General features: G+C 73.1%; 48 protein-coding genes (1 of these 48 only partly in view). 29 read left to right on the top strand and 19 right to left on the bottom strand.

Features of this window, described 5'->3' with window-relative positions; genetic code table 11:
- On the bottom strand, positions 1-295 hold the start of the coding sequence (locus ACIQD7_RS09570) for an MFS transporter (RefSeq protein WP_402441025.1). Its footprint begins 1109 nt before the window's first position; the window shows 295 of its 1404 coding nt (coding positions 1-295); its start codon is at positions 293-295; its stop codon lies beyond the left edge, outside the window.
- 151 nt (positions 296-446) lie between these two features.
- Here ACIQD7_RS09570 and ACIQD7_RS09565 point away from each other — a divergent pair, with 151 nt between their 5' ends.
- Positions 447-1031: a PadR family transcriptional regulator gene (locus ACIQD7_RS09565; RefSeq protein ID WP_402441023.1), complete on the top strand. Its 585-nt coding sequence runs from the start codon at positions 447-449 to the stop codon at positions 1029-1031.
- 81 nt (positions 1032-1112) lie between these two features.
- Entirely contained in the window at positions 1113-2837 is a 1725-nt protein-coding gene (locus tag ACIQD7_RS09560; RefSeq protein WP_121831208.1) for an acyl-CoA dehydrogenase family protein, read from the top strand.
- Positions 2838-2922: 85 nt separating this feature from the next.
- Here ACIQD7_RS09560 and ACIQD7_RS09555 read toward each other — a convergent pair whose 3' ends face one another.
- Complete coding sequence (locus ACIQD7_RS09555) at positions 2923-4089, bottom strand: glycoside hydrolase family 64 protein (protein ID WP_202528586.1); 1167 nt, start codon at positions 4087-4089, stop codon at positions 2923-2925.
- Positions 4090-4752: 663 nt separating this feature from the next.
- On the opposite strand from ACIQD7_RS09555, the gene ACIQD7_RS09550 reads away from it, so the two are divergent.
- Genes ACIQD7_RS09550 through ACIQD7_RS09530 form a run of 5 tightly spaced genes read left to right on the top strand, consistent with a single transcriptional unit; the run spans position 4753 to position 9030 of the window.
- On the top strand, positions 4753-6222 hold the full coding sequence (locus tag ACIQD7_RS09550) for an ATP-binding protein (protein WP_402441020.1): 1470 nt from the start codon (positions 4753-4755) through the stop codon (positions 6220-6222).
- Position 6223: 1 nt separating this feature from the next.
- Positions 6224-6631: a roadblock/LC7 domain-containing protein gene (locus ACIQD7_RS09545; RefSeq protein ID WP_229991540.1), complete on the top strand. Its 408-nt coding sequence runs from the start codon at positions 6224-6226 to the stop codon at positions 6629-6631.
- Entirely contained in the window at positions 6628-6984 is a 357-nt protein-coding gene (locus ACIQD7_RS09540) for a DUF742 domain-containing protein (protein ID WP_121831211.1), read from the top strand. The genes ACIQD7_RS09545 and ACIQD7_RS09540 overlap by 4 nt, the downstream gene beginning before the upstream one ends.
- The gene (locus tag ACIQD7_RS09535; protein ID WP_121831212.1) at positions 6965-7588 is read left to right on the top strand and encodes an ATP/GTP-binding protein; all 624 of its coding nucleotides are present in this window, start codon (positions 6965-6967) and stop codon (positions 7586-7588) included. Before ACIQD7_RS09540 ends, ACIQD7_RS09535 begins: the two co-directional genes overlap by 20 nt.
- A complete protein-coding gene (locus ACIQD7_RS09530; RefSeq protein WP_161374265.1) occupies positions 7585-9030 on the top strand; it encodes a cytochrome P450 in 1446 nt (481 codons plus the stop codon). The genes ACIQD7_RS09535 and ACIQD7_RS09530 overlap by 4 nt, the downstream gene beginning before the upstream one ends.
- Positions 9031-9072: 42 nt before the next feature.
- On the opposite strand, the gene ACIQD7_RS09525 is transcribed toward ACIQD7_RS09530, so the two are convergent.
- The 3 genes from ACIQD7_RS09525 to ACIQD7_RS09515 all read right to left on the bottom strand — a co-directional run bounded on the left by ACIQD7_RS09525 (position 9073) and on the right by ACIQD7_RS09515 (position 12081).
- A complete protein-coding gene (locus tag ACIQD7_RS09525; protein ID WP_402441016.1) occupies positions 9073-10104 on the bottom strand; it encodes a hypothetical protein in 1032 nt (343 codons plus the stop codon).
- 410 nt (positions 10105-10514) lie between these two features.
- Positions 10515-11279, bottom strand: coding sequence for a GntR family transcriptional regulator (locus tag ACIQD7_RS09520; RefSeq protein ID WP_402441014.1), 765 nt, complete (start codon positions 11277-11279; stop codon positions 10515-10517).
- A gap of 34 nt (positions 11280-11313) precedes the next feature.
- Positions 11314-12081 carry a GntR family transcriptional regulator gene (locus ACIQD7_RS09515; protein ID WP_402441012.1) on the bottom strand — a complete coding sequence of 256 codons (768 nt, stop codon included), beginning with the start codon at positions 12079-12081 and terminating at the stop codon, positions 11314-11316.
- Positions 12082-12357: 276 nt separating this feature from the next.
- Between ACIQD7_RS09515 and ACIQD7_RS09510 the strand changes: the two genes are divergently transcribed.
- The 8 genes from ACIQD7_RS09510 to ACIQD7_RS09475 all read left to right on the top strand — a co-directional run bounded on the left by ACIQD7_RS09510 (position 12358) and on the right by ACIQD7_RS09475 (position 23151).
- Positions 12358-13614, top strand: coding sequence for an extracellular solute-binding protein (locus ACIQD7_RS09510; RefSeq protein ID WP_402441010.1), 1257 nt, complete (start codon positions 12358-12360; stop codon positions 13612-13614).
- Complete coding sequence (locus tag ACIQD7_RS09505) at positions 13611-14510, top strand: carbohydrate ABC transporter permease (protein WP_240449917.1); 900 nt, start codon at positions 13611-13613, stop codon at positions 14508-14510. The genes ACIQD7_RS09510 and ACIQD7_RS09505 overlap by 4 nt, the downstream gene beginning before the upstream one ends.
- Complete coding sequence (locus ACIQD7_RS09500) at positions 14507-15430, top strand: carbohydrate ABC transporter permease (protein WP_402441008.1); 924 nt, start codon at positions 14507-14509, stop codon at positions 15428-15430. The genes ACIQD7_RS09505 and ACIQD7_RS09500 overlap by 4 nt, the downstream gene beginning before the upstream one ends.
- A gap of 9 nt (positions 15431-15439) precedes the next feature.
- Positions 15440-16936, top strand: a complete 1497-nt coding sequence (locus tag ACIQD7_RS09495; RefSeq protein WP_402441006.1) for a beta-N-acetylhexosaminidase — start codon at positions 15440-15442, stop codon at positions 16934-16936.
- Between the two features lie 14 nt (positions 16937-16950).
- Entirely contained in the window at positions 16951-18378 is a 1428-nt protein-coding gene (locus ACIQD7_RS09490) for a cellulose binding domain-containing protein (RefSeq protein ID WP_402441003.1), read from the top strand.
- A gap of 175 nt (positions 18379-18553) precedes the next feature.
- Positions 18554-20146, top strand: a complete 1593-nt coding sequence (locus tag ACIQD7_RS09485) for an oleate hydratase (RefSeq protein WP_402441001.1) — start codon at positions 18554-18556, stop codon at positions 20144-20146.
- Positions 20147-20179: 33 nt separating this feature from the next.
- A complete protein-coding gene (locus ACIQD7_RS09480; protein ID WP_402440999.1) occupies positions 20180-22162 on the top strand; it encodes a SpoIIE family protein phosphatase in 1983 nt (660 codons plus the stop codon).
- An 89-nt stretch (positions 22163-22251) separates the two neighbouring features.
- The gene (locus tag ACIQD7_RS09475) at positions 22252-23151 is read left to right on the top strand and encodes a TIGR04222 domain-containing membrane protein (protein ID WP_402440997.1); all 900 of its coding nucleotides are present in this window, start codon (positions 22252-22254) and stop codon (positions 23149-23151) included.
- Positions 23152-23215: 64 nt separating this feature from the next.
- On the opposite strand, the gene ACIQD7_RS09470 is transcribed toward ACIQD7_RS09475, so the two are convergent.
- Positions 23216-24037 (bottom strand): TIGR04222 domain-containing membrane protein, encoded by an 822-nt coding sequence (locus ACIQD7_RS09470; RefSeq protein WP_402440994.1) that lies wholly within the window; start codon positions 24035-24037, stop codon positions 23216-23218.
- Positions 24038-24158: 121 nt separating this feature from the next.
- Complete coding sequence (locus ACIQD7_RS09465; RefSeq protein WP_402440992.1) at positions 24159-25889, bottom strand: thiamine pyrophosphate-dependent enzyme; 1731 nt, start codon at positions 25887-25889, stop codon at positions 24159-24161.
- A gap of 256 nt (positions 25890-26145) precedes the next feature.
- On the opposite strand from ACIQD7_RS09465, the gene ACIQD7_RS09460 reads away from it, so the two are divergent.
- The 4 genes from ACIQD7_RS09460 (at position 26146) to ACIQD7_RS09445 (ending at position 28405) form a co-directional block, all read left to right on the top strand.
- A complete protein-coding gene (locus ACIQD7_RS09460; protein ID WP_402440990.1) occupies positions 26146-26865 on the top strand; it encodes a GvpL/GvpF family gas vesicle protein in 720 nt (239 codons plus the stop codon).
- A 75-nt stretch (positions 26866-26940) separates the two neighbouring features.
- Positions 26941-27654, top strand: a complete 714-nt coding sequence (locus ACIQD7_RS09455; protein WP_402440988.1) for a GvpL/GvpF family gas vesicle protein — start codon at positions 26941-26943, stop codon at positions 27652-27654.
- Positions 27655-27719: 65 nt separating this feature from the next.
- Complete coding sequence (locus tag ACIQD7_RS09450; protein WP_402440986.1) at positions 27720-28061, top strand: hypothetical protein; 342 nt, start codon at positions 27720-27722, stop codon at positions 28059-28061.
- A gap of 182 nt (positions 28062-28243) precedes the next feature.
- A complete protein-coding gene (locus tag ACIQD7_RS09445; RefSeq protein WP_053643868.1) occupies positions 28244-28405 on the top strand; it encodes a DUF5670 family protein in 162 nt (53 codons plus the stop codon).
- Between the two features lie 177 nt (positions 28406-28582).
- Here the strand turns inward: ACIQD7_RS09445 and ACIQD7_RS09440 are convergent, their stop codons facing one another.
- The gene (locus tag ACIQD7_RS09440; RefSeq protein WP_121829372.1) at positions 28583-28810 is read right to left on the bottom strand and encodes a DUF5133 domain-containing protein; all 228 of its coding nucleotides are present in this window, start codon (positions 28808-28810) and stop codon (positions 28583-28585) included.
- 328 nt (positions 28811-29138) lie between these two features.
- Here ACIQD7_RS09440 and ACIQD7_RS09435 point away from each other — a divergent pair, with 328 nt between their 5' ends.
- From ACIQD7_RS09435 to ACIQD7_RS09420, 4 genes are all read left to right on the top strand, one after another.
- Positions 29139-33152, top strand: a complete 4014-nt coding sequence (locus tag ACIQD7_RS09435) for a HAMP domain-containing protein (RefSeq protein WP_402440983.1) — start codon at positions 29139-29141, stop codon at positions 33150-33152.
- Positions 33153-33235: 83 nt separating this feature from the next.
- Positions 33236-35707, top strand: a complete 2472-nt coding sequence (locus ACIQD7_RS09430) for a SpoIIE family protein phosphatase (RefSeq protein WP_402440981.1) — start codon at positions 33236-33238, stop codon at positions 35705-35707.
- A gap of 48 nt (positions 35708-35755) precedes the next feature.
- On the top strand, positions 35756-36124 hold the full coding sequence (locus ACIQD7_RS09425) for an STAS domain-containing protein (RefSeq protein WP_402440979.1): 369 nt from the start codon (positions 35756-35758) through the stop codon (positions 36122-36124).
- Positions 36125-36206: 82 nt separating this feature from the next.
- Complete coding sequence (locus ACIQD7_RS09420) at positions 36207-37427, top strand: PP2C family protein-serine/threonine phosphatase (protein WP_402440977.1); 1221 nt, start codon at positions 36207-36209, stop codon at positions 37425-37427.
- Positions 37428-37598: 171 nt separating this feature from the next.
- Here ACIQD7_RS09420 and ACIQD7_RS09415 read toward each other — a convergent pair whose 3' ends face one another.
- Complete coding sequence (locus ACIQD7_RS09415; RefSeq protein WP_161374255.1) at positions 37599-38114, bottom strand: MarR family transcriptional regulator; 516 nt, start codon at positions 38112-38114, stop codon at positions 37599-37601.
- A 377-nt stretch (positions 38115-38491) separates the two neighbouring features.
- On the opposite strand from ACIQD7_RS09415, the gene ACIQD7_RS09410 reads away from it, so the two are divergent.
- The 5 genes from ACIQD7_RS09410 (at position 38492) to ACIQD7_RS09390 (ending at position 42082) form a co-directional block, all read left to right on the top strand.
- A complete protein-coding gene (locus ACIQD7_RS09410) occupies positions 38492-39436 on the top strand; it encodes a PP2C family protein-serine/threonine phosphatase (RefSeq protein WP_402440975.1) in 945 nt (314 codons plus the stop codon).
- Between the two features lie 162 nt (positions 39437-39598).
- Complete coding sequence (locus ACIQD7_RS09405) at positions 39599-40000, top strand: ATP-binding protein (protein WP_240449915.1); 402 nt, start codon at positions 39599-39601, stop codon at positions 39998-40000.
- Between the two features lie 156 nt (positions 40001-40156).
- Positions 40157-40993 carry an RNA polymerase sigma factor SigF gene (locus tag ACIQD7_RS09400; protein ID WP_402441389.1) on the top strand — a complete coding sequence of 279 codons (837 nt, stop codon included), beginning with the start codon at positions 40157-40159 and terminating at the stop codon, positions 40991-40993.
- A 142-nt stretch (positions 40994-41135) separates the two neighbouring features.
- Positions 41136-41573: a hypothetical protein gene (locus ACIQD7_RS09395; RefSeq protein ID WP_402440972.1), complete on the top strand. Its 438-nt coding sequence runs from the start codon at positions 41136-41138 to the stop codon at positions 41571-41573.
- A gap of 119 nt (positions 41574-41692) precedes the next feature.
- Complete coding sequence (locus ACIQD7_RS09390) at positions 41693-42082, top strand: hypothetical protein (RefSeq protein WP_121829363.1); 390 nt, start codon at positions 41693-41695, stop codon at positions 42080-42082.
- A gap of 90 nt (positions 42083-42172) precedes the next feature.
- On the opposite strand, the gene ACIQD7_RS09385 is transcribed toward ACIQD7_RS09390, so the two are convergent.
- Together ACIQD7_RS09385 and ACIQD7_RS09380 are read right to left on the bottom strand one after the other, a co-directional pair.
- Positions 42173-43789 carry an ADP-ribosyltransferase domain-containing protein gene (locus ACIQD7_RS09385; RefSeq protein WP_402440970.1) on the bottom strand — a complete coding sequence of 539 codons (1617 nt, stop codon included), beginning with the start codon at positions 43787-43789 and terminating at the stop codon, positions 42173-42175.
- Between the two features lie 70 nt (positions 43790-43859).
- Positions 43860-44528: a macro domain-containing protein gene (locus ACIQD7_RS09380; RefSeq protein WP_402440968.1), complete on the bottom strand. Its 669-nt coding sequence runs from the start codon at positions 44526-44528 to the stop codon at positions 43860-43862.
- 250 nt (positions 44529-44778) lie between these two features.
- On the opposite strand from ACIQD7_RS09380, the gene rph reads away from it, so the two are divergent.
- Positions 44779-47394: a rifamycin-inactivating phosphotransferase gene (rph, locus tag ACIQD7_RS09375; RefSeq protein WP_402440966.1), complete on the top strand. Its 2616-nt coding sequence runs from the start codon at positions 44779-44781 to the stop codon at positions 47392-47394.
- A 46-nt stretch (positions 47395-47440) separates the two neighbouring features.
- Here rph and ACIQD7_RS09370 read toward each other — a convergent pair whose 3' ends face one another.
- The 8 genes from ACIQD7_RS09370 to dhbC all read right to left on the bottom strand — a co-directional run bounded on the left by ACIQD7_RS09370 (position 47441) and on the right by dhbC (position 57218).
- On the bottom strand, positions 47441-48628 hold the full coding sequence (locus ACIQD7_RS09370) for an MFS transporter (RefSeq protein ID WP_402440964.1): 1188 nt from the start codon (positions 48626-48628) through the stop codon (positions 47441-47443).
- Between the two features lie 46 nt (positions 48629-48674).
- Entirely contained in the window at positions 48675-50672 is a 1998-nt protein-coding gene (locus tag ACIQD7_RS09365; RefSeq protein ID WP_402440962.1) for a sigma-70 family RNA polymerase sigma factor, read from the bottom strand.
- Positions 50673-51069: 397 nt separating this feature from the next.
- Positions 51070-51342: a GlsB/YeaQ/YmgE family stress response membrane protein gene (locus ACIQD7_RS09360; RefSeq protein WP_121829358.1), complete on the bottom strand. Its 273-nt coding sequence runs from the start codon at positions 51340-51342 to the stop codon at positions 51070-51072.
- A gap of 102 nt (positions 51343-51444) precedes the next feature.
- Entirely contained in the window at positions 51445-52941 is a 1497-nt protein-coding gene (locus tag ACIQD7_RS09355) for an MFS transporter (RefSeq protein WP_121829357.1), read from the bottom strand.
- A 98-nt stretch (positions 52942-53039) separates the two neighbouring features.
- Positions 53040-53711, bottom strand: a complete 672-nt coding sequence (locus tag ACIQD7_RS09350; protein ID WP_402440959.1) for a 4'-phosphopantetheinyl transferase family protein — start codon at positions 53709-53711, stop codon at positions 53040-53042.
- A 6-nt stretch (positions 53712-53717) separates the two neighbouring features.
- The gene (locus ACIQD7_RS09345) at positions 53718-54341 is read right to left on the bottom strand and encodes an isochorismatase family protein (RefSeq protein WP_121829355.1); all 624 of its coding nucleotides are present in this window, start codon (positions 54339-54341) and stop codon (positions 53718-53720) included.
- Positions 54342-54420: 79 nt separating this feature from the next.
- Positions 54421-56094 carry a (2,3-dihydroxybenzoyl)adenylate synthase gene (locus ACIQD7_RS09340; protein ID WP_402440956.1) on the bottom strand — a complete coding sequence of 558 codons (1674 nt, stop codon included), beginning with the start codon at positions 56092-56094 and terminating at the stop codon, positions 54421-54423.
- Positions 56091-57218 carry an isochorismate synthase DhbC gene (gene dhbC, locus ACIQD7_RS09335; RefSeq protein WP_402441388.1) on the bottom strand — a complete coding sequence of 376 codons (1128 nt, stop codon included), beginning with the start codon at positions 57216-57218 and terminating at the stop codon, positions 56091-56093. The genes ACIQD7_RS09340 and dhbC overlap by 4 nt, the downstream gene beginning before the upstream one ends.
- Between the last annotated feature and the right edge of the window lie 268 nt (positions 57219-57486).

The following is a 57486-nucleotide window of genomic DNA, read 5'->3' as shown; positions in this document are numbered from 1 at the left end:
GCGTGCACGCCCCGAGGAGCAGGAACGGCCGGCGCGGTCCGCCGTGCAGCCGGCTGCGGTCGGAGAGGGCGCCGACGAACGGATTGACGACGACGTCCCACGCCTTGGGCAGGAAGACCGCGAAGCCGGCGACGGCGGCGGGCACGGCCAGGACGTCGGTCAGGTAGTACAGGAGGATCAGTCCGGGCACGGTGGCGAAGGTGCCGGTGCACAGGGAGCCGAGCCCGTACCCGACGCGTACCCGGCGCGGCAGGGGAGGGACCGGCCCGGAAGCGGCGCTGGCGTCTGCTGGCATGGCGCAGATCATGAACGACCGTTCGAGCGGGCGGCAAGAGCCGGGTGTGACGCGGAGATGAACTCCGGGGCCGCGGGTCCCGGGGTGAGCCGCGTCTCACCGGCCCCGGACGGCCTTGCTATGCAACTCGTTGCATAGCAAGATCGGGGCCATGGCGCTCGACCACGCGATCCTCGTGTCCCTGCTGGAGAAGCCCGGATCCGGCTACGAGCTGGCCCGGCGCTTCGAGCGGTCCATCGGCTACTTCTGGACCGCCACCCACCAGCAGATCTACCGCGTGCTCAAGCGCATGGAGAGCGACGGCTGGATCGACGTCCGGGACGTGCCGCAGCAGGGGCGCCCGGACAAGAAGGAGTACTCCGTCGCCGGTCCCGGCCGGGACGCGCTCTCCGCGTGGCTGCACGAACCGATCGAGCCCGAGAGCGTGCGGCACGACCTCGCGGTGAAGATCCGGGGCGCCGCCTTCGACGACCCGGCCGCCCTGATCGGCGAGGTCGAGCGGCACCGGACGGCGCACACGGACCGCCTCGCCCACTACCTGGCGGGCGAGACGCGCGACTTCGGGGAGCCGGACGCGGCGGACGACCGGACGGATCCGGCGGCGGACGGCCCGCTCGACGCCGAGCGGGAGCTCCAGCACGCCGTGCTGCGGGGCGGCATCGCGTACGAACGCATGATGATCGCCTGGCTCGACGACGTCCTCGCCACGCTCGCCCGCTTCGGTCCCGGACGCTGACCCCGGGACCCCGGGACCCTTCCGTCCTCCCCCCCCGCACCCTCACCACCACCCTCATCCCGAGCCGGAAAGGCGGACCTCATGGCCGACCCGCTGCTGTTCAACCCGCACACCTACGACCCGGAGCACTTCGACCCGGAGACCCGCCGGCTCCTGCGCGCCACCGTCGACTGGTTCGAGGCGCGCGGCAAGCGCCGGCTCATCGAGGACTACCGGACCCGCGCCTGGCTCGGCGACTTCCTCGCCTTCGCCGCCGAGGAGGGCCTCTTCGCCACCTTCCTCACCCCGTCCTCCGCCGCCGGAGAGGACGAGGGCGACAAGCGCTGGGACACCGCCCGCATCGCCGCCCTCAACGAGATCCTCGGCTTCTACGGCCTCGACTACTGGTACGCCTGGCAGGTCACCATCCTCGGCCTCGGCCCGGTCTGGCAGAGCGACAACGCCGCCGCCCGCGCCCGCGCCGCCGAACTCCTCTCCCGGGGTGAGGTGTTCGCCTTCGGCCTCTCGGAGAAGACCCACGGCGCCGACATCTACTCCACGGACATGCTGCTCACCCCCGACGGCGAGGGCGGCTTCCGGGCCACCGGCTCCAAGTACTACATCGGCAACGGCAACGCGGCCGGACTCGTCTCCGTCTTCGGCCGCCGCACCGACGTCGAGGGCCCCGACGGCTACGTCTTCTTCGCCGCCGACAGCCGCCACGACGCGTACCACCTGGTGAAGAACGTCGTCGACTCCTCCAAGTACGTCAGCGAGTTCCGCCTGGAGGACTACCCGGTCGCCGCCGAGGACGTCCTGCACACCGGCCGCGCCGCCTTCGACGCCGCCCTCAACACGGTCAACGTCGGCAAGTTCAACCTGTGCACCGCCTCCATCGGCATCTGCGAGCACGCGATGTACGAGGCCGTCACCCACGCGCAGAACCGCATCCTGTACGGCCGCCCCGTCACCGCCTTCCCGCACGTGCGGCGCGAGCTGACCGACGCGTACGTCCGGCTGGTCGGCATGAAGCTGTTCAGCGACCGGGCCGTCGACTACTTCCGCACCGCCGGTCCCGAGGACCGCCGCTACCTCCTCTTCAACCCGATGACGAAGATGAAGGTGACCACGGAGGGCGAGAAGGTCATCGACCTGATGTGGGACGTCATCGCCGCCAAGGGCTTCGAGAAGGACAACTACTTCGCCGAGGCGGCCGTGGAGATCCGGGGCCTGCCGAAGCTGGAGGGCACCGTCCACGTCAACCTGGCGCTGATCCTCAAGTTCCTGCGCAACCACCTCCTCGACCCGGTCGCGTACGAGCCCGTCCCGACCCGCCTGGACGCGGCCGACGACACGTTCCTCTTCCGCCAGGGCCCGGCCCGCGGCCTCGGCTCGGTCCGCTTCCACGACTGGCGCGCCGCCTACGACGCGTACGCCCACGTGCCCAACGTCGCCCGCTTCCGCGAACAGGCCGACGCGCTCTGCGAGTTCGTCCTCAAGGCCGCCCCCGACGAGGAGCAGAGCCGCGACCTCGACCTGCTGCTCGCCGTCGGCCAGCTCTTCGCGCTGGTCGTCCACGGGCAGCTGGTCCTGGAGCAGGCCGCCCTCACCGGACTCGACGAGGACGTCCTCGACGAGCTGTTCGCCGTGCTCGTCCGCGACTTCTCCGCGCACGCCGTCGAACTGCACGGCAAGGACTCCGCGACCGAGCAGCAGCAGCTCTGGGCGCTCGGCGCGGTCCGGCGCCCCGTCGTCGACGAGGCGCGCTCGGGCCGCGTCTGGCAGCGCGTCGAGGCGCTGTCCGGCGCGTACGAGATGACGCCCTGACCCGCCCCGCCCGTCGCGCGGAAGCCCGCACGGCCGCCCTCCCCGGGTGGCCGTGCGGGCTTCCGCCGTTCCTTCCGGGCCCGGTCTAGTCGAACGGGTCGAGCGTCACGTACGCCTGCTGCGGGTTGCCGTCGTGCACCAGCGACTCGTGCGCGCCGACGTCGTCGAAGGCGAAGCCGTACGCCTTGCCGTCCACCATCCGCTCGTGGATCGCCCGCGAGTAATGGTTGGTCACCGCGTCCTTGTAGAAGTTCGCCGACGAGGCGTCCGGCTGGTTGGGGTTGGTGAGCAGGGTGGACCGGTTGTAACCGGCGCAGAGCGTGCGGGAGATGGGGCCGCGTACCTGGTCGTTCGGGGCGTCCAGGTGCTTGTAGCAGCCGAAGACGCTGTCCGAGTCGGGCTTCTGGAACGAGGTGACGACCTGGCCCGCCCCGTTGGTGAAGTTCATGACGTTGCCCGAGACCCGCCCGTAGTACTTCACGGAGGGCTGGTTCGCGAAGGGCGTCACGGTCAGGGTCGACGTGGAGTACTTGCTCCAGACGCGGTTGACGTAGTCGTTCAGGACCCCCGCCGACAGGCCGCCGGCCTCGATGCCGTGGCCCGGCGCGAGCGCGCGCAGCACCGTGCCGTCGGAGCGGGTCTGGATCAGGCCGCCCCAGCCGCCGGGCTGGGCGCGCAGCGCGTCGAAGAAGCCCCGGTAGCCGCCGGGCTTGAGGCGGCCCGCGTTCGCGACGGAGCCGTTCGGCCGTTTCACGCCGACCGCGTAGGGCGCCGAGACCATGTCGACCTGGGTGCTGTTGAGCCAGATGCCGGCGTCGTTGAGGGTGTACTCGGACCAGTTGAAGAGGATGTTCCGGTTGGGGTCGCTCGGGTTCTGGACCGCGGGCTGCACGAGCCCGCCCGTGGCCAGCTTGAAGTTCAGCTTCTGGCCGTAGCTGAAGTAGATGCGGCCGGAGAACTTCGGCAGCCGGATCGTCATCGACCGCCCGTTGGCCGGGCCGGCGATGGAGGCGTCGGGCGCGGGGACGGGGACGGAGCCCCCGGCCGGCCAGGGGTGGAAGGTTCCGTTCGCGTCCGCCCAGCCCTGTCGGCCCGTCGAGAGCTCGGTGCCGAGGTTGTAGACGTACACCTGCTCTCCGCGACCGGAGTTGTTCGTGAAGGTGAGCGGGATGGTGGCCGGGACGGCGGCCTCGACGGGGTCGGAGGAGACGGCGACGGTGACGCCGGTGCCGATCAGCGCGGCGGCCACCAGAAGGGGGACGAGTCGGACGCGCGTGCGCCTGTGACGTGCGGACACGTGGGGCTCCTGGGAGGTGGGGGGACTCCGTGTGGGGGGAATCCATGGGGGGATCGCGCTCTTGAGAGCGCTCTCAAGGATGGGAGGGTGGGGTGAACCTGTCAATGGTCGCGGCGGATCCGACGGCGGTCGGCGGGGTGCTCCGCCCGGACGCCCCGATGAGGGGGCGACAGAATTTGATCGGTTTATTGCATTTCAGGTACGGCCGCCGGTCGCTTTATGCGACCGGAATGACCGGTGGAGGTTGTCCTTTCGGCTCGGTCACACGGCGAACCCGAACTGACTATGCTCACCGGTGTGTTGCGCAGCGCTTACAGCGAGTCATGAACGCCGTGGGCGCGCGGACGGAGCAAGGTCGTGGGGGAAAGCGCCCGCCGGCGCGATTCCCGGAGCGATCCCCCGGGTTTCCGCCCGTCGGGATTTCATCGGAGCACGCGTACACATGCCCGAATGAAGTCCGGCTCCGTTCCTTTCGGCGCACCGCACCCCCACGGTCCGCTCATTCCAGACTTCTTAGGGACCCTCCTGATGGTTCGTGCAGGTTCGATTTCCAGAGCCCGGCCGACTCCGGTCGTCCGGGAATGGCTCCTCCCCCCGGGAGTTCTGGCGGGAGCCTCGATGTTGGCGCTCCTCCTTTGCCCTGCACGGATACGGACACCGGTCGCCTGGTGCGGTCTCGCCGCGGTCGTCCTGGCGGGCCTCACCTCGGCAGGGACCGCGCGCCGGCTGCGCACGGCGGAGGCGGCCCGCCACAAACGGGCGAGCGAAGGGGCGGCGAAGTACTACGAGCAGCGCGAGGCCGCCCTGCTCGGACGGCTCGCCGACCAGCGGGCCACCACCGTCTGGCTCGCCGAAGAGCTGCTGCCCGCGGCCGTCGCCCGGCTGAAGCGGGGCGACCCCGCCTCGGACATCCTGCGCGCCGTCGACTTCGGGAAGCACCTCGACGAGGAGTTCGCCGACGCGCTCAAGGGCGCCCTGCGGACCCTCCTGGAGGCGGTGGAGGCCGAGGAGCACACCCGGGACGCCTCCCAGCGCGCGCTCGTCGCGGTCGCCCGCCGCGTCCAGGCGATCGTGCACCAGCTCGCCAAGGACCTGCACGCCATGCAGATCCTCCACGGCAACGACATCGTGGTCTCCCGCGGCCTCCAGGACGTCGACCACCGCAACGCCCTGATCGGCCGCCTCGCGGCCAGCATCGCGGTCCTGGGCGACGCCCGCCCCGGCCGCCAGTGGTCCAAGTCGATCCCGCTCTACGACATCCTGCGCGGAGCCATGTCGCGCATCGTGGACTACCCCCGGGTCAAGCTCCGGGCCGTGGCGGAGGTGGCCGTGACCGGCCCCGGCTCCGAGCCGCTGATGCACCTCCTCGCCGAACTGCTCGACAACGCCACGTCGTTCTCGCCCCCGCACGCCCCCGTGGAGGTCACCGCGAACGAGGTGCCCTCCGGCGTCGCGATCGAGATCGAGGACCGGGGCGTCGGCCTCACCGAGGAGGTCCGGCAGCGCGTCGAGCGCGTCATGGCGCAGTCGCAGCGCACCATCCAGCTCGCCAGCCTGGGCGAGGTCACCCAGCTCGGCCTGCCCGTCGTCAGCCGCCTCGCCCGCGAGCACGGCTGCGAGGTCCACCTGCGCACCTCCGCCTACGGAGGCGTACGGGCCGTGGTGCTCGTCCCCCGGCGACTGATCACGACCATGCCCCAGCCCGCCGTCCGCCCCAACGACTTCGCCAAGAGGCGCGCGGCCGGAACGGGCCGGACGCTGGGCGGCCCGGTCCGCACCGCACCGGCGTCCGCGCCGACGCCCCCGCCCGTACCGACGCCGGCGCCGATGCCCGCGCCCCTGCCGTCGCCCGCCCTCGCCGCGGAGAACGGCGAGGTCAGGAAGTCCCCCAACGGCCTTCCGCAGCGGCGGCGCGAGTCGCCCGTCCCGATCCCGGTCGTGGTGACGGGCCCCACGACCCCCGCCACGCCGGCCTCCTCCCGACCGTCTCCCCAGCCGGGCCTGATGTGGGAGGCGTTCAACGGCGAGAAGAGAGCGGCCGCCGAACCTTCCCCCTTCCCCAGCGAGCCTTCAGATGAGGTCGAGTAACATGCAGCCACTGCCCAACATGGACTGGATGCTCACGGAGCTCGTCAGCAGCGTTCCGTTCGTGCGCCACGTGGTCATCCTCTCGGCGGACGGGCTGAGCATCGGGCAGGCGAACACGGCGCCCGACACCGCCGACGCCATCGCCGCCGCCTGTTCCGGCATCCAGAGCCTGGCCCGGGCCATCGCCCAGATGTTCCCGCACGGCGACGGTTCGACGCGGATGGTCGGCATCGAGGCCGACGGAGGCTACTTCTCCCTGATGGCGGCCGGCCCCGGCGCCTACCTCGCGGTCCTCGCCGACCAGGAGGTGGACGCCGGACTGCTCGGCGACCGCATGAGGACGCTGGTGGCACGGATCGGCCAGCACATGACCAGCCCGCCCCGGCAGGACGTCAGGCAGGCGATGTGACATCGGAGACCCCGGGCCCCTGGAATGAAGGCAATCCCGTTCCGCTCTACGTCATCACCGGCGGCTCCGATTCCTCGGCCAAGGGCTTCAACCTGGTCACCCTCATCGTGGCGAGGGACACGCCCGACCCCTCGATGCAGCCCGAGCAGGCGTCCATCCTCACCATGTGCGCGTACCCGCTCTCGGTGGCCGAGGTCTCGGCGTACCTCAGCCTTCCGTTCAGCGTCGTCACCGTGCTGCTCTCCAAGCTCGTCGAGAACGAGCGGGTCGAGGCCATCGCGCCCGTGCCGGTGGCGAACTATCCCGAACGCGGCCTATTGGAGGCGGTGATCCATGGACTACGCAAGCTCTGACACGCTCGTTCCCGGCCCGCGCGGCACCGACATGCTGCTGCCGCACAGCGCCAGGGGCGTCAAGGTCGTGATCGTCGGCGGCTTCGGCGTCGGCAAGACGACCATGGTCGGGGCGGTGAGCGAGATCCCGCCCCTGACCACCGAGGAGACCATGACGCAGGCGGGCGTCGGGATCGACCACAATCCCGGCGCCGAGGGCAAGAACACCACGACCGTCGCCCTGGACTTCGGACGGATCAGCATCAACCGGGAGCTGGTCCTCTACCTGTTCGGCACCCCCGGACAGGAGCGCTTCTGGTTCCTGTGGAACGGCATCTTCGAAGGGGCGCTCGGCGCCGTGGTCCTCGTCGACACCCGCAGGATCGAGGTCTGCTTCGAGGTCATCACCCGCCTCGAAGACCGCCGAGTCCCCTTCGTCGTGGCCGTCAACACCTTCCCGGAGGCCCCGCAGTACCCCGTGGAGGAACTGCGCACCGCCCTGGCCCTCGGCGATTCCGTGCCCCTCGTCGCCTGCGACGCGCGGGACCGGGCGTCCTGCCGCGACGCCCTGCTCTCGCTGATGGACTACCTGCACACCCTCGTCGCCGCCCAGGAGACCGCATGACCTTCCCACCCGCCGAACACGCCACCGCGCAGGCGGGCCGGGTCCCGCCCCCCGGCTGCCCGGCCCACGCCGCCACCGGAACCGACGGGGCCACCCGGCTCTACGGCGAGGCGGCGGCGACGGACCCCATGGGCCTGTACGAGGAACTGCGGGCCGCCCACGGTCCGGTGGCGCCCGTCCTGCTCGACGGCGACGTGCGCGCCTGGCTCGTCCTGGGGTACCTGGAGAACCGCGACGTGGCCAGCCGCCCGACCCAGTTCTCCCGCGACCCCCGCGTCTGGCACGGCTGGCGCAGCGGGGAGATCGACCCCGCCACCTCGCCGCTCATGCCGATGATCGGCTGGCGCCCCGACTGCGTCTGCGCGGACGGCGAGGAGCACCAGCGGCTGCGCGGCGCGGTCACGGCCGGCCTCAGCCAGTTCGACCACCGGGGGGTCCGCCGCCACATCACCCGCTTCGCCCACCAGGTGATCGACGGGTTCTGCGAGAAGGGCGAGGCGGAGCTGGTCGGGCAGTTCACCGAGCACCTGCCCATGCTCACCCTCATCCACCTCCTCGGCATGTCGGACGAGGACGCGCCCGAACTCGTGCACGCCGCCCGGGACCTCTTCAAGGCCACCGAGACGTCGCTCGCCAGCAACGCCTTCGTCCTGGAGAGCCTCGAACGGCTCGTCACCGCCAAGCGCGCCCACCCGGGGCACGACATCGCCTCCGCGCTGATGGCCCACCCCGCCGGGCTCACGGACGAGGAGGTCAAGCACCACCTGCGGCTCATCCTGCTCGCCGGGTACGAGACGACGGCCAACCTGATGTCCAACGTCCTGCGGATGGTCCTCACCGACCCCCGGTTCCGCGGCTCGCTGGCCGGCGGCCAGATGACCCTGCCCGAGGCGGTGGAGCAGGTCCTCTGGGACGAGCCGCCGCTGATGGTCTGCCCGGGCCGCTGGGCCAACAGCGACACCACCCTCGGCGGACGGGAGATCAAGGCGGGGGACATGCTCCTCCTCGGCCTGGCCGCGGGCAACGTCGACCAGGCCATCCGCCCGGACCCCTCGGCCCCCGTGCACCACAACCGGGCGCACCTGTCCTTCAGCGCCGGCACGCACGAGTGCCCCGGCCAGGACATCGGCCGCATCATCGCCGACGCCGGCATCGACATGCTGCTCACCCGGCTGCCCGACATCGCCCTGTCGGTCCCGGAGGAGAGCCTCACCTGGCGCTCCAGCACCTGGGCCCGGCACCTGACGGCGCTGCCCGTGAGCTTCTCCCCGCGCGCCCCCCGGGTCGACGACGGCCCGGCGCCGCTCCCGGCCCCGCCCGTCCAGAGCGACGGGGTCCCGCCGGTCCCGCCGGTGCCGGCGAGCGCGCCCGGGGAGACGCGCCGGGCCGGCGGACGCGCCTCGTGGTGGACGCGCGTGAAGCGCCTGCTGCGCAGGGGCTAGGCCGCCCCGCCCGGTGACGGCGGCGGCCCGGACCCGCCGCCGTCACTCCGGGAACGGCACGTCCGACGCGGTGTAGCGGGGCGCGCCGGTGTACCAGGCGTGGATCCCGGAGAGGAACCCGCAGGCCCCCCGGAGCCACGCCTCCAGCTCGGCCCGCTCCTCCCGGTCGAGCCCGGCCCGCCGCACGAGGAGCGGCACCTCGTTCCGCCGGAGGTGCTCGAAGTCCCGCAGCCGGGCGTTCACCAGGTTCAGGGCGGCGGGCACGGCGTCGTGCAGGGCGATCCCGAGGGACGTCCCGACGACCACGACCAGATTGTTGACGTCGTTCTCCTCGTGGACCTCCCGCTCGTAGGACGCGATGTCGTTCGCGAGCCCCATGAAGTCCATGAAGGCGTCGAGGAGGGCGCGGACGGTCCGGCTGTGCCGGATCTGCTCGGGCACGCGCGCGCCGGTCGCCAGCTCGACGGAGTAGGGGGCGGTGTGGGCGGCGAAGCTCTCCCGCCGGAACGGGGCGTAGTCGATCAGGTGGGGGACGCGGCCGGTGCGGCTGTTGGCCAGCTCCTCGACCCCCGCGTCCACGTACCTCGCCAGGGCCCGGTTGAAGTCGTGCCGCCAGTGCGCCAAACCCGGCGGGAAGAGGTGCTGTTGGAGATCGGCGATGCCCCGCTCGACGGCGTTCTCCGGCTCCGGCAGCCGGGCGTCGGGCTCGGGCCGCAGGAAGGCGTGCAGCCGGGCGGTGAAGAGCCGCGCGCCGGGCAGGTCACCGGTCTGCTTGAACGCGGAGGCGAAGTGGTCGTCCCAGGCCAGCGCCCATATGTTGAAACGGTGGTTCAGCCGGAGGGCGGGCAGCGAGGCGTCGGGGAGGGTCCAGGCGGTCAGCTGGTCGACGGTCATCGCGTGGAACTTGGCCCGGGACCATATGGGCCGCTGGCCGGGCAGCTCCCCGTACCCCTCCAGCATCCCCATCTCGCGCGCCCAGGTCTCGCTCTCCTCGTGCAGGTTCGACAGGTACGGGTTCACCCGCAGCGGGTGGGGCATCCACAGCTGCGGAGGCTCGACGGTGCGCACGGTCATGAGGACCGACCTCCTTCTCTTACGTGACGACAACCGCCCCCGGCCGCGAGGCCGGGCGGTGCCCGCCCCACAACCCTCCAAACCTGCCCGTCGTGAACGGCCGGCAATCACCCAACAGTTGCTGACCACCAATCAGAACAGGTTCGCCTCCGGAACGGAACGATCCTTCCCGTGCACATTCCATAAACCGGGAGCGAAGCGGGCCCCGCCCTCCCTCCGCACGGGGCGTTCCCCGAGGTGACCGGGACTTTCCCGCACCCCCCGGAGCGAAGTGCCCCCGGGCGGGCGCCGGAGCCGGGTCCGGACCGCGTCGCTGGACCCCGACCGTCCGGGCGGTCCGGTGCCGTTGCCTTCCTCGTACGAAACGGGCCACCTTCCCGAGCGCACTCGCCGCGCGCCGGCCCCGCCGGTCACTCCACCGTCCCCCACCACGCCCCCGTCCGCTCCGTCCCCGGTGCCGGGTGGTCGGGCAGGCGGGTGTCCAGGGCGAGGCGGGAGACGATGCGGTAGCGGTCGCCCCGGTAGAGGGAGCGGACGTACTCCACGGGGCGGCCGGTGGTGTCCGAGGTGGTCCGGTCGAAGAGCAGGGCGGGGGAGAGGACCGGGACGCCGAGGAGGGCGGCCTCCTCCTCGCTCAGGACGGTCGGCTCGATGGACTGGACCGCGTGGGCCGTGCGGATGCCGCGCCGCTCGCGCAGATGGGCGTAGAAGCCGCCCTCCATGTCGGCGGCGGTGAGGTCGGGGACCAGGTCGGCGGGGACGTGCAGGTGCTCCAGGGCGATCGGGGCGCCGTCGACGTGCCGGAGGCGGGTCACGTGCACCAGCTCCGCCGCCGGGGAGACCGCCAGCTTCCGACCGATCCGGGCCCCGGCCCGTACCGTGCGCAGGTCGAGGACCGTGCTCGTCCAGTCGCCCCGGCTCCGGGGCGCGCCCGCCGACCGGTCCTCGGCGACCAGCTCCTGGGTGACCTTGTCGGGCGCGACGAACATCCCGCGCCCGTGCTCCCGCACCAGCAGGCCCGTCGCCACCAGCTCGTCGACGGCCGCGCGGAGCGTGGGGCGCGAGACGCCCAGGGCGGCGCAGAGGGTGCGCTCGGAGGGGATGGCGTCGCCGGGACGGCGGCCGTCGATCACGGTCAGCAGGTGCTCCCGTACCCGTTCCCGCTTGAGCTCCATGCCCGCCCCTCCCCGCCGTGCCGTCCGTCGCGGGTCAGTATGCATCCCCCTCGGTGGAGGAGGTCACGACGCCGTCGCGGGTGAAGTCCAGGCGGGAGACGATGCGGTAGCGGTCGCCCCGGTAGACCGAGTGGACGTACTCGACGGGCCGCCCGGCCGTGTCGAGGGTGAGGCGCTCGATCAGGAGCGCGGGGGAGAGGACGGGGACGTCCAGGAGCGCGGCCTCGTCCTCGCTGACGACCGTCGGCTCGATCGACTGGGTCGCCTCCTTGACCTGGACCCGGTGGTGCTCCCGCAGATGGTCGTAGAGGTCGCCCGCCTCCAGCTCCTCCGGGGTGAGCGCGGCGCCGACGAGGTCCGCCGGGATGTGCAGGTGCTCGATGGCCATGGGCGCGCCGTCGACGAGCCGGAGCCGGGCGACGTAGAGCAGCTCGGCGGCGGGGGAGAGGCGGAGCCGGCGGCCGATGCGGGCACCGGCCCGGATCGTGGCGGACTCCAGGACGGTGCTTGACCAGGTGCCCGACGCCCGGGGAACGGCGAACGCCGCTTCGTCCGGGGCGAGTTGCTGCACGATCTTGGCCGGGGCGACGAACATGCCGCGCCCGTGCTCCCGTACCAGCGCGCCCGTGGCGACGAGTTCGTCGACGGCCGCGCGCAGGGTGGGGCGCGAGACGCCGAGGGCGGCGCAGAGGGTGCGCTCCGACGGGATGGGGTCGCCCGGCCCGCCCGCCTCGATCAGGCCGAGCAGGTGCTCCCGCACCCGCTCCCGCTTCAGCACTCCGCTGGAGGAGCCGTCCTTCATGCCGCTCTCCCTGACACGCCGTTCTCCCCGACCGCTCGACCGACCCCGGCTGATCCACCGACCCGGCTGATCCACCGACCCGACTGATTCCGCTGGTCCACCGACCCTGATCCTGACTGGTCAACTGGTAAGACCGATGGTAACCCGAGGAGTTGACCTGTCGTCGAGTGAACGGCACATGTTTTCCGGGGGATTGACGGCCAGAACGGTCCGTGCCACCTTCTGCTCACACACCTGACCACTTGACCAATTGGTTAACCATGCAGCGAGGTGCCCGTGAAGATCCGTCCCCTCAGCAGAACCACCGCCCTCGCGGCGGCCGTCGTGCTCGCCGCCACGGCCTGCGGCGGCCAGGACGACCCGAAGGCCGCCGGAGGACCGGAGAAGGTCACCGTCTGGATCATGAAGGACAGCGTCACCGACGCCTTCCTCGACCGCTTCCGCACCGGCTTCGAGGCGGAGCACCGGGACATCGACCTCGACATCCAGATCCAGGAGTGGGACGGCATCGGCGAGAAGGTCACGGCCGCCCTCGCCAGCAAGGACGCCCCGGACGTCATCGAGGTCGGCAACACCCAGGTCGCCCAGTACGCCGCCAGCGGCGGCGTGCGCGACCTCAGCGACAAGGTCGCCGAACTGAACGGCGCCGACTGGCTCCCCGGCCTCGCCGAGCCCGGGAGGATCGACGGCAAGCAGTACGGCGTCCCCTGGTACGGGGCCAGCCGTGTCGTGATCTACCACAAGGACCTCTTCGCCGCGGCCGGCGTCACCCCGCCGAAGACCCAGGACGAATGGCTCGCCGCCACCGCGAAGCTCAACAGGGGCAAGGTCCAGGGCATCTACCTCCCCGGCCAGAACTGGTACACCCTCTCCGGCTTCGTCTGGGAGGCCGGCGGCGACCTCGCCGTCCGGGACGGCGAGAAGTGGAAGGGCGCGCTCGACACCCCGCAGGCCCTCGCCGGCATGGACTTCTACCGGAAGCTCCAGGCCCTCGGCAAGGGACCCAAGGACGCCGACGAGTCCAAGCCCCCGCAGGCCGAGGTCTTCGCCAAGGGCGACGTCGCCCAGATCATCGCCGTCCCCGGCGGCGCGAAGATCGTCGAGGAGATCAACCCCGCCCTCAAGGGCAAGCTCGCCTTCTTCCCCCTCCCCGGCCGCACGGCCGACAAGCCCGGCGCGGTCTTCACCGGCGGCTCCGACTTCATCGTCCCCGAGGCCTCCACCCATCCCGACGCCGCCTATCAGGTGGTCAAGGCGCTGGCCGGCGAGAAGTGGCAGACGGACATGGCCAGGACCATGAGCTACGTCCCCAACCGCACCTCCCTCGCCCGGGTCGTCCAGGACGACGAGGGCACGGCCGTGATGGCCGCCGGCTCCGCGCAGGGACGGGCGACCCCCAACTCCCCGCAGTGGGCGGCCGTCGAGGCCACCAACCCGATCAAGCAGTACATGACCGCCGTGCTCACCGGCACCGACCCCGCCGCCGCGGCGCGCACCGCGTCCGAGAGCATCACCAGGACCCTCGGCTCGTGAGACGTCCCCACGGGCCGGCCCTGTGGCCCTACCTCCTCGTCGCCCCGACCGTCCTCGGCGGAGCGCTCCTCCTCGGCTACCCCCTCGTCCGCAACCTGCTGATCTCCTTCCAGGAGTACGGCATGGGGGAACTCATCCGCGGCGGCGCCGGGTTCGCGGGGCTCGACAACTACCGGACCGTCCTGGCCGACCCCGTGTTCTGGGAGGTCGTCCGGCGCACCCTCTGGTGGACCCTGGTCAACGTCGTCCTGATCATGGTGATCGGCACCCTGGTCGCCCTGATGATGCAGCGGCTCGGCCGGACCCTGCGGATCCTGGTCACCAGCGGGCTCGTCCTCGCCTGGGCCAGTCCGGTCATCGCCACCACGACCGTCTTCCAGTGGCTCTTCGCCTCCCGCCTCGGCGTGGTCAACTGGGTGCTCGTCCGGCTCGGGTTCGAGTCCTTCGAGGGCTACTCGTGGCTGGCCGACGGCCCCGCCGCGTTCACCGTCCTGGTCCTGCTCGTGGTCTGGCAGTCGGTCCCCTTCGTCGCCATCACCCTGCACTCCGCGCTCCTGACCGTCCCCGCCGAGCTGTACGAGTCGGCCCGGCTCGACGGGGCCGGCGCCGGGCGGATCTTCCGCTCGGTCACCCTGCCCCTCCTGCGGCCCGTCTTCGGCCTGGTCCTCTGCCTGGAAGTCATCTGGGTCTTCCGCTGCTTCGCCCAGATCTGGGCCGTCACCAAGGGCGGCCCCGGCGAGGCGACGACCACCCTGCCGGTCTACGCCTACCGGGTGGCGCAGTCCCTGCACCGCTACGACCTCGGGGCGGTCGTCTCCACCCTCACCGTCCTCATCCTCGTCGCCGTCCTGATCGCCTACTTCCGCCAGCTGCTCCGACAGGAGGCCGACCGGTGACCCCCGCACGACCGGCGATCCCCGTACGACCTGCGGCCCCCGCACCCCCGGTGACCCCCGCACGCCCGGCCGCCCCCGCACGCCCGGCGGTCCGGCGCGCCCTGCGGCGGCTCCCCCTGAACACCGCCGCCGTGACCGTCTTCGTCCTGGCCGTCTTCCCGGTGTACTGGATGGTCCTCACCGCCTTCCGGCCCACCCGCGACATCCAGTCCGAGACCCCCGGCTTCCTGCCCGTCTCCGTCACCCTGGAGCACTTCCGGCACGCCGTCGCGGCCGACGGCTTCTGGATCTTCTGGCGCAACAGCCTGCTGGTGACCGCCGGTTGCGTCCTGCTCGCCCTCGTCGTGGCCCTCGCCGCCGCCTTCGCCGTCGCCCGGATGCGCTGGCGCGGCCGGCGCGCCTTCCTCCTCATGGTGTTCATCGCCCAGATGGCACCCTGGGAGGCCCTGCTGATCCCGATGTACGTCATCGCCCGGGACGCCGGCCTGCTCGACCGGCTGGTGACCCTCAGCCTGATCTACTTCATGATCACCCTGCCCTTCACCGTCGTCACCCTCCGCTCCTTCCTGGCCGGCGTCCCGGCCGAACTGGAGGAGGCCGCGCAGGTCGACGGCTGCACCCGGGCCGCCGCCTTCCGCCGGGTCACCCTCCCGCTGCTCGCCCCCGGCCTCCTCGCGACCTCGCTCTTCGGATTCATCACCGCCTGGAACGAGTTCGCCTTCGCCAACATGCTCATCATCAAGGACCAGGACGACCGCACCCTGCCCGTCTGGCTCTCGTCCTTCTCCAACGTCTTCGGCACCGACTGGGGCGCCACCATGGCCGCCTCCACGCTCTTCGCCCTGCCCGTCCTCGTCCTCTTCCTGGTCCTGCAGGGCCGGGTCGCCGCCGGAATGACCGGCGGAGCCGTGAAGGGATAACGCACCGCGATGCCCCTGCCCCGTCTCGTCCCCGACCCCACCCACCTCTCGCCGCTGCCCGGCCGCTTCACCTTCGACGCCGCGACCGCGCTCAGGGTCACCCCCGGCGCCGAGGGCGCCGCCCGGCTGCTGCGCACCCTGCTCGGCCCGGCCACCGGCCTGCCGCTGCCCGCCCGCCCGGACGGCTCCGTCGTCCTGGCCCTCGACCCCGCCCTCACCGGCCTCGGCGAGGAGGGCTACGGCCTCACCGTCGGCACCGCGGGCGTCCTGCTCCGGGCCGCCCGCCCCCAGGGCCTCCTCGCCGGCGTCCAGACGCTCCGCCAGCTCCTGCCCGTCGAGGCGCTCGCCGGCGAACCCGTCGGCGGCGTCGCCTGGACCGTGCCCTGCGTGCAGATCACCGACACCCCCCGCTTCCCCTGGCGCGGCTCCATGCTCGACGTCGCCCGCCGCTTCCGCCCCGTCTCCTACCTGCGCCGGTACGTCGACCTCCTCGCCCTGCACAAGCTCAACGTCCTCCACCTCCACCTCACCGACGACCAGGGCTGGCGGATGCCGGTCGCCGCCCTGCCCCGCCTCACCGAGGTCGGCGGAGCGCCCCACGGCGGCGCCTACACCCGCGCCGAACTCACCGGCCTGGTGGCCTACGCGGCGGAGCGCGGCATCACCGTCGTGCCCGAGATCGAGATGCCCGGCCACGTCCGCGCCGCCCTCGCCGCCCACCCCGAGCTGGGCAACACCCCGGGCCGCAGCTACGAGGTGTGGGACCGGTGGGGCGTGTGCGACACCATCCTGGGCGTCCACGACACGGCCCTCGACTTCTGCCGCACGGTCCTGGACGAGGTGATGGACGTCTTTCCCTCCCCGTACGTCCACATCGGCGGCGAGGAGTGCCCCACCACCGAGTGGCACACCTCCCCGGACGCGCTCCGGCGGGTCGCCGAGGAGGGCCTCCCCGGCCCCGACGCCCTGCACGGCTGGTTCATGGAGCAGGTCGGGAGCCACCTGCTGCGGGCCGGCCGCCGGCCGCTCAGCTGGACCGAGAACGGCGCCGACCTCCCCCCGTACTTCACCGTCATGCCCTGGCGCGACTCCGACCACGGCCGCACCGCCGTCCGCCGGGGCCACGAGGTCGTCATGGCGCCCCACCGGACCACCTACCTCGACTACCCCCAGTCCGCCAGCCCCGCCGAGCCGCCCGGCCAGGCCGGTGAGGTCGTCGACCTGCGGACCGTCCACGGCAACGACCCGGCTCCGGCCGACTGGAGCCCCGAGGAGGCCGCCCGGGTCCTCGGCTCCCAGGTCCAGCTGTGGACCGAGTACGTCCCCACCGCCGCGCACGCCGAGTACCTCACCTTCCCCCGGCTCTGCGCCCTCGCGGAGGTCGTCTGGACCGGCCGCCACGACTGGACCGGCTTCCAGGAGCGCCTGCGCCACCACAGGACCCGGCTCGACGCCCTCGGGGTGCCGCGCCGTCTCTCCACCGCAACCCCCGTCCCCCACCTCTGAGGAGAGGAACCCCCATGAGCGACCAGACCAGGGCGCGCACCCCGCGCCTCCGTGCCGCGCTCGCCGTCGCCGCCGTGACCGGGCTCGGCGCCACCGCCCTCACCGCCCTCCCGGCGGCGGCCGCCGGCGAGGCCGTCACCGTCCAGTACCGCCAGAGCGCCACCGGCAGCGACCAGGTCGAGCCCTGGCTCAAGGTGGTCAACACCGGCACGACCGGCGTGCCGCTGAGCCAGGTCAAGGTGCGCTACTACTTCAAGGCCGACGCGGGAGCCTCGTACACCTACGCCTGCTCCTGGGCCGTGAAGGGCTGCGCGAACGTCACCGGCACCTTCGGCACCCTGGCCCACCCGACCGCGACCGCCGACCGCTACCTGGAGGTCGGCTTCACCGCCGGGGCCGGCACGCTCGCCCCCGGCGCGGACACCGGCGACCTGCAGCTGCGCTTCCACCGCTCCAACTGGCAGCCGCTGAACCAGAGCGACGACTACTCCTTCGGCCCGGCGCAGACCGCGTACGCCAACTGGGCCAAGGTCACCGCGACCGTCGGCGGCGTCCCGGTCTGGGGCACCGCCCCGGCGGGCAACGACCCCACCCCGACGCCCACGCCGACCGACCCGACCACCCCGCCGCCCGACGGGGCCGCGCTCTTCGACGACTTCAATTACACCGGGCACACCGACCCGGCGATCGGCAACCACGGTTGGAGCGTCCGGTCCAACTCCGGCGGCCCCGGCGTGCCCGGCGCCACCTGGGCCCCCGAGAACGTGACCTTCGCCAAGGAGGGCACCAACTCGATCATGAACCTGCGGTCCTCCACCGCCGGGACCGGCGAGTCCACCCGGCACACCGAGGTCCTGACGAAGGCCACCAAGTTCAAGAACGGCACCTACGCGGCCCGGGTCCGCTTCTCCGACGCCCCGGTGTCGGGCCCCGACGGCGACCGGGTCGTCCAGACCTTCTTCACCATCAACGACCTCAAGGCCCCGATGGCCGACGACTACGCCGAGTACGACTTCGAGTACCTGCCCAACGGCGGCTGGGGCGAGCCCGCCAACATCCTCTACACCACCTCGTGGGAGACCTACCGGCCCGACCCCTGGGAGGCCGTCAACCAGCACTCCGAGGTCCGGGCGAGCTACGCCGGCTGGCACGACCTCGTCCTGACCATCGACGACAACAGCATCGTGTACTACGTCGACGGCCAGGAGTTCGGCCGGCACGACGCCCGCTACCTGCCCGAGCGCCCGATGTCGATCAACTTCAACCAGTGGCTGATCGACCTGGCGGGCCAGACCTTGACGACCCCGCGCTCCTACGACCAGAAGGTCGACTACGTCCTGCACGTCAAGGACCAGGTCCTGACCCCGGCCCAGGTGGCCGCCAAGGTCGCCGCCTACCGCTCGGCGGGCACCGCCTTCGTGGACACCGTCCCGGCACCGTAGCCGGTACGGCCCCGCTCCCGCCCCGCCGCACGCGCCCGCGGCGGGGCGGGAACCCCTCACCCGTACGGCCCCCGTCGCCTCGCCCGCCCCGCCGCCCCGCGGGAGGGTCGACACCGGGGCCGCGCCCGCTCGACCGCCCGCGCCGCGTCCCTCCACCGAAACCGGAGGTCAGTCCGTGCCGGCATCGAAGAACTCCAAGGTCCACCTGGTCGGCGGCGGCATCGCCTCGCTCGCCGCCGCGGCCTTCCTCGTCCGGGACGCGGGCGTGCCCGGCGAGAACGTGCGCGTCCTGGAGCAGCTGCCGGTCGCGGGCGGCTCGCTGGACGGCGTCCGCGCCCCGACGCGCGACGGCGGCCACGTCACCCGGGGCGGCCGGATGTTCGAGGAGGCGCACTACGTGTGCCTGTGGAACCTCCTGGAGACGATCCCGACCCTGGACGACCCGGCGGTCTCCGTCCGGCAGGAGATCCGCGCCTTCGCCGTCGAACGCCCCACGTACGCCAGGGCCCGCATCGTCGACGGCGACCGCACGATCGCCGACGCCTCGGAGCTCGGCCTCGACGCCCACGACCGCGCCGACCTGACCCGGCTGCTCGCCCTGCCCGAGCGGCTGATCGGGGCCCGGCGCGTCGACGACTTCTTCCGGCCGCACTTCTTCGCCACCCACTTCTGGTGCATGTGGCGCACGACCTTCGCCTTCCAGGCCTGGCACTCGGCCGTCGAGCTCAAGCGGTACCTCCTCGCCTTCGTCCAGGAGTTCGACCGCCTGCACACCCTGTCCGGGGTCCGGCGCGGCAGGTACAACCAGTACGACTCCGTCGTCCGCCCCCTCCAGGAGTGGCTCACCGCCCGGGGCGTGCGCACCGACTTCGGGGTCACCGTCGCCGACGCCGACTTCTCCGGGCCCGCCGCCCGCCGCCTCTCCCGCCTGCACCTGCGGCGGGACGGCGCCGAGGCCGGGACGATCGAGCTGGGCGAGGACGACTACGCGTTCCTCACCCTCGGCTCCATGACCGCCGACACCGCCTACGGCGACGGCACCACCGTCCCCGAACTGGTCCGCGACAAGCGCGACGGCTCCTGGCGCCTGTGGGAGTCGATCGCCAGGAACGCCCCCGACTTCGGCCGCCCCCACGCCTTCTGCGGGAACATCGACGAGACCAGGTGGGAGTCCTTCACCCTCACCACGACCGGCCGCCTCCTCCTGGACCGCATCCAGAAGCACACCGGCGACGTCCCCGGCGAGGGCGCCCTGATGACCTGGAAGGACTCCCGCTGGCTCCTCTCGCTCGCGGTCCCGGCCCAGCCCCACTTCCGCGACCAGGAGGAGGACACGTACACGCTGTGGGGCTACGCGCTGTCCGGCGGCGTCCCCGGCGACCACGTGCCGAAGCGGATGGACGACTGCACCGGCGCCGAGGTCCTCGACGAACTCCTCGGCCACCTCGGCTTCGACGACATCGCCGACGAGGTCCGGGAGACCACCCGGATCACCACCGTCCAGATGCCCTACGCCGGCGCCCCGTTCCAGCGCCGCACCCTCTCCGACCGCCCCCTCGTCGTCCCGGACGGGGCGCGGAACTTCGCCTTCCTCGGCCAGTTCGTCGAGATCCCCGAGGGTGTCGCCGCCACCGTCGAGTACGCGGTCCGTTCCGCCATGACCGCCGTCCATCACCACTTCGGCGTCGACAAGGAGATCCCGCCGGCGTACCACGGCCTCTCCGACCCGGAGGTCGCCCGGTCCGCGCTGAGAACCGTCCTGGCCTGACACGTGCCCCGGCCCGACACGGAGGAGGGACGCATGAACGCGGATCCCGGACGGTTCTCCCGTCCCGGCGCCCCGGACCAGTGGGACGAGGCGGTCCTGGACGCCATCTTCACCCAGTCCGACATCGGCCTCCACGTCCTCGACACCGAGCTGCGCGTGGTCCGCGTCAACCCGGTCGCCGTCGGCATCCGCGGCATCCCGGCCGAGCGGATCATCGGCCTGCCCGCCACGGAGGCGTACGCCCCCATCGGCGTGGACGTCGACGAGGAGATGCTGCGGGAGGTCCTCGCCACCGGCCGGCCCAGGCTCGACCACCTCGTCAGGGGACACCCGTTCACCGACCCGCGCAGCGAGTACGTCTTCTCCGTCGCCGCCCACCGCCTCCTGGACGGCGCAGGACGGGTCCTGGGCGTCGTCCTCACCAGCACCGACGTCACCGAACGCGAACGGGCCCAGGCCCGCCTCCGGCTGCTGCACGACGCCCACGAACGGATCGGCTCCAGCCTGGACGTGGAGCGCACGGCCCGGGAACTGGTCGACGTCGTGGTGCCGCGCTTCGCCGACACGGTCGTGGTCGCCCTCACCGACGCCGTCCTCAGGGGCAGGGAGCCCGGCCTCCGGTCCCACGACCCGGCCCCCCTGCTGCGCTGCACCGCGACCGGCGGGACGGAGGCCGGACCCCGGATCCCCACGGCCGGCGCCCTCCTGCTCCCCGGGATCTTCGGCGAGGTGCTGCCGACCGAACCCCGGCTGCTTCCCCCCGAGGAGACGGGCGTGCCCGGCGGCACCCGGCTCGTGGCCCCGCTGCTCGTCCGGGGGCAGGTCTTCGGGGCGGTCGTCTTCCAGCGTGCGGAAGGGGCCGAACCGTACGAGGAGGACGACCTCGAACTGGCCGAGGGCATGGCCACCCGCACGGCCACCTGTCTGGAGAACGCCCTGCGGTTCACCCGCGAGCACATCGTCATGACGGCGCTCCAGAGCTGGCCGCTGCGCCAGGAGGAGGCCACCCAGAAGGCCGTCGACGTCGCCCGGCGCAACCAGCCCGACGGCAGCGGCGTCGGCTCCTGGTACGACGTCATCCCCCTGTCGGGCGCCCGGGTGGCGCTCGTCGTCGGCCAGGTCGACCGGGCCGGGCTCAGTGCCGTCGCCACCATGAGCCGGCTGCGGACCGCCGTCTACAGCCTGACCACCCTCGACCTCGACCCGCACGAACTGCTCGCCCGCCTCCACGCCACGACCCTCCGGCTCGCCGGGGAACAGGAGAGCGGGCCCGGGGGAGACGGCGCGACGGCGAGCTGCACCGTCGCCGTCCACGACCCGGTCGGCGGACGGCTCGACATCGCGCGCGCCGGCACCTCGCTGCTCGCCGTCGTCCGCCCCGACGGCTCGGTCGACACCCGGCCGGTCGAGGAGGGCCCGCTGCTCGGCGCGGAGGGCCCGCCCTTCGCCTGCGCCACGCTGGTCCTCCCCGAGGGCAGCACCCTCTGCATGGCGCCGGGCGAGGGCGACACGCGGACGGAGGACCTGGTGAACGCCCTCGCGCACCCCGGCCGCTCCCCGGAGGCGATGGCGGACGACGTCGCCCGGCTCCTCGCCCCCGACCGCGTCCTGCTCCTCGCCCGCACCCGGTACCTGTCGCCGAACGAACTGGCCGAGTGGACCGTCCCCTTCGACTTCTCCGCCGTCGGCATCGCGCGCCGCCACGTCGAGGAGCAGCTCCGGAAGTGGAACCACCCCGCCGACCCGTTCACGGCGACGCTCGTCGTCAGCGAACTCGTCACCAATGCCATCCGCTACGGCGCCGCCCCCCTCACCCTCCGCCTCATCACCGACTCCACCCTGCTGGTCTGCGAGGTCGGCGACACGGGCCAGGCGGCCCCCCACCTGCGCCACGCCAAGGCCGTCGACGAGGGCGGCCGGGGACTGCTCATCTGCGCCACCCTCGCGGAGAACTGGGGGATGCGCTACACGAGCGAGGGCAAGACCGTCTGGGCGGAGATCGAGGCGGACGGCTGAGGAGGACCGGGACGAATGAGGAATGTCTCCCACCGGTCCGGCCCGGGCAGGAAAGGCGTGAAGGACACCGTTCCACGAAGGGGAAGCACATGGGGACGTGGTGGGGGAACCTGTTCGGGGCCCTGCTGTTACTGGCCTCGCTCGCGACCGCGTCGGCGACGGCGGCGGCCCTACGGCGCGCCCGTCGGGCCATGACGGCCGGGATCCGGCCGCCACGGTCGCCGGAGCAGCGCCTGGACCTGTACGAACTCGCCTACCTGCACGGGCAGGCTTCCCGAGTCGTCGACGTGGCCCTGCTGCGCATGCACCGGGGCCGGCGCCTGACCGTGCGGCGGACCGCCGTCGACCGCGTCGAGCTCCGCCCGTCGGGCCGGGGTCCCCGGGACGACGTGGAGACCATGGCGCTCGACCTCATGGCCGGGGCCGCGGACGGGGAAGGCGGCCTCCGCTGGCCGCCGGTCTTCGGCGACGGGCACCCCCGGATGCGGGCCCTGCGCGACCGGCTAGTCCTGGACGGCCTGATGAGCGACGACAACTTCCCCCTCGGCGTCCTCCGCCGGTCGCCCGCCACGCAGCGCTGGCTGGCCGCCCGCAACCGCCACGCCACCGTTGTGCGTTGGCTCCCCGCGACCGCCGCGGCCGGCGTCGTCCTGGCGGTCGCCGCGCACGCCCTGCTGCCCTTGCTGGGATATCCGCCGCTGCTGTGGTGGGCCCGCGCGGTACGGGAACGGGCCGAAGGGGCCTTCGCCCCGATCTCCGTCACCGACGCCGGGCGCGCGGCGATGAAGGCGGCGGAGCGCCCCGAGTGGATCCGCCCTGGCGAGTCCGCAGGGCTGCGGGACCTCGCGGTCCACGGTCTCGTGCTCCTCTCCGCCCGGCACCCCCTACGCCTCCCGGAACCGCCCCGCCGGGCCGATCCGCCCCCGCGGCCCGAACCGCCCCGGGAACCGGTGGTGATCTACGAGGGTCCCGGCCTGGGCGGCCTGTGACCGGTGGCGCCCCGAGGGGCACATGCCGATCGGGGCGCGGAACCGCCCCGCCCCGGGGACCCTTCTAGAGCCCCGCCCCGCCCAGCCCCGGCGGGTCGTCCGGCCGGTGGTCCGACGGGGCCGGACGCCACAGGGCGCGGCGGAGGTCCCGCGGCACGGCGGACGATCCGGTGCCCAGGGCGGCGACCTGGTACAGCACCCGGTCGGTGTCGGACGTCCCGGCCGGGAGGGCCTCCGTCAGACGGCGGCCCGCTTCGGTGGGTTCCCGGGGAGTGGCGGGGACGCGGGCGGGTGGCACCAGCGACAGCAGCCCGAGGGCCGGGGACAGGGCCGCCGTCCAAGCCGCGCCGACACCGTGGGGGCCGCCCAGCGCGCCTATGGCGATCATCCCCAGGAGGAAGGCCGAGAGCCCCGTCATGAGCGCGGCCGCCCGCCAGCCCTCCAGCCGGGACGTCAGACCGGGGTGGGGGAGCAGACCCTCCTCGCCCAGAGAGGCGCCGAGCCGGCGCACGGCCCGGCTCCTCCCGACGCGCTCCTCCGTCCTCGTGCCCCGCTCGCCGCGTCCGGGCCGGCACAGGGCCAGTGCCGCCGCCTCCACCGGGTCGGCCGGGAGACGACCGCGGTCCCCGGCCCCGGCCGCGTCCACGCGGACGATCCGGTTCCCCGTGACGGTGACGAGCCCCGCCAGGTACAGCGCCGTCAGCGCCGTCTGGGCGGACCGCCGGGCACCGCCGCGGAGGTACGCGCACGCGTGCGGACCCGGCGGGACGTCCCCCGGCGCGGCCCGGGGAGGGCGGTAGGTCAGGAGGCGCTGGTGGGCGTCCCGGAAGCCGAGCGACGCCACGCACACCGCGGTCCACATGCCCCCGCCCAGCCACCACCACATGATGAGCCCACCCCCGTGACCGGAACGCCGCGGGCGCCCCTCGGGCCCATTGTCCGCAGGGCGCGCACGTACGCACAGACCACCTGGCGAACCGTCACTTCCGGAACGGCCCCGTCCCTGGTCACGCGTCGCCGCCCGGCAGGTTCTCCTTGATCTTGGCGATGGCGAACCCCCAGCCCTGGGAGACGGTCGGCTTGCCGGGGACGGCGACCTCCTCGGGGTTGGTCAGCACGTCCAGGAGGACCGGCCCCGGGGTGGCGAAGGCCCGGCGCACGGCGTCGTCCAGGTCCGCCGGGTCGGTGACCCGGATGCCGGTCAGGCCCACGGCCTCGGCGACGGCGGCGAAGTCGGGGTTGTCGAGGACGGTGCCGAACTCGGGCAGGCCCGCCTGCTCCTGTTCGAGCTTGACCATGCCGAGGCGGCGGTTGTCGAAGACGACGAGCTTGACCGGGAGCCGCTCGGAGCGGAGCGTCATCAGGTCGCCCAGGAGCATGCTCAGACCGCCGTCGCCGCAGAACGCCACGACCTGGCGGTCGCGGTCCCAGAGCTGGGCGCCGAGCGCCTGCGGCATGGCGTTGGCCATGGAGCCCAGGTTGTAGGAGCCGAGCAGCCTGCGGGTGCCCCGCATGTGCACGAAGCGCGAGAGCCAGACGGTGGCCATGCCGGTGTCGGAGGTGAAGACCGCGTCCTCGGCCGCGTGCCGGTCCACGGCCGCGGCGAGCGCCTCGGGCCGGATCTCGTGGACCCGGTTGTCGAACATCGCCCGCACCCGCCCGACGAGCCGCTCGTCGTGGGCCGGGTCGGCGAGGCGCGCCTGCTCCTCCTCCCACTTCAGGAACCGCTCGCGGGCGTCGTCGAGGTGCGCGCGGTCCCCGACCGGCGCGAGCAGCGGCAGCAGGCCCCGCAGCGTGGCCCCGACGTCCCCGGCGAGCCCGACGTCCACCGGCACGCGGCGGCCCAGGCGCTCCTCCCGCAGGTCGATCTGCACGACGCGGCAGTCCTCCGGATACCAGTCGCGGTACGGGAAGTCGGTGCCGAGCATCAGCAGGGTGTCGCAGGCGTCCAGGGCGTGGGCGGCGGCCGGGTTCCCGATCAGGCCCGTCTGGCCGACCTCGTAGGGGTTGTCCGCCTCGAAGCCCTCCTTGGCCTTGAGGGTGAGCACCATCGGGGCCGAGAGGTGCTCGGCGAGGCGCAGCACCTCCTCGCGGGCGTCCCGCGCGCCGCGCCCCACGAGCAGGGTGACCCGGGAGCCCTCGTCGATCACCCCCGCGGCCTCGGCCAGGGCCGGGTCGTCGGGCCGGGTGACGGCCGGGCGGGGGAGGGCGAACCGCACGGGACGGTCGTCCTCGACCTTCCGGTCCCCGAGGTCCCCCGGCACGGTGAGGACCGCCACGCCGCCGCGCGTCACGGCCGTCCGGACCGCGGACTCCAGGAGCCTCGGCATCTGGGACGGGGAGGCGACGGTGGCCCGGTAGACGGCCACGTCCCGGAACAGCAGGTCGTTGTCCACCTCCTGGAAGTAGTCGCCGCCGACCTCGGACAGCGGGACCTGGCCGCAGATCGCGAGGACCGGGGCGCCGCTCTTGGCCGCGTCGTACAGCCCGTTGAGGAGGTGGACCGAGCCCGGCCCCACCGTCCCCATGCAGACGCCGAGCCGGCCCGACAGCTGGGCCCGCGCCCCGGCGGCGAAGGCGGCGGCCTCCTCGTGCCGGCAGCCGACCCAGTCGACGCCGTCCGTGGTGCGGATGGCGTCCGTGAGCGGGTTGAGGGCGTCACCGACCACGCCGAAGACGTGGCCGACGTCGAGGTCGGCGAGGGCGTCGACGATCACCTGGGCGACGGTGCGTGTCACGGGATGTCCTTTCGCGGGGGTACGGGTCCACCGTCCCGCCTGCCCGCGAGGGCCCGGCCGATGCGGACGGGTCCGCGACGCCCGTTCGGTTCCCCTCGCCCCGTTTGGGGGGTGGGCGCCCGGCAACGCGAGAGGAGGGGAAAGCCGCGGCCCGCCCTCCGCGCCGCGTCCGTGGCCGACCCGCGAGGAGAAGAGCAGCAGGAGCAGCGGCGGCGGGTCGCGCCGCCGCGCTCCGGCCCACCGGGAGGAGCAGCAAGTGAGCACGTACGTCTACGGAATAGCCCCCGCCGACCGGGAACTCCCCGACGCCATCGAGGGCATCGGCGACCCGCCGATGCCCGTGCGCACCGTGCGCGGCGGCGACCTGGTGGCCCTGTGCAGCGACGCGCCGCCCGAGCCGAAGGCGGAGCGCCGCGACCTCCTCGCGCACCAGCACGTCGTGATCGAGGCCGCCAAGGACGGCCCGGTCCTGCCCCTGCGGTTCGGCGGGATCTCCCCCGACGACGCGACGGTCGCCGCGGTCCTGAAAGAGCACCACGACCTCTACGTGGAGCGGCTGAAGGCGCTGGAGGGCAAGGACGAGTTCAACCTCAAGGTGCACCACGACGAGGAGGCGGTGCTCCACGCGGTGCTCGCCGACGACCCCGACCTGATGGCCCGGCACGCCGCCGGCCGCGCGCCGGACGGCGAGGGCCCCGAGGAGGGGCCCTCCTTCGGCGAACTGGTCGCCCTGGCCGTCGCCGACCGCGAGAAGGCCGACGTCGCCCTCGTCGAGCGGACCCTCGCCCCCTACGCGGCGGCCACGGTGCACGGCCCGCGCGACGCCGGCCGCCTCGCCGACCTGTCGTTCCTCGTGGAACGCGACCGGCGCGAGGAGTTCCTGGAGGCCGTGCGCGCCCTCCACCAGGAGCACGCGCACCTGCGCGAGCAGGTGACGGGCCCGCTGCCCCCGTACAGCTTCGTCCAGGCGGGCTGAGCCCGTGGCACCGAGCGCCGAGGTCCTCCGCCGGGAGCACGCGCTCCCGGGCCGTCCGGAGACGGGACGGGAGTCATGAGCGACGAACCGCTGCTGTACGTGTACGCCGTCGTCCGGTCCGCCGACCTGGACGGGCCGCCCGTCGACCCCCCGCCCGACGTGACCCTGGGCGAGGGGCTCACCACCGTCGAGCACCTGGGCCTGACCGCCGTCGTCGAACCGGTCCCGGCGGCCGACTTCGACGAGGCGCCCCTGCGCGAACGCCTCGAGGACCTGGACTGGCTCGCGACGATGGCCAGGGCCCACCACGGCGTGGTGGCCGCCGCGGGTCGGCGGACCACCACCGTCCCCCTGCGGATCGGGACCGTCCGGCGCGGCGAGACGGGCGTGCGCCGCCTCCTCGAAGAGGGGGAGAGCGGCCTGTCGGAGGCCCTCGGCCGGCTGACGGGTGCCCACGAGTGGGGCGTCAGGCTGTACGCCGACGAGACGCCCGGCAAACCGGCCGCCGGCGACGCGGCGGCCCGCAGCGCCCGGGAGCTGCACGAGACGCTCGCGCGGGCGGCGGCCGAGGCGATCCTGCGCGCGCCCCGGCAGACGCACCTCTTCCGGGCCTCCGGCCGGAACGTGCTCAACGCCGCGTACCTCGTCCCCGACGAAGGGCAGCGGGAATTCCTCGACGCGGTTCCCGGACCCGAAGAGGTCCGGTCCGGACTGCGCGTGGAGATCACCGGTCCCTGGATTCCCTACTCCTTCACCCGGACCGCTTCCGACGAGGATCCGGAATGGTGAACGGGCGATCCGCGAATTCGTGCGAAGGGGGGTTTGCTTCTCCCCGGCCAGGCTAAACGAAGCGTATGAGCGCATGGGAACAGAGCAACGAGAGCCGGTCCGGCCGGAACGGTCCGCGCACCGCTCCGGACGGCACCGGGAACGCGACCGGGGAGACCGGAGGGGCGGTGGGCGGAGCGCTGGCCGTGCTTCCCGCGCCCCTCGCGGAGAAGACCCTCGCGGCCGTCCACGCCGTCCGGGGCACCGGCGGTGCCGTATGGACCGCCGTGCGCACCCGCAAGACGCTCGCGAGCGGCACCGCGGCCGCCGTCGGCGCGGCCGCGCTCACCGGCGCGTACGCCCTGGGACGCCGGACGGGGACCCGCTCCCGCGGCCCGATCACCCGGCTCACCGGCGGCCGCATCTGACACGCGTCGAGGGGCGGCCCCCGGGACCGCCCCTCCCCTTGACTTTTCGACGACTTGTGCAACGCCCCGGATTCGATTTCCCGGCCACCGGAAAAGAAGATCCGAATTCTCTTCGAGTGCGAGGGGAATTCCTGGAACGGGACATCGGGTGCGGGGTACATGATAATTCGGAGGTTGTAGAGATGGTTCCCCTTCTTCTGGTTCTGCTGCTCGCGCTGATCCTCTTCGGCGCCGGTTTCGCGGTGAAGGCCCTCTGGTGGGTGGCCGTGATCGTGCTCGTCCTGTGGCTGCTGGGCTTCGTGGCCCGGCCGAAGGGCGGCTCGGGCCGCTGGTACCGCTGGTAGCACGCCCGTACCCCCGGGCACCGACCGCGCCCGCCACCGACACCGGTGGCGGGCGCGGTCGCGTCGTCCCCTCTTCCGTACCCGGACCTTCCGCACCCGGATGCGAAAGAACCCGGACACGACAGAACCCGGCACGTCCCTCCGGGAGAGGGCCGTGCCGGGTTCCGGCGTACGGAATCAGGCCATCAGCACCGAGTCGTCCTCGGGACGCGCACCGGGCAGGCGGTGACGGGCGGCGACCAGCGCCGTGTCCACGTCACGCGTGCCGGTGGAGACGCACAGCGTGTACGCGATGTCGTCCATGCGCTGCCGCACCTCGGGGCTTCCGTTCTCCGCGTGGAGCACCCGCAGCGTCTCGTACTGCTCGATCAGGTTGCTCAACACCGCGGGATGGGCCATCAACACAGTGGGTCTCCCCTCGCCGTCAGGGCGCCGACCGCCCGGTTCGATGCGCCGCTTACCCCGGCCCCCGCGTTGTATGCGGCCGGGCCGGGGGCGTGCGGTGGCGAGTCCACGACACCCGGGGGCGCTCCACCCCTTCCGCACCGGCTTGTTCCGGCCGCCCGATCGCCCACCGCCCTCCTCGTGACGATCACGGGGGAGTAGGGTCGTCGTTTATTGTCGTATGACAACGGTCGAGGTCGGAGTCTTACCGGGAGAGCGGCGGCCCGACCTGCGGCCGTGGCCGTGTTCAGGACCGCTGCGGTGCCTGGCGAGCGAACGAGGATGAGGCATGTCTGAGGCGACGATCGAAGGCTCCTCGGCCGCACGGCGGCCGGGACCGGCCGCCGTGGGAGAGGCCGAGCTGCGCCAGCTCCTGGCCGGCCTCACCGCCGTGCGCGACGGAGACTTCGGCACCCGTCTGCCCGACGAGGCCGGCGGGCTCATGGGCGAGATCTCCAGCGTCTTCAACGGCATGGTCGACCAGCTCTCCCTCTTCACCTCCGAGGTGACGCGCGTCGCCCGCGAGGTCGGCACCGAGGGCACCCTGGGCGGCCAGGCCGAGGTCCCCGGCGTCTCCGGCACCTGGGCCGACCTCACCGACTCCGTCAACGCGATGGCGGGCAACCTCACCACCCAGGTCCGTGACATCGCTCACGTCGCCACCGCCGTCGCCAAGGGCGACCTCTCCCAGAAGATCGACGTCGACGCCCGCGGCGAGATCCTGGAGCTCAAGAACACCATCAACACGATGGTCGACCAGCTGTCCTCCTTCGCCGACGAGGTCACCCGCATGGCCCGCGACGTCGGCACCGAGGGCATCCTCGGCGGCCAGGCGGACGTGAAGGGCGTCTCCGGCACCTGGCGGGACCTCACCGACTCCGTCAACTCCATGGCGTCCAACCTCACCGGCCAGGTGCGCTCGATCGCGCACGTCGCCACCGCCGTGGCCCGCGGCGACCTGTCGAAGAAGGTCGACGTCGACGCCCGCGGCGAGATCCGGGAGCTGAAGAACACCATCAACACGATGGTCGACCAGCTCTCGGCCTTCGCCGACGAGGTGACGCGCGTCGCCCGCGAGGTCGGCACCGAGGGCAACCTCGGCGGCCAGGCCACCGTCCGGGGCGCCTCGGGCACCTGGAAGGACCTCACCGACAACGTCAACGTGATGGCGTCCAACCTCACCGGCCAGGTCCGCTCCATCGCGCAGGTCGCCACCGCCGTGGCCCGGGGCGACCTGTCCCGCCGGATCACCGTGGAGGCCAAGGGCGAGGTCGCCGCGCTCGCCGACACCATCAACACGATGGTGGACACCCTGTCGGCGTTCGCCGACGAGGTGACGCGCGTCGCCCGCGAGGTCGGCACCGAGGGCCGCCTCGGCGGCCAGGCCCGGGTGCCGAACGTGGCCGGCACCTGGAAGGACCTCACCGACAACGTCAACTCGATGGCGAACAACCTCACCGGCCAGGTCCGCAACATCGCCCAGGTCACCACCGCCGTCGCCAACGGCGACCTCTCCAAGAAGATCGACGTCGACGCCCAGGGCGAGATCCTGGAGCTGAAGACCACCATCAACACCATGGTCGACCAGCTGTCCTCCTTCGCCGCCGAGGTCACCCGCGTGGCCCGCGAGGTCGGCAGCGAGGGCCGCCTCGGCGGCCAGGCCGAGGTCGAGGGCGTCTCCGGCACCTGGAAGCGCCTGACCGAGAACGTCAACGAGCTGGCCGGGAACCTCACCCGCCAGGTCCGCGCCATCGCCGAGGTCGCGAGCGCGGTCGCCGAGGGCGACCTGACCCGCTCCATCACCGTCGACGCCTCCGGCGAGGTGGCCGAGCTCAAGGACAACATCAACGCGATGGTCGGCTCGCTGCGCGAGACCACCCGGGCCAACCAGGAACAGGACTGGCTCAAGTCCAGCCTCGCCCGCATCTCCGAGCTGATGCAGGGCCACCGGGACCTCGCCGTCGTCGCCGAACTCGTCATGGACGAGCTGACCCCTCTGGTGGCCGCCCAGTACGGCGCGTTCTACCTCGCCGAGGACGGCGCGGAGGGCGTCGAGCTCAAGCTCGTCGGCTCCTACGGGCGCCCCGCCGACAGCCGCGACCGCTTCCGCCTCGGCGAGTCCCTCGTCGGCCAGGCCGCCCGCAGCCGCCGCACCATCGCCGCCGAGAACGTGCCCGGCGACTACGTGTACATCTCCTCCGGCCTCGGCCAGGCCTCGGGCGGCAGCCTGATCGTGCTCCCGATCGTCGTCGAGGACCAGGTCCTCGGCGTCATCGAACTGGTCTCCTTCACCCCCTTCACCTCCGTGCACCGGGACTTCCTGGAGCAGCTCATGGAGACGGTGGGCGTCAACCTCAGCACGATCGTCGCCAACGTCCGCACCGACGAACTCCTGGGGGAGTCCCAGCGCCTCGCCGACGAGCTGCGGGCCCGCTCCGAGGAGCTCCAGGTCCAGCAGGAGGAGCTCCAGCGCTCCAACGCCGAACTGGAGGAGAAGGCGGCCCTGCTCGTCTCGCAGAACCGCGACATCGAGGCCAAGAACCTCCAGATCGAGCAGGCCCGGCAGGAGCTGGAGGACCGCGCCCAGCAGCTCTCGCTGGCCTCCAAGTACAAGTCCGAGTTCCTGGCCAACATGAGCCACGAGCTGCGCACCCCGCTCAACAGCCTGCTCATCCTCGCCCAGCTCCTCGCGCAGAACCCGACCCGCAACCTCACGGCCAAGCAGGTCGAGTACGCCGGCATCATCCACTCCGCCGGATCCGACCTGCTCCAGCTGATCAACGACATCCTCGACCTGTCCAAGGTCGAGGCCGGGAAGATGGACCTCAACCCGGAACGGGTGGCGCTGCGCCGCCTCCTCGACTACGTCGAGGCGACCTTCCGGCCGCTCACCACGCAGAAGAGCCTCACCTTCACCGTCGCCACCGCCGCCGGCGTCCCCGTGGACCTCGTCACCGACGACTCCCGGCTCCGGCAGGTGCTGCGCAACCTGCTCTCCAACGCCGTCAAGTTCACCGAGCGCGGCAGCGTCGAGCTCTGCATCGAACCGGCCGCGGACGACGAGCTGCCCGCCACGGTCCACCGCGGCGGCCCCGTCGTCGCCTTCCGGGTCAAGGACACCGGCATCGGCATCGCCGCCCAGCACCTGGACGCCATCTTCGGCGCCTTCCAGCAGGCGGACGGCACGACCAACCGGAAGTACGGCGGCACCGGCCTCGGCCTGTCCATCAGCCGGGAGATCGCCTATCTGCTCGGCGGCGCCCTCACGGTCTCCAGCCGGCCCGGCGAGGGCAGCACCTTCACCCTCTACCTGCCCGTCGCCCGCGCCGACTTCAAGGAGCAGTCCGACCGGGTCCCGGCCGTCCGGCCCGAGGAGCGCGAGGAGACCGCCGAACTCGACGAGGCCTCCGCCGTCCGTCCCGCCCTGACCGCCGCCCCGCCGGCCCGGCAGATCCGGCGCCTCCTCGTGATCGAGGAACGTCCGCGTGGACTCCTCTCGCTCGTCGCCGAGAACGCCGTCGCGGAGCTGGCCGCGGGCCGCGACCGCGCGGACCGCGAGGACATCGAGCTGATCACGGCCGTGGGTCCCCAGGAGGCCGCGACCGCCCTCGCCACCCAGCCCTTCCACTGCGTCGTGCTCGAGGTCGACATGGCCCACGGCGAGGCCCTGCAGTTCCTGGACGCCATGGACGGCGACGAGGCGCTGCGCACCGTCCCCGTCCTCGCCCACAACAACCGCAGGCTCGCCCCCGAGCAGGAGCGGGCCCTTCAGACACGCGCCCGTCTGCGCCCCCTCGAACTGCTCTCCAGCCTGGACGAACTGCGCGAGCGGATCGCCCTGCACCTGTCCGCGGACCAGCCCGGCGACGTCGTCCCCCTGGTGCGCGGCGAGCACCGGCCCCCGGCGCCCCAGACCATCGACACCACCCTGCACGGCCGTACGGTCCTGGTGGTCGACGACGACGCCCGCAACCTCTACGCCCTGAGCGGCATCCTGGAGCTGCACGGCATCAAGGTCCTGCACGCCGAGAACGGCCGCAAGGGGATCGAGGCGCTCGCCGCGCACCCCGACATCGACCTGGTCCTGATGGACGTGATGATGCCCGAGATGGACGGCTACACGGCCACCTCCCGGATCCGGCAGATGCCCGCCCACGCCACCCTGCCCGTCATCGCGGTCACCGCCAAGGCCATGCCGGGGGACCGCGAGAAGAGCCTCGCCTCGGGCGCCAGCGACTACGTGACCAAGCCGGTCGACGCCGACGACCTCATCACCTGCATCCGCCGCTGGCTCGACGACTGACCCGCCCCGGCACCTCCCTCCGTACGCTCCGTTCCCACCGTCCGCCCGCGGCCCCGGCCGCCGTCCCCCGAGGAGTCCGCGTCATGAGTGCTCCCCACCGCCACGGCGGATACCCCGCCGTCGGTCCCCACGGGGACGGCGCTCCGACACCGCCGGCCTTCCAGGAAGAGCGGCACCCGCCGGACGACCGCTCCACCGTGGGCCGGCTGGCCGCCACGGTGGAGCGGCTGCGCGGGGAGGTGCGCGCCGCGCACGCCGCGGCCGAGGGGCGCGCCCTGATCGAGCTCGCCAAGGGCGTCATCGTCGAGCGGCTCGGCTGCGGCCCGGCCCAGGCCGCGAAGCAGCTCGCCGAACTGGCCGGCCAGGCCGGGCTCTCCCAGCTGGAACTGGCCGCGGAGATCATCAACCAGGCCGCCCACGACCGGGTCGCCGAGGTCGCCGACGACTTCGTCAGGGCCGTACGGCCGCCGGAGGGGACGGAGCCGGACACCGGGACCGGCGGGACCGACGCCGGGGCCGACGGTTCGGTCGCCGTGCGCCTGCGCACGGCCGAGAGCGCCGCGCTCAACGCCGGGGACAGCCAGGCCGTCGCCGAGTCCCTCCTCGAACACGCCCTCGCCCCCCTGGGCGCCGTCGCCGTCGCCATCTGGACCACCGGCCCCGACGCCTCCCTGACCCTCTGCGGCCACGCGGGCTTCGGCGCCGACGAGCCCGCCCGCTGGCGCTACGTGCCGCCCGGCGTGGCCACCGTGGCCCGGGAGGCCCTCGCCGCCCGCAGGACCGTCCGCTTCCCCTCGCTCGCGACCGCCGGCATCCCCACGATCGGCCACGCCCGCCACCCCGACGGCGGCCGGGTCGCGGTGCCCGCCGGGACCGGCGGACGGATCCACGGCGTCCTGGAGATCTGCTGGCCCCGGCCGCTGGAGCCCCAGCCGCAGGCGGTGGAGCGCCAGATCGAGGCCCTGGCCGAGCTGTGCGCCCACACCCTGGAGACCCTCCCCGTGCAGCCGGTGCGGACGCGGGGGTTCCCGGACGCGGCCGCCGGGGCGTCGGAGCTGGTGGAGCTCGCCGACGGCCTCTACGACCCCGCCCTGGTCCTGACCCCGCACCTGGACGACGAGGGGCGCCTGCGGGACTTCCGCATCCGCCACGCCAACGAGCACTTCCAGGACCCGGCGGGCCGCTCGCGCGGTGCCGTCGACGGGGCGCTGCTCCTGGAGGCGTACCCCACGACGGCCGGCGAGAACGAGCTCTTCGAACGGATCGAGCGCGTCTACGCCACCGGGGAGCCCTTCCGCGCCCGGCGGACCCGGCTCACCGCCCTCGTGGACCAGGTGCCGCTCGCGTCCGCCGCCGACCTCAGCATCAGCCGGCACGGCGACAGCGTGCTCCTCATCTGGCGCATCGAGGACGAGACCGCCCGGCTCGCCAGCCTGCTCCAGCACGCCCAGCGCCTCGGCCGCATCGGCGGCTTCGAGGAGGACGTCCAGACCGGGGAGATCACCTGGAACGGGCAGCTCTTCGACCTCTTCGGGCGGGACCTCACCGAGGGGCCGGTCTCCCTGCGCGACCTCACCGCGCACGCCCACCCCGACGACGCGGTCGCCATCGGCCGCTTCCTCCAGGCCGTGCTGCACCAGCGGCGGGCGAGCTCGACGGCCTTCCGCATGGTGCGCGGGGACGGCGTCACCCGCCACATCCGGGTCATCGCCGAACCCTCCCTCGACGCCGACGAGCGGCTCCTCGCCGTGCGGGGCGCCTACCAGGACATCTCCGCCCAGCACTGGACGGAGGTCGCCCTGGCGGCCACCCGCGACCAACTCGCCGTGACCGAACAGGAGTCGGCGGAGCGCAACCGGCTGGCCCTCCAGCTCCAGCACGCCATCATGCCGCCGACCAGGGCCCCGCTCGACGCCCAGGGCCTCGACGTCGCCGTGCGCTACCGGCCCGCCGAGACCGAGTCCCTGGTCGGCGGCGACTGGTACGACGCCGTCGTCCTGCCGTCCAAGAAGATCCTGCTGTGCGTCGGGGACATCGCCGGCCACGGCATCGAGGCCGCCACCGGCATGGTCGTCCTGCGCAACGCCCTGCGCGGCCTCGCCGTCACCGGCGCCGGCCCCGGACAGCTCCTGTCCTGGCTGAACAACGTGGCGCACCACCTCACCGCCCAGGTCACGGCCACCGCCGTCTGCGGCGTCTTCGACCCCACGACCCGCACCCTGCGCTGGGCCAGGGCGGGACACCTCCCGCCCGTGCTCGTACGGGGCGACCGGGCGACCACGCTGCCGCTGCTCCAGGGGCTGCTGCTCGGGGCCCTCGCCGAGGCCGAGTACGAGGAGGCGGAGATCCAGCTGGAGTCCGAGGACACCGTCCTGATGTACACCGACGGCCTCGTCGAGCGACGGGACACCTCCGTGCACGACTCCCTGGACCAGCTGCTCGCCACCGCCCAGGCCCCGGCCGACGGCCTCGAACGGCGCCTCGACCTGCTGCTCACGCACAGCAAGTCCGACACCGACGACGACACGTGCCTGATCGGCGTGCGCGTCACCTGACCGCGCCCGCCCGACCGACCATCAGCCCCTCCGTGGAAAGCAGGAAGCATGACCGAACGCGAAGTGAACCTGGACGTCGAAGTGGAGGTCCGTGACGCCGTCACGGCGGTCCTCTCCGTGGGGGGCGAACTCGACATCGAGACGGCCACCTTCCTCCACCACCACCTGGCCAACCAGTTCCTGCACGGCCGCCGCCACCTCGTCCTGGACCTCTCCGCCCTGGACTTCATGGACTCCTCCGGCCTGAACGTCCTGATCAGGGCCGGACGGGACGCCCGGGAGTCCGGGGGCGACCTGCACCTCGCCGCGCCGACCCCGGCCGTGCGCCGCATCCTGGAGATCACGGGTCTGACGATGACCACGCCCCTGCACGCCGACGTGGCGGGTGCGCTCGTCGCGGCGGGACACGAGGGCTAGAGAGCCGTACGAAGGACGGGGCGGCCCCGCCGAGGGCGGGGACCGCGCCCCGGACGGAGAAGAGAAGGAGAAGCCGGAACACGTGGACGAGATCACCGGTGTCGAGCAGGCACTGCGCCGGGCCGCTCCGCACCTGCTGGTGAGCGTCGTGGCGGACGCCCTGCGCGACCAGTGCGGAGCGCTGCGGGTGGAACTCCGCCTCGCCGACTACGCGCTGCGGTCGCTCCAGCTCGTCGAGCGCGTGCCCCACACGACCCCGCCGGTCCTCATCCACGACAGCCCGCAGGGCCGTGCCTTCGGCGCCCAGGACCCGTACGTCACCCATGACGCCGAGGCCGTCTCCGTCCACCTGCCGGTCACCGTCCGGGGGGACCGGATGGGCGTCCTCACCGTCGCCCTGCCGGCGGGCTGCGACCTCGTCCCCCTGCTGCCCGAGCTGCGACACGTCTGCGAGGCGCTCGGCCACGAGATCCTGGTGGCCGAGCGCGACACGGACCTGTACGACCTCGCGCGGCGGGCCAGCCGGCTGACGCTGGCGGCCGAGATGCAGTGGCAGCTCCTGCCGGGCCGCTCCTGCGTCCGTCCCGAGTTCGCCCTCGGCGCCCACCTGGAGCCCGCCTACGCGATCTTCGGGGACAACTACGACTGGTCGGCCTCGGCCGACCACCTGACCCTGACGGTCACCAACGGGATGGGGGAGGGCATCGAGGCCGCCCTCCTGACGAACCTCGCCCTCAACGCGCTCCGCAACGCCCGCCGCGCGGGCCTCGGCCTCGCGGACCAGGCGGCCCTGGCGGACCAGGCCGTGTACGCGCAGTACCGGGGCGACGCCTTCGTCTCGGTGCTCCTGCTGCGCTTCGACCTCGCGACGGGCGAGGTGGAGGCCGTGGACGCCGGGTCGCCGCGCCTGTGGCGCCTGCGGGACCGCTCCGTCGAGGCCGTCTCGTTCGAGGCCCAGCTGCCCCTGGGGATGTTCGAGGACACCGTCTACACGCCGCAGCGCCTCACGGTCCGCCCGGGGGACCGGCTGCTGTTCGGCAGCGACGGGGTGTACGACGCGCCCTCCCCGGACGGGGAGAGCTACGGGGACCGGGCGCTGGCCCGCGCGCTCACCGCCACCAAGCTGCTGCCGTCCGCGCAGGTCCCGGGCGCGGTCCTGCGCGAACTCGCCGCCTACCACGGCGACGCCCCGCTGGAGGACGACGCGCTGGTCGTCTGTCTCGACTGGTACGGCCGGCAGGAGGGACCCGACGCGGGGCCCGGTTTCCCCGGACCCGCCCTCGCTGAGGGCGCCGACGCCTGATCCGCTCCGCGCGCGCCCACCCGTACGCCCGGTGTCAACAGTTGCCGTGCGGCAACTGTATCCTTGGTGCAACACCTGGCTCGTGTCCGGGGTGGACACGTCGTGGGCGAGCAGAGGGTGACAAGTGGGACATGGGGCACGTGACCGGACGGCGCGCACGGCGCGCGGGGGTCAGGCGGACCGGACGTCCTTGAGCGGCGCGCCCCGGTGCACCGGGGGCGCCGACGGTCTCTCCTTGTCCAGCGCGTCCTGGAAGCCCGTCAGACCCCGCAGCAGCGCCTTGCGGCTCGTCGGGGTCATGCCGGAGATGACCGCCAGCAGGGCCTCCTCCCGCTGGACCCGCAGATCGCGCAGGTACGCCTTGCCGCGGACGGTCAGATGCAGCTCCAGCTGCCGGCGGCTGACGGGACTGGGCAGCCGCTGCACGAATCCCAGCGCCTCCAAGCGGTCGCACATGCGGCTCACCGAGGGCGGCGCGGAACCGAGCAGTTCCCCGAGCGCGCGGAGGTTGATGCCCTCCTCGCGGTCGAGGCTGTAGAGCACGCGGAGCTGAGACGCCGACACCGGTGTCGACGACACCATGTCCCGGCCGCGCTCCCACAGCACCTCCAGAAGCTCGATGAGCTCCCGGGCGGCCTGTGCCGTCTCCTGCGGCTCCCGCTGGGACGGGGCGGGGTTCGTGTCCATGGCTACCGACACTCCTCAGGCGTCCGGGGCCGAAGGCGTCGGCCTCGCGACGCGCCGGTCATCTCCACATCTCTCCAGAAGGCGGTACGGGCTCGGTGGATCGACACGTGACTGTGGAACGCGCTCTGCGCGGGGCGCCGCCACACCGCCTCCTGGACTCCCTCCGTGTCGATCTGGCACAGCGGTTCGCCGTGCACTCCGCCGACCTCCTGCTCGTCGACTACGGGCGCACGTCGCTGCGTCCCGTCGAACCCGTACAGGCTCCGGCCGGGGTGCGGCACGCGACCGTCGGGTCGGGACCCGCGGGCCGCGCACTTTCCACACAGCAACCATATCTTTTCGGTGGTGACGGGCCCACGGCGACCGCTTGCCTTCCTGTGACGGTTCGTGGCGAACGCTGTGGCGTCCTCGTGGTCGTCCTGCCCTCGGACCTGGCCACTCCCGCGGTGACCGAGGAGCTCGCCGACATCGCCGAAACGCTGGGACACGCCCTGCGCGTCGCCGACCGCCACACCGACCTGTACCGCCGGACGCGCGGGGCGCGCCCCCTCAGCGTCCCGGCGGAGATGCAGTGGGGCCTGCTCCCCGGGCAGGCCTGCACGGGTCCGGAATTCGACCTGCACGCCTACTGGGAGCCCTCCTACACCTCGGGCGGACACGTCCTGGACTGGTGCGCCACCGAGGAGGAACTCACCCTGGTCGTCGCCAACGGCACCGGACCCGACACCCCGTCCGCCCTGGTCAGCACCCTCGCCCTGAACGCCATCCGCAACGCCCGGCGCGCCGGACTCGACCTGGTCGGCCAGGCCAGCCTCACCGACCAGGCGCTCTACGGACAGCACCGGGGCGAGCGCTCCCTCTCCGCCCTCCTGCTGAGCTTCGACCGCGCCACCGGAGAGGTCCGGGTCGTCGACGCGGGCTCGCCCACGGTCTGGCGGGACCGGGGGACGGTCACCGAGCGGATCCACCTGGAGCGCCAGCTGCCCCTCGGCATGTTCGAGGACACCGTCTACGCCACCCAGGGCCTCCGCGTCCTCCCCGGCGACCGGCTGGTCTTCGTCGCCTGCGACCGGGGCGAGCCCCCGCCGGACGCCGGTGACGCGGCCCTCGACCGCTCGGTGCGCCGCGCGATCGGCCGGACCCGCCGCACGGCCTGCGCGGACACCCCCCGGGCCGTCGTCCGGGCACTGCGAGAAGAGGCCCCCGGCGGACTTCCGGACGACGTTCTCGTACTCTGTCTGGACTGGCACGGCCGCTCCGCCGGGCGGAGCCCGGCCACCGGAGAGGATCGCGAAGACCTTCCCGGCCCTCCCGCCGTATGAGTACGGTCGTGTCCGCGTCCGTGTTCTCGGATGCGGACGGTGTGGAAATCGCAAAGGAGGGAAGGTGCGCAGGATGAGGTACGGAGCACGGCACCGAGCCGTGTGAGGGGAGGCAGGTCGATGACGGACGCGATCGCCGCGGAGCGTGCGACACAGAAACCCTTGTTGTACGCGAGCGTCGACTACGACGGTACGGACGCCGACGACGGCATGGTCGCATCGGCCCGCGACTTCACCGCCGACTTCCTCACCGCGTCCCCGGCCGCGGGACGACGGCCGGTCGCCCGCGAGCGCGTCGACCTCGCGCGCCTGGTGGTCAGCGAGCTGGTGACCAACGCCGTGCGGCACGCGCCCGGCCCCTGCCGCCTGCTCCTCGAACTGTTCGAGGACGCGCTGGAGATCTCGGTGTTCGACTGCCTGGAGGCCTCTCCCGTGCCCCGGGGACACGACCCCGGCCGCATCGGCCAGCACGGCGTCGAGATCGTCGTGGCCGTCTGCGAGAGCGTCAGCGTGGAGCCGCACCCGTCCGGCAAGCGGGTCCGGGCACGCCTCGCCCTCGTCTGAGACCGCCCGGACGCGGGGGCCGGCGCGGCGCCGAAAAAGAAATTTAGAGAAGACGTGAATGCTCCGCGAGAGCGGGGGTATGCGGGCCGTCCGGGGGAAGACGGGTTGTCGACGAAAGAGGGGGTCATCGAAGTGCCGACCACAGTGCTGAACGAGATGAAGACCGGCGCCGAGAGGACCGTGGGGGGCCTTCCCGTACTCGAAGCCCCCGACAAGGTGGCGCCGAAGGACGCGCGCGAACTGTCGAAGGTGTTCTTCGACCGGATGGCCGCACTGGAGGAGGGGACTCCCGAGTACCAGTACGCCCGCAACACGCTGATCGAGATGAACATGTCGCTCGTGCGCTACGCCGCAGGCCGCTTCCGGGCACGCGGCGACGACATGGAGGACATCGTCCAGGTCGGCACCATCGGACTGATCAAGGCCATCGACCGCTTCGACCTCTCCCGCGAGGTCGAGTTCACCACCTTCGCGGTCCCCTGCATCGTGGGGGAGATCAAGCGGTTCTTCCGTGACACCTCCTGGGCCGTCCACGTCCCCCGCCGCCTCCAGGAGGCCCGCGTGGAGCTGGCCAAGGCGACGGAGGAGCTCAGTTCCCGCCTCGGCCGCTCGCCGAGCGTGGCGGAGCTCTCGGCCCTGATGAACCTCTCCGAGGACGAGGTCATCGAGGCGCGGATCGCCTCCAACGGCTACAACTCCACCTCGCTCGACGCCGCCGTCGGCGGCGAGGGCGAGGAGGGCGGTGCCATGCTCTCCGACCTCATAGGAGAAGAGGACCCGGCGCTCGGGCTCTTCGAGGACTTCCACGCCCTCGCCCCCCTCATCGCCGAACTCGGCGAGCGGGACCGGCTGCTGATCCACCTCCGCTTCGTCGAGGAGCTGACGCAGTCGGAGATCGGCAAGAGGCTCGGCATCTCCCAGATGCAGGTCTCCCGGCTGCTCTCCCGGAACCTGACCCGCCTCCGCAAGGGGATGCTCGCCCCCGTGGAGTGACGGCTCCCCTCCTCCCGCTTCCCCCACGGGAACCGAACGGCCTCACCGCCCCCCCTTCCGGTGAGGCCGTTCCCCGTGCGGCGGTGCCCCGGGACGGCCGACCCCCTGCCCGGGGGATGAGGGGCCGGGCTACCGTGGCCCGATGCAGCCACAGCAGCCTCACACCGTCCCCGCGCCGACGGCCCCCGCGCCGTCCTCCCACCGCACCCGCACCGTGGTCCTCTCCCTCATAGCCGGGCTCGTGCTCGGCGCCGCGGGGACGGGCGTCGCCTGGGCGCTGAGCGGGGACACCGACTCCGCCGGAGAGGGCGCGGCCGGGGACGCGCGGGCCGCGTGCCGGGCGCTCGACGGATTCGACCCGGCGAAGTACACGGAGAAGGGCCCCGCCGGCGAGATCGCCCTCAACCGCTACGGGGCGGCCGACGCGCTCTCCGCGTCGGCGGCGGCGGGCGACGCGCGGTACGAGCCGCTCGCCCAGGCCGTCCGCGGCTCCCGGGCACGGCTCTCCGCGACCTTCGAGTTCAACGCGGAGGTGAAGAAGGAGCTGGACCGGGCCCGCGCCCTCTGCGAGGACCTGTAGCCCGGCAGGGGGAGGGCGCCATAGCGTGCCCGGGGCCGCCGCACCCCGGTACCGGACGGTAGCCGCCTGTTCGGGGAAAGGGCCCGGAGCCCCGGGCCCCGCGGACTATCGTGCCGTGCATGAGCCCGGACGAGATCGACCCCGGCCACGAGTGGCCCCTCCCCCCGCCCTGGATGTGGGACTGCGACGAGTGCGCCAGTCTCTACCGCACCATGCGGAACGTCGGCGACCGGATCGCCGAACTCCGCCTCACCGGCGAACGCGGCGTCGACTGGGACCCGTTCGACAGCACCGTCACCACCCAGATCGCCCTCGGCGCGCACCTCGCCGCCCGGCACCGCGACCTCCTGCCCGACTGGGACCCCGCCTGCGAGACCTGCGCCCGCCACCAGGAGCGGATCGCCCGCGAGCGGGAACCCGGCCCGCACCGGGACCTCATGGTCCGCTGCGGCGGCGAACACCTCGCCCGCCACGTCTACGCCCCGCCCCGGACCGTCGGCCTCCTCTGAGCCGGACCGCGCCCAGAACGGACCGAGCTCAGAACGGACCGAGCCCAGAACGGACCGCGCCGAGACGGACCGCTCCGGGGCGGGGCCCTTTCAGGACACCGGGCCAGGCCCCTCCAGCTCCTTCAGCCGTACGGTGCACAGGCCCCCGCGCTCGGCCTTCACCTCCGTCACCTCCAGCCGGGTGCCCGGCGTGAGGATGTACTCCTCCTCGCCGGTGAACGCGGAGAACCGCCGGATCCCCACCGCCCGCGCCGGCGTCACCTCGAACAGGGTCCGCTTGCCCCGGCTCCCCAGGAACCCCCGGGCCACGGCCGGTTCGGACGTGCACGAGGACACGCCCCACCAGGTCACCGTCCGCCCCACCGGATACTGCGACCGCAGGTCCAGCGCCACGCCCCGCCACAGCGGCTGCTTCCGCGCCGGCAGCTCCGCCACCGCCGAGAACAGCAGCCGCAGGTACGGCAGATACGGCACCAGCCGCTCCCGGTCGGGCGACCGCAGCACGGCGTTGATCTCGCGGTAGAACGCCGACTCGCACGTGTACAGGTACAGCGCCGCGATCGCGTCGGCGGACAGTCCGCCGGTGTCCTCCGCCGACGCGGCCCTGGCCTCGCCGAACAGGCGCGACCGCTCGATGTGAGCCTCCAGGTTCCGGAGCACCCGGGACACCGGCTCGACGGCCCGGGGGAAGTCCATCAGCGGGGTGTCGAACACGCCGGTGATGGGCGGCAGGACGAGCCCCTCGTCCTTGACGCTCGTGAGCCGCTCCAGATACAGCTGGTGCAGCTCCATGGTCGACGCGATGAACGCCCCCATCCGCTCGGCGACACCGCCGCCCTCCGACCCTCCGGCCCCCTCCGCCACCCGGTCCCAGCCCTTCCCCGGCAGCCAGTCGACCGGCTCGGCCCCCACCGCCGCCAGGGCGTCGTTCACCCGGGAGAAGTGGTCGCCCTCGCAGAAGGCGTCCCCCTGCGCCGCCGGGTTCACGTGGTCCAGGTGCCGGACCTCGACCCCCGGGTACTTCTTCTCCAGCCGCTGGACGACCCTCTTCAGGTTCCGGGCGTGCGCGCCCCACCAGGTGAACACCACCCCCCGGTCCTCCTCCGGCGCCTCCTGCTTGGCCCGGAGGATCTCCTCGACGATCTGCTCGGCCACGGGCCGCCAGAACGCGGTGTGCCGGTCGGTCGGCACCGACCCGTCCGCGCTCGCCGTGAGGGACGCGTTCAGCAGCAGCACGCCCTGGGTCAGCATCGCCTGGAACCACTCCGGCGGCCGGACCGTGTCCTCCTTCCTCAACAGGGCCCGGACGTCGGCGACCGGCGTCTTCTTGGCGATGCCGTACTTCCACATCGCGGCGGCCTTGATGAGACAGCGGATGCTGACCACCCGGCCGAACCGGCTGTCCTCCCAGTCGGCGAAGGTGTTGTCGAACATCGCGATGCCGGTCGCGCTCTCCGCCCGCGGATACGGGTTCTGGCCGAAGGCCACCACCTTCCACTTGTGCGGCGGATGCGGCTTCAGCGCCTGGAACGTCAACTCCCGTACCGGCACCACCTCCGGGCTCCGTTTCGGGCCGATGAAGTCGGCGGCCCCCGGCTGCGCCTCGATCACCGGCCCGAGCAGCGGAAGCCAGGGCTCGCCGCCGCCGGTGAACAGCTCGGCCAGCTTCAGCGGATCGCCCGCGGCGGAAACGTCGGCGTCGGTCATGGGTGCGGAACTCCCGGGGTTCGGTACGGAGGGGGTGGCGTCGTCCTGCGGGACCTGGGCGGTCTCCGGGTCAGCGGCGAAAGGAAGGCCGCCGAGGCACGTCGATCCGGACCCGCCGCGCGGACCCCGCTCCCCGGATGTCGTCGAGCTGCGCCAGCACCGCGGCCCTCAACTCGTCGTAGTCCGCGAACCCGTGGTCGTGGAACAGGGTGTAGCCCGTCCACATCAGATTGGCGCACACCTGCGCGGGCACCCGCCCCGTCTGCGCGCCGAGGCCCACCAGGGCCACCGACCGGACGCTGCCGGGTTCGGCCCGGTTCTGCAGGTGCACCGCCTGGAACGCGGCCGCGCACGCCAGCGCCACGTTCATGGTCTCGCCGACGTCCTGCGAGGAATGGCGCATGGTCGGCGTCGAGATCAGGTACCGGGGCACGGCGGCCCCGGACGGCACGCACACCGCGCTGCCCACCGGCAGGCTCCCGCCGAACCGCTCGCGGATCGCCCGCCGCACCCGCACCTGGATGCCGGCGCCGAGGTACCGCTTGACGACGGCGTCGACACCGCCGTCCATCCGCCCCTGCGCGTTGGTGGGGGACACCCACGCGTCGACGTCCACGTCGAGCAGGGAGCCCCGCCGGATCTCGACCTCGGGCGTGTCCGCGAACGCGGACCGCCAGGCCGCCACCACCTCGGCGTTCACGTCGACCAGTACGACCCTCAACTCATGCCGGACACCCATGGGCCCGCCCCCTCTCGCACAGCTTCTCGAACAACTCCGAAGCTATAGGGCCCCACTGACAACGGCCCCGGCGAGAAAACGGCGAAGACGAGGGAACGAGGGAACGACAAAGACGAGCGAACGACAAAGGCGAGGAGATCGCTCTCCTCGCCATGTTCAACTTATAGCGCACCGGGGGGCTTGCGGCAAGGCCCCGGTCGTGGCGCAGAATCGTCGGCCTCAGCCATGACCTGCGGAAAAGAGGGGCGCGATGAACGCGCGGTACGTGTGGGACCTGCGAGAGACCGACGAGACGCGGGTCGCGGCCGTCGGAGGCAAGGGCGCGCACCTGGGCGCGCTGGCGCGGATCGACGGCGTCCGCGTGCCGGACGGCTTCTGCGTGACCACGGACGCCTTCCGGCGGGTCGTGGCGCTGACGCCGTCGCTCGACGGACCGCTCGACCGGCTGTCCCGTCTGGACCCGGACGACCGGGAGGCGACCCGCGCGCTCAGCGCGGAGATCCGCCGGACCGTCGAGGCGGTCGCCGTCCCCGATGACGTCGCGGAGGCGATCACCGACGCGCTCGTCCGGTTCGGGGAGGACGAGGCCTACGCCGTCCGCTCCAGCGCCACGGCGGAGGACCTGCCGACGGCCTCCTTCGCCGGCCAGCAGGACAGTTATCTGAACATCACGGGCACGGCGGAGGTCCTCCGGCACGTCGTCCGGTGCTGGGCCTCGCTCTTCACCGAGCGGGCCGTGACCTACCGCAGGCGCCACGGCATCGACCACCGCACGGTCCACATGGCCGTGGTCGTCCAGCGGATGGCCTTCCCCCGCGCGGCCGGCGTCCTGTTCACGGCGGACCCCGTCACGGGCGACCGGAGGACGGCCACGGTGGACGCCGGCCTCGGGCTCGGCGAGGCCCTGGTCTCCGGCCTGGTGAACCCGGACGTCTTCACCGTGCGGGACGACGAGGTCGTCTCCGCGGCGATCGCCGTCAAACGGCGTGCCGTCCTGCCCCTGCCCGGCGGCGGCACGCACGAGGTGGAGGTCGACGCGGAACGCCGGGAGCGGCCGGCGCTGACGCACGCGCAGGTCCTGCGGCTCGTGCGGCTCGGACGGCGGATCGAGGCGCGCTTCGGCCGCCCGCAGGACATCGAGTGGTGTCTGGTCGACGACGACTTCCGGATCGTCCAGAGCCGGCCGATCACGACGCTGTTCCCCGTTCCCGAGGCCGGCGACGGGGAGAACCACGTCTACGTCTCTGTCGGTCACCAGCAGATGATGACCGACGCCATGAAGCCCCTGGGGTACTCCCTGTGGCAGCTGACGGCCATGGTGCCGATGCACGAGGCCGGCGGAAGGCTGTTCGTCGACGTCACCCGGCGCCTGGCCTCGCCCGCGAGCCGCGCCGGGCTCCTGGACGTCATCGGGAGGGGCGACCCGCTGATCAGGGACGCCCTGGAGACCGTCCTCGCCCGCGACGGCTTCGTCCCCCCGCTCCCGGATCCGGAGCCCGGCGCGGCCGAGCGACCCGGCGCGCCCGCGGCCGGCGGGGCGCCCGCCCCCGTCGAGACCGATCCGGCGATCGTCACCGCGCTGATCGAGCGCAGCCGGGCGTCGGTCGCCGCCCTGGAGCGCGACATCCGGACGAAGACCGGACCGGAGTTGTTCGACTTCCTCCTCGACGCCTTCGAGGAGCACAAGCGGGTCCTCGGCGATCCCCTGAGCTTCCAGGTGCTCACGGCGGGCGCGGAGGCCACCTGGTGGCTCAACGACAAGCTCCACGCGTGGCTGGGCGAGAAGAACGCGGCCGACACGCTGACGCTCTCCGCCCCCGACAACATCACGTCCGAGATGGGCCTCGCCCTGCTCGACGTCGCCGACGCGATCCGCCCCCATCCGGAGGTCGTGGCGTTCCTGGGCCGCGTCGAGGACGACGACTTCCTGGACGAGCTGCCGAAGCTGCCGGGCGGGTCCGGGGCGCGCGACGCCGTCGAGGCCTACCTCGACCGCTACGGTATGCGCTGCGTCGGCGAGATCGACATCACCAGGCCGCGCTGGCGCGAGCGCCCCGCCGCGCTCGTGCCCGCCCTCCTCGACAACGTCAGGAACTTCGGGCCGGGCGCCGCCGAGCGGCGCTTCGAGGAGGGCCGGCGGCGGGCCCTGGAGAAGGAAAGGGACGTCCTGGCCCGTCTGCGGGCCCTGCCCGACGGGGAGCGGAAGGCCGCCGAGACCAAGCGGATGATCGACCGGGTCCGGACCTTCGTCGGATACCGCGAGTATCCGAAGTACGGCATCGTCAGCCGCTCCTTCGTCTACAAGCGGGCCCTGCTGGAAGAGGCGGAGCGCCTGGTGCGGGCCGGGGTGCTCGCCGCAGCGGAGGACGTCTTCTTCCTCACGTTCCAGGAGTTCCACGAGGCCGTGCGTACGCGGCGGGTGGACCGGGGACTGATCCGGCGGCGCGAGGAGGAGTTCCGGGCGTACCGGGCGCTCACCCCGCCCCGGGTGCTGACCTCGGACGGCGAGGCCCTCAACGGGTCCTACCGGCGGGACGACGTCCCGGCCGGCGCCCTCGTCGGCCTGCCGGTCTCCGCGGGCACCGTCGAGGGCCGGGCCCGCGTCGTCCTCGACATGGAGGAGGCCGACCTGGAGGCGGGCGACATCCTGGTCACGGCCTTCACGGACCCCAGCTGGTCACCGGTGTTCGTCGGCATCGCGGGCCTGGTCACGGAGGTGGGCGGCCTGATGACCCACGGCGCGGTGATCGCCCGGGAGTACGGCCTGCCGGCCGTCGTGGGCCTGGACGGGGCCACCCGGCTGATCCGGGACGGGCAGCGGATCCGCGTGCACGGGACCGACGGGTACGTCGAGATCCTGTCGTGAGACCCGGCCCCCGCCCCGCCACCGCGCCTCCGACGGCCGGTCCCCGTCACCCCGTCCGTACCGGCCGCCGGAGCAGATAGGCGCCCGCGCAGGCGACGAGCAGCAACATGCAGCCGGTGAACACCAGACCGGCCCGCTCCAGACCGAGCGGGCCGGTCAGGAGGCCGACGCCGATCACGGGCAGGGAGATGCCCGTGTACGCGACCAGGAACAGGGTCGAGATCACCGCCGCGCGCCGCTCCTCCGGCGCGGCCCCGGCGACGGCGGACAGGGCCGCGCGGAAGGTCAGGCCCTGCCCGGTGCCGCCGACGACGGCGGCCAGGACGACCAGCGCGAACAGGTCGGTGGCGAGCGCGCCCGCCAGGAGCGCCAGGCCGGCGAAGAGCACGGCGCAGCCCAGGGGCAGGGACCGGGGCACCCCGACGCGGCCGACGGCGAGCTGCCCGGCGGTGGAGGAGAAGAACGCGAGGGCCACGACCAGGCCGGTCACGGCGTGGTTGTCCACGTGCAGGAATCGGGCGAGGAAGGCGGGGCTGACCGAGGTGAACACCCCGAACAGGGCGAAGCCCACGAAGGAGGCGAGCGCCGCCGGCACGAACACCGGGCGGACCGGCGCGGGCAGGGCGGGCCACCGGGGCCGTACGGCGGACAGGGGCCGGATCTCCCGTACGGTCTCCGGCAGCCGCAGGACGACGGCGGCCGCCAGGACCGCCAGGGCCAGGTGCACGGCGAACGGGAGCAGCAGCGGTTCGGGGGCGTACTCCGCGAGCAGCCCGGCGAGCAGGGGTCCGCAGCCGAGGCCGCCCATGTTGGCGGCCGTCGCCACGAGCGTCGCCCGGGACGCGCCGCCCGGCGGGGCCAGGTCCATGACGTAGGCGGTGGCCGCGCCCGTGAACAGGCCCGCCGACAGGCCCGAGAGCAGCCGGCCCGCGTACAGCCAGGCCAGGCCGTCGGCGCACAGGAAGCAGACGGCGCTCGCCACCGCGAATCCCAGGCCCCACAGCAGCGTGGGCCGTCTGCCGACCGTGTCCGAGGCGTTGCCCGCGAGGAGCAGCACCCCGATGACCCCGAAGGCGTACACGGCGTACACCACGGTCACCGTCAGCTCGGAGAACCCGAACCTCTCCTGGTAGAGCGGGTAGAGCGGGGTCGGCAGCGTGGTGCCGGCCATCCCCACGACGAACACGGCCCCGCCGAGCAGGCACCGGAGCCACCCTTGACGATCACCAACCATGCCGCCGACGGTAACCCCGGTGCCGGACCCGGCGCGGGACCCCGGGTCAGCGCGCGCCGAAGACCTGGGTCCAGTAGGGGCCGCCGTCGCCCGTGTGCAGGCCGACGCCCAGCTCCTTGAACGAGCAGTTCAGTATGTTCGCGCGGTGGCCGGGGCTGTTCATCCAGGCCTCCATCACCTGCTCCGCCGTCTGCTGGCCCATCGCGATGTTCTCGCCGTACGTGGACCAGCCGTATCCGGTGGCCGTGACGCGCTCGCCCGGCCCGGCGCCGTCCGGGTTGGTGTGGTCGAAGAAGTCCCGCGCGGCCATGTCGTCGGAGTGGCCCTGGGCGGCCCGGGCCAGGAGGGAGTTCCCGGTGACGGCGCCGCAGCCCTCCTTGGCCCGCTCGGCGTTGACCAGGGCGATCACCTGCTCCTCGACGGAGGTGTGGCCGGAGTCCTGCTTCGTGGCCGTGGGGCGGCTCGGGGTCGTCGGCTCCTTCGTGACGGGCGGCTGGGTGGGCCTGCCGGTCGGCTTGTCCGCGGTCGGCCGCGGGGTCTGCGGGGCGGCGGCCTTCGTGGTGGCCGGGGCCGACGCCGACGGCGTGGCCTTGGGCTTGGCGGAGACGGTCTTGCTGGGGCGAGGCGTGCCCGAGGGCGTGGCCGTCGGGGTGACCCGGGCCGAGGCGGTGGCCGTGGTCGGGGACGAGGCCGGGGCCGACGCGGGGATCGTGAGGTCCACGGTCGAGGCGCGCGGCGCGTCCAGGGCCGTCAGGTCGTCCTCGTCGGGACCGTTCACCAGGGTGAAGGCCCCGCCGGTGACGGCGGCCACCGCCACGCTCGCGGCGATGGCCACGCGCCGGCGCCCGCGCTGCTGCTCCTGCCGCCTGCGGCGCCGCGCGTTGCGGGCGCTGCGGGCGCCGAGGACGGGGGAGGGGCTCGCTCCGGGCGCTCCCGCCGACTCGTACCCGGTCGGCTCCGCCGGTTCGTACGCGTAGACGTGCTCGGCCGTCTCCGCCGTTTCCACCGGCTCCATCGGCTCGTAGGCGTATGCGGGCGTTTCCGCCGTTTCGTACGCGTGCGGGTACGCGTACGCGGGGGATTCCGCCGTCTCGTAGCCGGTCGGGCCCGGCTGCTGGTATCCGGTCCCGTACCCGGTCTCGTATCCGGTCCCGTATCCGGCCTGGTACTCCGTCGGGTGGCCGGTCTCGTAGGACCCGGCCGTCCCCATCGGCTCGTACGGGGAGTACGCGGACGCGGTGGCGAGGTCGAGGCCCGCCCGCTCGCGGAAGGTCGCGAGCAGCAGTCCGGCCGGGGGGACGAGCAGGAGTCCCGCGAGCAGGCCCTCGGCCGGGTAGAGGCCGTGGGACAGGCCCGCGCAGTGCACGCACGCACGCGCGTGCCTGGCTATTCGCTTGCGCCAGAGACTGGACGGACGGCCGTCCCAGCCGCCGAGCTCGTACCTCAGGTCGGGGCACAGCGGGTTCTCCGTGAGCGCCCGCACGACGACGCGGGCGGCGTCCAGCTGCGCCTTCATGCGCTGGACGCGCACCGCCGTGTGCTCGGGGGACAGCTGGAGGGCCGAGGCCACCTCGTAGCGGGTCAGGTCGCCCGTGCACTCCAGCCACCACAGGGACAGCAGCGCCCTGTCGTCCGGCTCCAGCCAGCGAGTCGCCTCGGCGGTCTCGCGCCGCTGGCCCGACAGGTTCAGCCGGACCACGGTCAGGCCGACGAAGTCGGCGCCCGGCTGGGGGAGGTCGCGGACGTCGTCGAGGCCGCCGGTGGCGAAACCGGTCTGCTGCCGGTGCCAGTGGCCGCGGACGACGTTCATGGCGATGGCCACCAGCCAGGACCGGAAGCTGTCGGGAGCGCGCAGCCCGGCGAGCCCGGCGAGTGCCCGCAGCATCGTCTCCTGCACGACGTCGTCCACGTCGTGGTGACCGTTCATCGCCCGGCCCACGATGTTGTAGACCAGCGGAAGGTGGTGGGTGAGGAGCTGGTCCTGGGCCCGCGGATCCCCGCTCTGCGCCGCCCTGACCAGCTCCGTGAGCTGCTGTGTACTCATGCTCGAATCACCCTGCCTGTTCCGGTCGTCCTCGGGGGCCAACACATGGGAGACCACCGGGCGCCGGGCCGATAACAGAAATCCCCCGGCTTTCCCGAACGGATTCGGGGAGCGGGGGTCGGCCGGGCCGTCCGGTGGTCCTTCGGGGCGGTAGTGGAACGCCGTGGTCCGCGCACGGGACGGAAGGGCGGACGGGGGACACGCGGACCTCCTCGGCGTGCGGGACGGAACGCCCGGACGCGTCCGGCCCGGGCGGGGAGCGGGCCCCACGGTAGCGGACGGTCCGTGCGGGCGGGCCGCCGGCCGCCGGACAGGCGTCGGCCCCGTCCTCGTCGAGAGCGAGGGCGGGGCCGTACGCGGAGCGGTGTGTAGGGCCGGGTGACCTGGCCTCACGCCCTTATGCGTGGCGTCGCGAGCCGCCGGTGAAGAGACGGTAGAGGAGCAGCAGGATCACCGAGCCGATGATGGCCGCGATCCAGGTCGACAGCTCGAAGAAGCCGTCGATGGAGTCGACCCCGAAGATCACCTTGCCGAGCCAGCCGCCGAGGAGGCCGCCCGCGATGCCGAGCAGCGTGGTGATGATGAACCCGCCCGGGTCGCGACCCGGGGTCAGGGCCTTCGCGATGAGGCCCGCCAGCAGTCCGATGACGATCCAAGCGATGATTCCCATGATGTCCGTCTCCTTCGCGTGTGCCGTTCGGCCCGTTCCGTCCTTATCGAACGCTTACATCGAACGCATACGCGCAATCTGCGGATCCAAACGCCCCCGACGTCATCGGGTGTCGGCGGAGGAGGACGGCCGCGCCGTCGACAGGGGTTCCGCGATGTCCTCCAGGGAGCGGCGCTCGGCGTTGACCGCCAGGAAGGCGGCCACGAGACCGGCCGCGCACATCAGGCCCGCGCCGATCTGGAAGGCCAGGACCGTGTCGCCGACGACGCCGGACTCGGTGAGCTCCGCGAAGATCAGCGGCCCGCTGATGCCACCGGCCGCCGTGCCGAGGGCGTAGAAGAAGGCGATGGCCATCGCACGGGTCTCCATGGGGAAGATCTCGGAGACCGTCAGGTACGCGCTGGACGCGCCCGCCGACGCGAAGAACAGCACCACGCACCAGCAGGCGGTCAGCGTGGTGGCGCTCAGCGAGCCCCGGTCGAAGAGCCAGGCGGTGCCGAACAGCAGGATGCCGGAGAGCAGGTACGTCGAGGAGATCATGATCCGGCGGCCGACCGTGTCGAAGAGCTTGCCGAGGAGCAGCGGCCCCATGAAGTTGCCCGCGGCGATCACGGCGAAGTAGTAGCCGGTGCTGCCCGTGGGCACGTCGAAGAACGTGATCAGGATGGTGCCGAAGCCGAAGGTGATGGCGTTGTAGAGGAACGCCTGCCCGATGAAGAGCGAGAGCCCGAGGACCGCCCGGCGCGGATACGTGTGGAACACCGTCTTGGCGATCAGGCCGAAGCCGATGCTCTTGCGCTGGTGGATGGTGATCTCGCGGTCCGGCGGGGGCAGCGGGGCGCCCTTCTCCTTCTCGATCTCCTTCTCCACGGCGCCGACGAGTTCCTCCGCCTCGTCGCCGTGGCCGTGGATGAACTGCCATCGCGGGCTCTCCGGGACGTGCCGGCGCACCAGCAGGATGACCAGGCCGAGGACGACGCCGAGGGCGAAGCTGAGCCGCCAGCCGAGGTCCTTCGGGAAGATGTCGGTGTCCAGCATCACGACGGACAGCAGGGAACCGCCGATCGCGCCCAGCCAGTAGCTTCCGTTGATGATGAGGTCGACCCGGCCGCGGTAGTGCGAGGGGATCAGCTCGTCGATGGCGGAGTTGATCGCCGCGTACTCGCCGCCGATGCCGAAGCCGGTGAGGAACCGGAAGAGGAAGAACCACCAGGACTCGAACGACAGCGCCGTCATCGCGGTCGCCGCCAGATAGACGACCAGCGTCACCATGAAGAGCCGTTTGCGGCCGTAGCGGTCGGTGAGCCAGCCGAAGAACAGCGCGCCGGAGCAGGCTCCGGCCACGTACAGGGCCGCGGCGACGCCGGTGATCTGCGCGGCGGTGATGTCGAGGCCGCTGCCGTCCTCGGCGATGCGGCCGGCGACGTTGCCGACGATCGTGACCTCCAGGCCGTCCAGGATCCAGACGGTGCCGAGGCCGATCACGATCATCCAGTGCCACCGCGACCACGGGAGCCGGTCGAGGCGGGCGGGTACGGCGGTGGTGACCGTCGATTCACCGGGGCCCGGTGAGGGGGCCCGTGACACTTCAGAAGCCATGGTTCTCTCTCCGTCGCGTGCCCCCCGGCGATCCCCTCAGGCCGAGTTCCCTGAACCGGGCGTTCCATGCGGCGGCGGGACCCACCGGGGTCGGACGGTCACGGAGAGTCGTGGTCCCCCGGGGCGGCCAGCAGGGCCAGGGCGGCGGCGTGGCCCTTGAACGGGGGCAGGTCGGCGATGCGGAGGCCGGGGACCGGGGCCGGCCGGTCGGCGGCGCCCACGTACGGCTCGGCGGCGCCCCGCGCCAGGCCCACGCCCGAGACCTTGAGCGCGGCCTCCTTCCGGGACCAGCAGCGGGCGAACGCGGCGGGCCGCACGGAGGCCGGGAGGGCGTCCAGCTCCGTCCGCTCGCGCGGATGGAGGGCGCCCGTCATGTCCCGTACCAGGCTGTCCTCCGGGACCGTCTCGACGTCCACGCCGACCGGCACCGGCGCGACCGCCACCAGGACCCGGTCCCCGGAGTGGGAGAGCGAGAAGTGCACGTCGTGGCCCCGGAGGTACGGCTTGCCGTGCGGGCCGCCGCAGCCGGCGCACGGCTGCCGGAGGAAGACGAGGCGCTCCGGGGGCTCGCCCACGTGACGGCCCAGGACGAGCCGGAGCAGCACGTGGGCGACCCGGTGCCGGTCCGCGTCCACCGGGAACAGGAAGCGGGCGGCCCGGGCGCGCTCGTCGTCGTCGAGCACGGACGCGAGCGCGCGGGCCGGTGCCGCGGCCTCCGCCACGGAGGCCGTGACGACCCCCGGGTGGCCCGGAACCTCCTCGTAGCGCATGACGCGTCAGAATACCTGTTCGGTGGTCGTGACGACGGCGCAGCGGCCCGCCGCCCACTCCAGGGCCATCCGGTGCTCGCGCTCGGAGAAGTCGGCCACGGCGTCCGCGACGACGAAGGCCTGGACGTCGCTCATCCACGCGTCGCAGGCCGTCATCAGGACGCCGATGTGCGCGTACACGCCCGTGACCACGAGCTGGTCGCGGCCCTGCTCGCGCAGCAGCTCCAGGAGGTCGGTGCGGACGAAGGCGCTGTACTTCCACTTGGTGAGGCGGATGTCGCCGGGCTCGGGCGCGACGGCGTCCGCGATCGCCACGGCGTGCGGGTCGTCCGGGACGCCGGGGCCCCAGAAGTCCTGCTGGAGGCCGCGCTGCTCGGGCGTCTGGCCGCCGGGCTGGGCGGTGTAGACGACGGGCACGCCGAGCCGGGCGGCCTCCTTGCGGAGCCGGTTCAGGTTGGCGAGCAGCGCGGTGAGCGGCTCGGCGCCCTCGTCGAACGGGGCCAGGAAGTGGTTCTGGAGGTCGTGCACCAGGAGCACGGCGCGGTCCGGGTCGACGGTCCAGTCCACCCGGTTGGCCGGCAGGTCGCCGGGGCGGGGCATCGGGTAGGGCGGGACGGCGGGGAGGCTCATGACGGTCCGTTTCGGAGGGATGGGGCGGTGAGGGCGGGGTGGGACGAGGAGGGGAGGCGGGGAGGCGGGGGCGGGGCGGTCAGGCGCCCGCGCTCTCCGCGCGGAGGTCCTTCTTGGAGATCTTCCCGACGCCCGTGGTGGGGAAGGCGTCGACGAAGACGATCCGGTCGGGGACCTTGTAGGCGGCGAGCCCGCGCTCCCGGACGAAGCGCTTGAGGACCAGCGCCTTGACCTCCTCCGCCCCCTGACGTCGGATCACGTACGCGCAGCTGCGCTCGCCGAGGTACGGGTCGGGCTCGGCCACCACGTTGGCGTCGTGCACCGACGGGTGGGCCAGGAGGTGGTTCTCGACCTCCTCGGCCGCGATCTTCTCGCCGCCCCGGTTGATCTGGTCCTTGGCGCGCCCCTCGACCACCAGGTGGCCGCTCGGGGTGAGCCGGACGAGGTCGCCGGTCCGGTAGAAGCCGTCCTCGGTGAACGCGCGGGCGTTGTGCTCCGGCGCGTTCCAGTAGCCGCGGATGGTGTACGGGCCCCGGGTCAGCAGGTGGCCGGTGGTGCCGACCGGCAGGTCCTCGTCCTCGTCGTCGACGACCCTGATCTCGTCGTCCGGGGAGATCGGCCTGCCCTGGGTGGTGACGACCGTCTCCGGGTCGTCGTCCAGCCGGGTGTAGCAGACCAGGCCCTCGGCCATCCCGAAGACCTGCTGGAGGGTGCAGCCCAGGGCGGGCCGGACCCGGCGGGCCACCTCGTCGGAGAGCTTCGCGCCGCCGACCAGGAGCACGTCGAGGGTGGAGAGGTCGTACGCGGAGCCGGGGGCGGCGTCGATCCAGACGAGCGCCAGCGGCGGCACCAGGCCGGTGATCGTCACGCCCTCGTCCTGGATCAGCGGGAACGCCACGTCGGGGGCCGGCTGCGGGCACATGACGACCCGCCCGCCCGCGTACAGCGCGCCCAGCGAACCGGGGGAGGAGAGCGGGAAGTTGTGGGCGGCGGGCAGCGCGCACAGGTACACGCTGTCCTCGTCGAGCGCGCAGATCTCGGCGGAGCCGCGCAGCGAGTAGACGTAGTCGTCGTGCGTCCGGGGGATCAGCTTGGGCACGCCGGTGCTGCCGCCGGAGAGCTGGAGGAACGCCGTCTCCGAGGGGTCGCGGTCGGGCAGGTCGACGGGCTCGGCCGGGACGTCGGCCAGCGCCTCGAAGGCTCCGGCGTCCTCGCCGACGACGAACACGTGCCGCAGCTCGGGGGAGCGGGCGAGGACCGTGGTCGCCAGGGCGCGGTAGTCGAAGCCGCCGTGCACGTCGGGGATCACGTAGGCGGCGGCGCCGGTGAAGGAGCAGAAGTAGGAGATCTCCGACTCGCGGTGCGCGGGCAGCGCGAAGACGGGGAGCGCGCCGAGGCGGAAGAGCGCGAAGACCACTTCGAGGAACTCGGCGACGTTGGGCAGCTGGACGACGACCTTGTCGCCGGCGCCGATGCCGCGCGCCGAGAGTCCGGCCGCGAGCCGGTCGGCGCGCAGGTCGAGCTCGGCGTAGGTCCAGGCGCGCCGGGCGCCGCCGGGGCCCGCGCGGTCGACGACGGCGACGCGGTCGGGGTGGGCCTCGGCCCGGGTACGGAGCATCGTCCCGAAGGTGACGCCCTCCCACCAGCCGGCCGCCCGGTACCGCTCGGCGAACTCCGCAGGCCAGGTGGGGGTGGTGTACGGGACGTCCCCGGACGGCTCCCCGAGGGACGCGGGACGGGTCGGGGCGGTCACAGCTCGGCTCCCACGGCGTGCAGGAAGGTGCGGAACTTCGCGGCGGTCTCGGCGGTCTCGTCCTCCGGCAGGGAGGCGGCGACGACGCCGGCGCCCGCGTACAGGCGCAGGGTGCGCTCCTCGGCCTCGGCGCAGCGGATGGTGACGACCCATTCGCCGTTGCCGTCCGCGTCGCCCCAGCCGACGATGCCGGTGAAGAAGCCGCGGTCGAAGGGCTCGGTCTCGCGGATGACCTCGCGGGCCAGCGGCGTCGGGGTGCCGCAGACCGCCGGGGTGGGGTGGAGCGAGGAGGCGATCTCCAGGGCCGACACCTCGGGGTGGGCGAGGGTGCCGGTGACCGTGGTGGACAGGTGCCACATGGCGGCGGTGCGGATCAGCGACGGCCGGGCGGGGACGTCGATGGTGGAGCAGTACGGCGCCATGGCCTGGTGCACGGCGTCGACGACGACCGCGTGCTCGTGCAGGTCCTTGGCAGACTCCAGGAGGGCCGCCGCGCGCCGCACGTCCTCGGCGAGGTCGTCGCTGCGGGGGGTGGAGCCGGCCAGCGGGTTGGAGACCAGCTGGTTGCCGCGCCGGGAGACCAGGAGTTCGGGGCTGGCCCCGAGCAGGGTGCGGCCGGGGTGGGTGGGCAGCGCGAAGGTGTAGCCGCACGGGTCGCGGCGGGCGAGCCGGCGGACCATGGCGGCGATGTCCAGCTCGTCGGGTCCGGTGACCTCCAGGGTGCGGGCGAGCACCACCTTGCTGAACTCGCCGTTCCACATGCGGTCGACGGCGGCGGCGACGCCCTTGGCGTAGACCTCGGGCGCCGGGTGCGGACGGACCGTCCAGGCGCCGGCGCGGGGGGCGTCGGCGGGCAGCGCGACGAGCGGGTCGGAGGCCAGGGCCGGTCCGGTGCGGACGGTCTCGGGCACGACGAGCGCGGCCGGGGCGTCCTGGTCGAAGGGGATGGCGCCCATCACGACGGGGGCGGCGTGGCGTCCGGCGCGGGCCTCGGCGAGGGCGTCGGCCACCCGCTCGGCGATCGGGTCGGCGCCGTGCGGGACCTCGCTCAGCACGCCGTGGGCGAGCAGGGTCCGGGTGGGCGTGGCGAGGAAGCGGTCTCCGGCGCGGAAGGCGTCGAGCAGTCCGGTGGCGGCGCCGACGGCGGACGAGGTGGGCGCGGCGGAGCGGACGGGCGCGGCGGCGGGCGCGGCGACCGGTGAGGGCGCGGGCGCGGGGGCGGGTATGGAGGCGGACGCGGGCGGGTGCGCGGCGACCTGGGGGACCGTCGACACGGGTGGGCTCCTTGGTTCGATGAGGTGGGTGGGCGGGGGGGGGCCCCCGGGGGGCCCCCCCCCGGCCCCCCCCCCCCCGGGGCGCCCCCCCCCCCCCCCCCGGGCCGCCCGGGGAGTG

This window comes from Streptomyces sp. NPDC093071 (assembly GCF_044754545.1).
Taxonomy (GTDB): domain Bacteria; phylum Actinomycetota; class Actinomycetes; order Streptomycetales; family Streptomycetaceae; genus Streptomyces.
Note: the sequence above shows the minus strand (reverse complement) of the source record. Positions and strands in the feature narration are given on the sequence as shown.

Excerpts from the sequence above, each read along its gene's own strand:
- ACIQD7_RS09425 (WP_402440979.1), top strand. The coding sequence starts at position 35,756 with ATGACCGAACGCGAAGTGAACCTGGACGTCGAAGTGGAGGTCCGTGAC.
- ACIQD7_RS09350 (WP_402440959.1), bottom strand. The coding sequence starts at position 53,711 with ATGCGCTACGAGGAGGTTCCGGGCCACCCGGGGGTCGTCACGGCCTCC.
- ACIQD7_RS09380 (WP_402440968.1), bottom strand. The coding sequence starts at position 44,528 with ATGGGTGTCCGGCATGAGTTGAGGGTCGTACTGGTCGACGTGAACGCC.
- ACIQD7_RS09560 (WP_121831208.1), top strand. The coding sequence starts at position 1,113 with ATGGCCGACCCGCTGCTGTTCAACCCGCACACCTACGACCCGGAGCAC.
- ACIQD7_RS09415 (WP_161374255.1), bottom strand. The coding sequence starts at position 38,114 with ATGGACACGAACCCCGCCCCGTCCCAGCGGGAGCCGCAGGAGACGGCA.
- ACIQD7_RS09400 (WP_402441389.1), top strand. The coding sequence starts at position 40,157 with ATGAAGACCGGCGCCGAGAGGACCGTGGGGGGCCTTCCCGTACTCGAA.
- ACIQD7_RS09545 (WP_229991540.1), top strand. The coding sequence starts at position 6,224 with ATGCAGCCACTGCCCAACATGGACTGGATGCTCACGGAGCTCGTCAGC.
- ACIQD7_RS09430 (WP_402440981.1), top strand. The coding sequence starts at position 33,236 with ATGAGTGCTCCCCACCGCCACGGCGGATACCCCGCCGTCGGTCCCCAC.
- ACIQD7_RS09535 (WP_121831212.1), top strand. The coding sequence starts at position 6,965 with ATGGACTACGCAAGCTCTGACACGCTCGTTCCCGGCCCGCGCGGCACC.
- ACIQD7_RS09475 (WP_402440997.1), top strand. The coding sequence starts at position 22,252 with ATGGGGACGTGGTGGGGGAACCTGTTCGGGGCCCTGCTGTTACTGGCC.
- ACIQD7_RS09450 (WP_402440986.1), top strand. The coding sequence starts at position 27,720 with ATGAGCGCATGGGAACAGAGCAACGAGAGCCGGTCCGGCCGGAACGGT.
- rph (WP_402440966.1), top strand. The coding sequence starts at position 44,779 with ATGAACGCGCGGTACGTGTGGGACCTGCGAGAGACCGACGAGACGCGG.
- ACIQD7_RS09435 (WP_402440983.1), top strand. The coding sequence starts at position 29,139 with ATGTCTGAGGCGACGATCGAAGGCTCCTCGGCCGCACGGCGGCCGGGA.
- ACIQD7_RS09530 (WP_161374265.1), top strand. The coding sequence starts at position 7,585 with ATGACCTTCCCACCCGCCGAACACGCCACCGCGCAGGCGGGCCGGGTC.
- ACIQD7_RS09565 (WP_402441023.1), top strand. The coding sequence starts at position 447 with ATGGCGCTCGACCACGCGATCCTCGTGTCCCTGCTGGAGAAGCCCGGA.
- ACIQD7_RS09490 (WP_402441003.1), top strand. The coding sequence starts at position 16,951 with ATGAGCGACCAGACCAGGGCGCGCACCCCGCGCCTCCGTGCCGCGCTC.
- ACIQD7_RS09445 (WP_053643868.1), top strand. The coding sequence starts at position 28,244 with ATGGTTCCCCTTCTTCTGGTTCTGCTGCTCGCGCTGATCCTCTTCGGC.
- ACIQD7_RS09365 (WP_402440962.1), bottom strand. The coding sequence starts at position 50,672 with ATGAGTACACAGCAGCTCACGGAGCTGGTCAGGGCGGCGCAGAGCGGG.
- ACIQD7_RS09395 (WP_402440972.1), top strand. The coding sequence starts at position 41,136 with ATGCAGCCACAGCAGCCTCACACCGTCCCCGCGCCGACGGCCCCCGCG.
- ACIQD7_RS09480 (WP_402440999.1), top strand. The coding sequence starts at position 20,180 with ATGAACGCGGATCCCGGACGGTTCTCCCGTCCCGGCGCCCCGGACCAG.
- ACIQD7_RS09370 (WP_402440964.1), bottom strand. The coding sequence starts at position 48,628 with ATGGTTGGTGATCGTCAAGGGTGGCTCCGGTGCCTGCTCGGCGGGGCC.
- ACIQD7_RS09455 (WP_402440988.1), top strand. The coding sequence starts at position 26,941 with ATGAGCGACGAACCGCTGCTGTACGTGTACGCCGTCGTCCGGTCCGCC.
- ACIQD7_RS09355 (WP_121829357.1), bottom strand. The coding sequence starts at position 52,941 with ATGGCTTCTGAAGTGTCACGGGCCCCCTCACCGGGCCCCGGTGAATCG.
- ACIQD7_RS09360 (WP_121829358.1), bottom strand. The coding sequence starts at position 51,342 with ATGGGAATCATCGCTTGGATCGTCATCGGACTGCTGGCGGGCCTCATC.
- ACIQD7_RS09525 (WP_402441016.1), bottom strand. The coding sequence starts at position 10,104 with ATGACCGTGCGCACCGTCGAGCCTCCGCAGCTGTGGATGCCCCACCCG.
- ACIQD7_RS09495 (WP_402441006.1), top strand. The coding sequence starts at position 15,440 with ATGCCCCTGCCCCGTCTCGTCCCCGACCCCACCCACCTCTCGCCGCTG.
- ACIQD7_RS09550 (WP_402441020.1), top strand. The coding sequence starts at position 4,753 with ATGTTGGCGCTCCTCCTTTGCCCTGCACGGATACGGACACCGGTCGCC.
- ACIQD7_RS09385 (WP_402440970.1), bottom strand. The coding sequence starts at position 43,789 with ATGACCGACGCCGACGTTTCCGCCGCGGGCGATCCGCTGAAGCTGGCC.
- ACIQD7_RS09390 (WP_121829363.1), top strand. The coding sequence starts at position 41,693 with ATGAGCCCGGACGAGATCGACCCCGGCCACGAGTGGCCCCTCCCCCCG.
- ACIQD7_RS09345 (WP_121829355.1), bottom strand. The coding sequence starts at position 54,341 with ATGAGCCTCCCCGCCGTCCCGCCCTACCCGATGCCCCGCCCCGGCGAC.
- ACIQD7_RS09470 (WP_402440994.1), bottom strand. The coding sequence starts at position 24,037 with ATGTGGTGGTGGCTGGGCGGGGGCATGTGGACCGCGGTGTGCGTGGCG.
- ACIQD7_RS09515 (WP_402441012.1), bottom strand. The coding sequence starts at position 12,081 with ATGAAGGACGGCTCCTCCAGCGGAGTGCTGAAGCGGGAGCGGGTGCGG.
- ACIQD7_RS09520 (WP_402441014.1), bottom strand. The coding sequence starts at position 11,279 with ATGGAGCTCAAGCGGGAACGGGTACGGGAGCACCTGCTGACCGTGATC.